52 protein-coding genes (2 of these 52 cut by a window edge) are annotated in these 54,691 nt (G+C 68.7%); 25 read left to right on the plus strand and 27 right to left on the minus strand.

All coding sequences use genetic code 11. The features are described from left to right. The 4 genes from accC to AC1RL8_RS21240 all read left to right on the plus strand — a co-directional run. Window positions 1–930, plus strand: the 3' portion of a protein-coding gene (gene accC, locus AC1RL8_RS21225) for an acetyl-CoA carboxylase biotin carboxylase subunit (protein ID WP_062480332.1). It extends 420 nt beyond the left edge of the window; 930 of the gene's 1,350 nt are visible here — the last part of the coding sequence; its start codon lies beyond the left edge, outside the window; its stop codon occupies window positions 928–930. A gap of 20 nt (window positions 931–950) precedes the next feature. Continuing rightward, a complete protein-coding gene (prmA, locus tag AC1RL8_RS21230) occupies window positions 951–1,841 on the plus strand; it encodes a 50S ribosomal protein L11 methyltransferase (protein WP_159278547.1) in 891 nt (296 codons plus the stop codon). An 82-nt stretch (window positions 1,842–1,923) separates the two neighbouring features. Beyond that, complete coding sequence (locus AC1RL8_RS21235) at window positions 1,924–3,312, plus strand: zinc-ribbon and DUF3426 domain-containing protein (protein WP_492686286.1); 1,389 nt, start codon at window positions 1,924–1,926, stop codon at window positions 3,310–3,312. Between the two features lie 58 nt (window positions 3,313–3,370). Next, complete coding sequence (locus tag AC1RL8_RS21240) at window positions 3,371–4,273, plus strand: carbohydrate kinase family protein (RefSeq protein ID WP_492686285.1); 903 nt, start codon at window positions 3,371–3,373, stop codon at window positions 4,271–4,273. Between the two features lie 118 nt (window positions 4,274–4,391). Here the strand turns inward: AC1RL8_RS21240 and AC1RL8_RS21245 are convergent, their stop codons facing one another. From AC1RL8_RS21245 to AC1RL8_RS21280, 8 genes are all read right to left on the minus strand, one after another. Further along, complete coding sequence (locus tag AC1RL8_RS21245; RefSeq protein WP_056575601.1) at window positions 4,392–4,952, minus strand: histone H1-like DNA-binding protein; 561 nt, start codon at window positions 4,950–4,952, stop codon at window positions 4,392–4,394. Window positions 4,953–5,151: 199 nt separating this feature from the next. Then, a complete protein-coding gene (locus AC1RL8_RS21250) occupies window positions 5,152–6,342 on the minus strand; it encodes a ribonucleotide-diphosphate reductase subunit beta (RefSeq protein WP_062480340.1) in 1,191 nt (396 codons plus the stop codon). Between the two features lie 212 nt (window positions 6,343–6,554). After that, complete coding sequence (locus tag AC1RL8_RS21255) at window positions 6,555–9,467, minus strand: ribonucleoside-diphosphate reductase subunit alpha (protein ID WP_062480342.1); 2,913 nt, start codon at window positions 9,465–9,467, stop codon at window positions 6,555–6,557. Window positions 9,468–9,816: 349 nt separating this feature from the next. Then, window positions 9,817–10,434, minus strand: a complete 618-nt coding sequence (ampD, locus tag AC1RL8_RS21260) for a 1,6-anhydro-N-acetylmuramyl-L-alanine amidase AmpD (RefSeq protein WP_492686284.1) — start codon at window positions 10,432–10,434, stop codon at window positions 9,817–9,819. Beyond that, window positions 10,421–11,971, minus strand: coding sequence for a sigma-54-dependent transcriptional regulator (locus AC1RL8_RS21265; RefSeq protein WP_492686283.1), 1,551 nt, complete (start codon window positions 11,969–11,971; stop codon window positions 10,421–10,423). Before AC1RL8_RS21265 ends, ampD begins: the two co-directional genes overlap by 14 nt. 5 nt (window positions 11,972–11,976) lie before the next feature. Further along, on the minus strand, window positions 11,977–13,674 hold the full coding sequence (locus AC1RL8_RS21270; RefSeq protein WP_492686282.1) for a two-component system sensor histidine kinase NtrB: 1,698 nt from the start codon (window positions 13,672–13,674) through the stop codon (window positions 11,977–11,979). After that, window positions 13,671–13,928 carry a PP0621 family protein gene (locus AC1RL8_RS21275; protein WP_492686281.1) on the minus strand — a complete coding sequence of 86 codons (258 nt, stop codon included), beginning with the start codon at window positions 13,926–13,928 and terminating at the stop codon, window positions 13,671–13,673. Before AC1RL8_RS21275 ends, AC1RL8_RS21270 begins: the two co-directional genes overlap by 4 nt. After that, the gene (locus AC1RL8_RS21280; protein WP_056575582.1) at window positions 13,925–14,737 is read right to left on the minus strand and encodes a cytochrome C assembly family protein; all 813 of its coding nucleotides are present in this window, start codon (window positions 14,735–14,737) and stop codon (window positions 13,925–13,927) included. Before AC1RL8_RS21280 ends, AC1RL8_RS21275 begins: the two co-directional genes overlap by 4 nt. 161 nt (window positions 14,738–14,898) lie before the next feature. Between AC1RL8_RS21280 and ffh the strand changes: the two genes are divergently transcribed. Continuing rightward, on the plus strand, window positions 14,899–16,293 hold the full coding sequence (gene ffh / locus AC1RL8_RS21285) for a signal recognition particle protein (protein WP_492686280.1): 1,395 nt from the start codon (window positions 14,899–14,901) through the stop codon (window positions 16,291–16,293). 50 nt (window positions 16,294–16,343) lie between these two features. Continuing rightward, entirely contained in the window at window positions 16,344–16,679 is a 336-nt protein-coding gene (locus tag AC1RL8_RS21290) for an ankyrin repeat domain-containing protein (RefSeq protein ID WP_159278540.1), read from the plus strand. A gap of 90 nt (window positions 16,680–16,769) precedes the next feature. Here AC1RL8_RS21290 and mdoH read toward each other — a convergent pair whose 3' ends face one another. From mdoH to AC1RL8_RS21325, 7 genes are all read right to left on the minus strand, one after another. Then, entirely contained in the window at window positions 16,770–18,788 is a 2,019-nt protein-coding gene (mdoH, locus tag AC1RL8_RS21295) for a glucans biosynthesis glucosyltransferase MdoH (protein WP_159273892.1), read from the minus strand. A gap of 8 nt (window positions 18,789–18,796) precedes the next feature. Then, window positions 18,797–18,997, minus strand: a complete 201-nt coding sequence (locus AC1RL8_RS21300) for a hypothetical protein (protein ID WP_082818265.1) — start codon at window positions 18,995–18,997, stop codon at window positions 18,797–18,799. A 193-nt stretch (window positions 18,998–19,190) separates the two neighbouring features. Next, on the minus strand, window positions 19,191–20,579 hold the full coding sequence (locus AC1RL8_RS21305; protein WP_159278538.1) for a sigma 54-interacting transcriptional regulator: 1,389 nt from the start codon (window positions 20,577–20,579) through the stop codon (window positions 19,191–19,193). Continuing rightward, window positions 20,576–21,184, minus strand: coding sequence for a hypothetical protein (locus tag AC1RL8_RS21310; protein WP_492686279.1), 609 nt, complete (start codon window positions 21,182–21,184; stop codon window positions 20,576–20,578). The genes AC1RL8_RS21305 and AC1RL8_RS21310 overlap by 4 nt, the downstream gene beginning before the upstream one ends. An 84-nt stretch (window positions 21,185–21,268) precedes the next feature. Further along, entirely contained in the window at window positions 21,269–22,696 is a 1,428-nt protein-coding gene (locus AC1RL8_RS21315) for a sensor histidine kinase (protein ID WP_062477875.1), read from the minus strand. After that, window positions 22,696–24,057 carry a tRNA (N6-isopentenyl adenosine(37)-C2)-methylthiotransferase MiaB gene (miaB, locus tag AC1RL8_RS21320; protein ID WP_492686278.1) on the minus strand — a complete coding sequence of 454 codons (1,362 nt, stop codon included), beginning with the start codon at window positions 24,055–24,057 and terminating at the stop codon, window positions 22,696–22,698. The genes AC1RL8_RS21315 and miaB overlap by 1 nt, the downstream gene beginning before the upstream one ends. Window positions 24,058–24,147: 90 nt before the next feature. Continuing rightward, the gene (locus tag AC1RL8_RS21325) at window positions 24,148–24,606 is read right to left on the minus strand and encodes a hypothetical protein (RefSeq protein WP_062477880.1); all 459 of its coding nucleotides are present in this window, start codon (window positions 24,604–24,606) and stop codon (window positions 24,148–24,150) included. 253 nt (window positions 24,607–24,859) lie between these two features. Between AC1RL8_RS21325 and AC1RL8_RS21330 the strand changes: the two genes are divergently transcribed. Next, window positions 24,860–26,005: an efflux RND transporter periplasmic adaptor subunit gene (locus AC1RL8_RS21330; RefSeq protein WP_492686403.1), complete on the plus strand. Its 1,146-nt coding sequence runs from the start codon at window positions 24,860–24,862 to the stop codon at window positions 26,003–26,005. Then, on the plus strand, window positions 26,002–29,163 hold the full coding sequence (locus tag AC1RL8_RS21335; protein ID WP_159273896.1) for an efflux RND transporter permease subunit: 3,162 nt from the start codon (window positions 26,002–26,004) through the stop codon (window positions 29,161–29,163). Before AC1RL8_RS21330 ends, AC1RL8_RS21335 begins: the two co-directional genes overlap by 4 nt. A gap of 240 nt (window positions 29,164–29,403) precedes the next feature. On the opposite strand, the gene AC1RL8_RS21340 is transcribed toward AC1RL8_RS21335, so the two are convergent. From AC1RL8_RS21340 to AC1RL8_RS21365, 6 genes are all read right to left on the minus strand, one after another. Further along, a complete protein-coding gene (locus AC1RL8_RS21340; protein WP_159273897.1) occupies window positions 29,404–30,096 on the minus strand; it encodes a Crp/Fnr family transcriptional regulator in 693 nt (230 codons plus the stop codon). A gap of 45 nt (window positions 30,097–30,141) precedes the next feature. Further along, complete coding sequence (locus tag AC1RL8_RS21345; protein WP_159273898.1) at window positions 30,142–30,792, minus strand: histidine phosphatase family protein; 651 nt, start codon at window positions 30,790–30,792, stop codon at window positions 30,142–30,144. Between the two features lie 22 nt (window positions 30,793–30,814). Further along, on the minus strand, window positions 30,815–31,411 hold the full coding sequence (locus AC1RL8_RS21350; protein ID WP_390346616.1) for a DUF4136 domain-containing protein: 597 nt from the start codon (window positions 31,409–31,411) through the stop codon (window positions 30,815–30,817). A 73-nt stretch (window positions 31,412–31,484) separates the two neighbouring features. Further along, window positions 31,485–32,414 (minus strand): tRNA 2-thiocytidine(32) synthetase TtcA, encoded by a 930-nt coding sequence (gene ttcA, locus AC1RL8_RS21355; protein WP_062477895.1) that lies wholly within the window; start codon window positions 32,412–32,414, stop codon window positions 31,485–31,487. Between the two features lie 52 nt (window positions 32,415–32,466). After that, entirely contained in the window at window positions 32,467–32,844 is a 378-nt protein-coding gene (locus AC1RL8_RS21360) for a dihydroneopterin aldolase (RefSeq protein WP_056576172.1), read from the minus strand. A 14-nt stretch (window positions 32,845–32,858) separates the two neighbouring features. After that, window positions 32,859–33,644, minus strand: a complete 786-nt coding sequence (locus tag AC1RL8_RS21365) for an SDR family oxidoreductase (RefSeq protein WP_492686277.1) — start codon at window positions 33,642–33,644, stop codon at window positions 32,859–32,861. A 42-nt stretch (window positions 33,645–33,686) separates the two neighbouring features. On the opposite strand from AC1RL8_RS21365, the gene AC1RL8_RS21370 reads away from it, so the two are divergent. From AC1RL8_RS21370 to AC1RL8_RS21405, 8 genes are all read left to right on the plus strand, one after another. Beyond that, window positions 33,687–34,799: a class I SAM-dependent methyltransferase gene (locus tag AC1RL8_RS21370; protein WP_492686276.1), complete on the plus strand. Its 1,113-nt coding sequence runs from the start codon at window positions 33,687–33,689 to the stop codon at window positions 34,797–34,799. Between the two features lie 411 nt (window positions 34,800–35,210). Further along, on the plus strand, window positions 35,211–36,110 hold the full coding sequence (locus AC1RL8_RS21375; RefSeq protein WP_492686275.1) for a TauD/TfdA dioxygenase family protein: 900 nt from the start codon (window positions 35,211–35,213) through the stop codon (window positions 36,108–36,110). A 31-nt stretch (window positions 36,111–36,141) separates the two neighbouring features. Continuing rightward, window positions 36,142–37,152 carry an ABC transporter substrate-binding protein gene (locus AC1RL8_RS21380; protein WP_492686274.1) on the plus strand — a complete coding sequence of 337 codons (1,011 nt, stop codon included), beginning with the start codon at window positions 36,142–36,144 and terminating at the stop codon, window positions 37,150–37,152. 4 nt (window positions 37,153–37,156) lie between these two features. Further along, window positions 37,157–38,056 (plus strand): ABC transporter ATP-binding protein, encoded by a 900-nt coding sequence (locus AC1RL8_RS21385; RefSeq protein WP_492686273.1) that lies wholly within the window; start codon window positions 37,157–37,159, stop codon window positions 38,054–38,056. Next, entirely contained in the window at window positions 38,053–38,922 is an 870-nt protein-coding gene (locus AC1RL8_RS21390; RefSeq protein WP_492686272.1) for an ABC transporter permease, read from the plus strand. Before AC1RL8_RS21385 ends, AC1RL8_RS21390 begins: the two co-directional genes overlap by 4 nt. A gap of 100 nt (window positions 38,923–39,022) precedes the next feature. Beyond that, window positions 39,023–39,799, plus strand: a complete 777-nt coding sequence (hisN, locus tag AC1RL8_RS21395; protein ID WP_492686271.1) for a histidinol-phosphatase — start codon at window positions 39,023–39,025, stop codon at window positions 39,797–39,799. Window positions 39,800–39,809: 10 nt separating this feature from the next. Beyond that, window positions 39,810–40,004, plus strand: a complete 195-nt coding sequence (locus AC1RL8_RS21400; RefSeq protein WP_056575522.1) for a DUF2905 domain-containing protein — start codon at window positions 39,810–39,812, stop codon at window positions 40,002–40,004. A gap of 51 nt (window positions 40,005–40,055) precedes the next feature. After that, the gene (locus tag AC1RL8_RS21405) at window positions 40,056–40,982 is read left to right on the plus strand and encodes an ROK family protein (protein WP_070060077.1); all 927 of its coding nucleotides are present in this window, start codon (window positions 40,056–40,058) and stop codon (window positions 40,980–40,982) included. Here AC1RL8_RS21405 and AC1RL8_RS21410 read toward each other — a convergent pair. Beyond that, window positions 40,955–42,469 (minus strand): aminotransferase-like domain-containing protein, encoded by a 1,515-nt coding sequence (locus AC1RL8_RS21410; RefSeq protein ID WP_159273906.1) that lies wholly within the window; start codon window positions 42,467–42,469, stop codon window positions 40,955–40,957. The genes AC1RL8_RS21405 and AC1RL8_RS21410 overlap by 28 nt on opposite strands. Window positions 42,470–42,641: 172 nt before the next feature. Here AC1RL8_RS21410 and AC1RL8_RS21415 point away from each other — a divergent pair, with 172 nt between their 5' ends. After that, entirely contained in the window at window positions 42,642–42,977 is a 336-nt protein-coding gene (locus tag AC1RL8_RS21415; protein WP_492686270.1) for a hypothetical protein, read from the plus strand. Between the two features lie 46 nt (window positions 42,978–43,023). Here the strand turns inward: AC1RL8_RS21415 and glmU are convergent, their stop codons facing one another. After that, window positions 43,024–44,454, minus strand: coding sequence for a bifunctional UDP-N-acetylglucosamine diphosphorylase/glucosamine-1-phosphate N-acetyltransferase GlmU (glmU, locus tag AC1RL8_RS21420; RefSeq protein ID WP_492686269.1), 1,431 nt, complete (start codon window positions 44,452–44,454; stop codon window positions 43,024–43,026). Here glmU and AC1RL8_RS21425 point away from each other — a divergent pair. After that, window positions 44,453–45,352, plus strand: coding sequence for a DUF6279 family lipoprotein (locus tag AC1RL8_RS21425; RefSeq protein ID WP_493196602.1), 900 nt, complete (start codon window positions 44,453–44,455; stop codon window positions 45,350–45,352). The genes glmU and AC1RL8_RS21425 overlap by 2 nt on opposite strands. Before the next feature lie 10 nt (window positions 45,353–45,362). Here AC1RL8_RS21425 and AC1RL8_RS21430 read toward each other — a convergent pair whose 3' ends face one another. Continuing rightward, a complete protein-coding gene (locus AC1RL8_RS21430) occupies window positions 45,363–46,133 on the minus strand; it encodes a Crp/Fnr family transcriptional regulator (protein WP_174254419.1) in 771 nt (256 codons plus the stop codon). 93 nt (window positions 46,134–46,226) lie between these two features. Here AC1RL8_RS21430 and AC1RL8_RS21435 point away from each other — a divergent pair, with 93 nt between their 5' ends. Next, window positions 46,227–46,643 carry a BLUF domain-containing protein gene (locus tag AC1RL8_RS21435; protein ID WP_095743647.1) on the plus strand — a complete coding sequence of 139 codons (417 nt, stop codon included), beginning with the start codon at window positions 46,227–46,229 and terminating at the stop codon, window positions 46,641–46,643. Between the two features lie 93 nt (window positions 46,644–46,736). On the opposite strand, the gene AC1RL8_RS21440 is transcribed toward AC1RL8_RS21435, so the two are convergent. Then, the gene (locus tag AC1RL8_RS21440) at window positions 46,737–47,054 is read right to left on the minus strand and encodes a DUF2917 domain-containing protein (protein WP_062477930.1); all 318 of its coding nucleotides are present in this window, start codon (window positions 47,052–47,054) and stop codon (window positions 46,737–46,739) included. A gap of 175 nt (window positions 47,055–47,229) precedes the next feature. Here AC1RL8_RS21440 and AC1RL8_RS21445 point away from each other — a divergent pair, with 175 nt between their 5' ends. After that, a complete protein-coding gene (locus AC1RL8_RS21445; RefSeq protein ID WP_062477933.1) occupies window positions 47,230–48,213 on the plus strand; it encodes a LysR substrate-binding domain-containing protein in 984 nt (327 codons plus the stop codon). Window positions 48,214–48,219: 6 nt separating this feature from the next. On the opposite strand, the gene AC1RL8_RS21450 is transcribed toward AC1RL8_RS21445, so the two are convergent. Next, a complete protein-coding gene (locus tag AC1RL8_RS21450; RefSeq protein ID WP_095743648.1) occupies window positions 48,220–48,837 on the minus strand; it encodes a 5-formyltetrahydrofolate cyclo-ligase in 618 nt (205 codons plus the stop codon). A 9-nt stretch (window positions 48,838–48,846) separates the two neighbouring features. Here AC1RL8_RS21450 and AC1RL8_RS21455 point away from each other — a divergent pair, with 9 nt between their 5' ends. The 3 genes from AC1RL8_RS21455 to AC1RL8_RS21465 all read left to right on the plus strand — a co-directional run bounded on the left by AC1RL8_RS21455 (window position 48,847) and on the right by AC1RL8_RS21465 (window position 52,232). After that, a complete protein-coding gene (locus AC1RL8_RS21455) occupies window positions 48,847–50,877 on the plus strand; it encodes a lytic transglycosylase domain-containing protein (RefSeq protein WP_070060072.1) in 2,031 nt (676 codons plus the stop codon). A 1-nt stretch (window position 50,878) separates the two neighbouring features. Then, window positions 50,879–51,436, plus strand: a complete 558-nt coding sequence (locus AC1RL8_RS21460; protein WP_492686267.1) for an MgtC/SapB family protein — start codon at window positions 50,879–50,881, stop codon at window positions 51,434–51,436. A gap of 109 nt (window positions 51,437–51,545) precedes the next feature. Further along, the gene (locus tag AC1RL8_RS21465; RefSeq protein ID WP_095743651.1) at window positions 51,546–52,232 is read left to right on the plus strand and encodes a glutathione S-transferase family protein; all 687 of its coding nucleotides are present in this window, start codon (window positions 51,546–51,548) and stop codon (window positions 52,230–52,232) included. A 16-nt stretch (window positions 52,233–52,248) separates the two neighbouring features. Here the strand turns inward: AC1RL8_RS21465 and AC1RL8_RS21470 are convergent, their stop codons facing one another. After that, the gene (locus tag AC1RL8_RS21470; protein WP_492686266.1) at window positions 52,249–52,986 is read right to left on the minus strand and encodes an OmpW/AlkL family protein; all 738 of its coding nucleotides are present in this window, start codon (window positions 52,984–52,986) and stop codon (window positions 52,249–52,251) included. Between the two features lie 165 nt (window positions 52,987–53,151). Here AC1RL8_RS21470 and AC1RL8_RS21475 point away from each other — a divergent pair, with 165 nt between their 5' ends. Both AC1RL8_RS21475 and otsB read left to right on the plus strand, forming a co-directional pair. Beyond that, window positions 53,152–54,423 (plus strand): multifunctional CCA addition/repair protein, encoded by a 1,272-nt coding sequence (locus tag AC1RL8_RS21475; protein ID WP_492686265.1) that lies wholly within the window; start codon window positions 53,152–53,154, stop codon window positions 54,421–54,423. A 73-nt stretch (window positions 54,424–54,496) separates the two neighbouring features. Beyond that, window positions 54,497–54,691: the 5' portion of a trehalose-phosphatase gene (gene otsB / locus AC1RL8_RS21480; protein WP_447741195.1), read on the plus strand. 597 nt of this gene lie beyond the right edge of the window; 195 of the gene's 792 nt are visible here — the first part of the coding sequence; its start codon is at window positions 54,497–54,499; the stop codon falls past the right edge of the window.

Consider the following 54,691-nt stretch of genomic DNA (forward strand, 5'->3'; position numbering starts at 1 on the left):
GACGCCGCCACCAACAAGCGCATCGCCCGTGCGATCGGCTACCCGGTGATCATCAAGGCGGCAGGCGGTGGCGGTGGCCGCGGCATGCGCGTGGTGCACACCGAGGCGGCGCTGGTCAACGCGATCCAGATGACCAAGGCGGAAGCCGCCGCGGCCTTCAACAATCCGGCCGTGTACATGGAGAAGTTTCTCCAGAACCCGCGCCACATCGAAATCCAGATCCTCGCGGACAAGCACAAGAACGCCGTCTACCTAGGCGAGCGCGACTGCTCCATGCAGCGCCGCCACCAGAAGGTGATCGAGGAATCGCCGGCCCCCGGCATTCCGCGCAAGCTGATCGAGAAGATCGGCGAGCGCTGCGCCACCGCCTGCAAGAAGATCGGCTACCGCGGCGCCGGCACCTTCGAGTTCCTGTACGAGAACGGCGAGTTCTACTTCATCGAGATGAACACGCGCGTGCAGGTGGAGCATCCGGTCACGGAGTTCACCACCGGCATCGACATCGTGAAGACGCAGATCATGGTCGCCGCCGGCGAGAAGCTGCCGTTCACGCAGCGCCAGATCGAGATGCGCGGCCACGCCATCGAGGTGCGCATCAACGCCGAAGATCCGTGGAAGTTCACGCCGTCGCCGGGTCGCATCACCATGTGGCACCCGCCGGGCGGCCCGGGCGTGCGCGTCGACTCGCACGTGTACACCAACTACTTCGTGCCCCCGAACTACGACTCGATGATCGGCAAGATCATCGTGTACGGCGACACCCGTGAACAGGCCATGGCGCGCATGCGCACGGCGCTGAACGAGACGGTGATCGAAGGCATCCAGACCAACATGCCGCTGCACCGCGAGCTGATGGTCGACGCCAAGTTCATGAGCGGCGGCACGAACATCCACTACCTGGAAGAGTGGCTCGCAGCGCACAAGCGCTGAGTCCACGCGCAACGCCCTGTATGTTTGAACTCCGCCTCATGGCGCCGGAAGACCGGGTCGAAATGCTCGGCGATGCGCTCGACGCACTCGATGCGCTGAGCGTGTCGGTCGAAGACGCCGATGCGCAGACCGATGCCGAGCAGGCCCTGTTCGGCGAGCCCGGCATGCCGCCGCCCAAGGAGGGCTGGCAGCGTTCGCGCGTGATCGCGCTGTTCCCCGATGAAGATGCCGCCAACGAGGCGGCCTCGGTGCTCGCGCTGCAGGACTTTTTCGACGGCTGCGCGGTGCTCGGCGTGGCGCCGGTGCCTGATCAGGACTGGGTGCGGCTCACGCAATCGCAGTTCGCACCGGTCGAGATCACGCCCGAGTTCTGGATCGTGCCGACCTGGCACGAACCGCCCGCGCAAGCCAAGCAGGTGATCCGGCTCGACCCGGGCCTGGCCTTCGGCACGGGCACGCACCCGACCACGCGCATGTGCCTGCGTTGGATCGCGACGCAAGGCGAGGGCGCCTTTGCCGACCAGCGCGTGCTCGACTACGGCTGCGGCTCCGGCATCCTGGCCATCGGCGCGGCCAAGTTCGGTGCGCGCAACATCGACGCCGTCGACATCGACGAAGCCGCGGTCTCCTCGACCCGGCTCAACGCCGAGGCCAACGGCGTGCAACTCAACGCAGGCCTGCCCGAAGCGGCGAAGGGCGAGTACCAGACGGTGCTCGCCAACATCCTCGCGACGCCGCTCAAGGTGTTGGCGCCGCTGCTGCGCAGCCACGTGGCCGCCGGCGGTTCGCTGGTGCTGGCCGGCATCCTCGAGCGCCAGGCCGATGAGCTCAAGGCGGCCTATGCGCCGTACGCCGCGCTCGAAGTCAGCGACACCGAGGACGGCTGGATCCTCATGACCGCGCGCTGCTGAAGCGCGCGGCCGGGCGCTCGCACCGCGGGTGCCCCGGGCACCTGCCTGCGTGGCGAGGGCCCAACCCTACAATCGCCCGGTCATGAGCCTCGTCACGCGTTGCCCCGCCTGCACCACCACCTTCAAGGTGGTGCGCGACCAGCTTCGCATCTCGGACGGCTGGGTGCGCTGCGGTCGATGCAGCCATGTGTTCGATGCCACGCTCGACCTGCAGGAGGCGCCCGACGGTGCGGTGTCCGCGCCTGCCGCGCCGGCACCCGCACCCACGCCGGCAGCTTCGCCGATGTCGTCGATGGCCGCACTGGTGGCGTCTTTCGACGACGCGCGCCTCGACCTGGCGGCCGCACGGCCGGCGGTCGAGGAGGCCGACTTTCTCGACGACGAGTCCGAGCCGCAGGCGCCATCGCCTGCCCCGCAAGACGAAGCCGGGCTGTCGACCGCCGCCACCAACGTCGCGCCGGCTGCGTCCCCGCTGCCTTTCGAGCTGACGCTGCCCGCGCACGGCCTCGCCGCGGACGAGCCCTGGTCCGACCTCGATGCCACCGAACCCGCATGGCGTCCGCCCGCGAGTTCGCTGCCGCCGTTTCCGAACATCGACCTGAACCTCGGCGCACCGCCTCCCGCATCGCCGCCGCCTGCGCCGCCCTTGCCCGACCTGCCGCGCAGCTCAGCGCTGCGCGGGCTGGTTGCAGCGACCGGTGAGAACGACGACGGCGCGGCCGCGGAGCGCGAGCAGGAAGAGAAAGACCACGACCAGCTCCTGATCCAGAAGGCGCTGCGCCGTGCGCGCGCCAAGTCGGCCAAGATCGCGAACGCCAAGGCCCGCGACGCGCAACACGAAGAGGTGTCCGCGCCGCTGCCGGGCCCCGGCATCCGTGCTGAAGGCGAGCCGGATTTCTCGCTCTCCGCGACCTTCGAAGCGCCTGAAGACCATCCCTTCGCCGAAGAAGACGAGCCGGCCGAAAAAGCCACCGGCTTCTGGCAGCGCAAGGGCGTGCGCCGCCTGCTCGTGCTGCTGGCCGTGCTCGCAGCGTTGGTTCTCATCGTGCAGATCGTTCGCCACGAGCGCGACGGCATCGTGGCGCGCCAGCCGAACCTGCGGCCCGCCCTGTCGGCGCTGTGCCAGTACACCGGTTGCGAGCTTGCGGCGCTGCGCCAGATCGGCGACATCGTGATCGAGGGCGCGGCCTTCGCGCGCGAGAAGAGCGGCGGCAACGACTACCGTCTGAGCTTCACCTTGCGCAATGCGGCGACCGTGCCACTCGCGATGCCGGCCATCGAGCTGTCGCTGCTCGACACGCAGGAACAAGCTGTCGTGCGGCGCGTGCTGACGCCGGCCGACTACGGCGCGCCGGGCGTGCTGGCGGCGCGTGCCGACCGCGCGGCCTCGCTGCCACTGACCCTGTCGGCCAGCGAAGCGGCGGCACTGCCGCCGATCGCGGGCTACCGCGTCGAAGCTTTCTATCCCTGAGCGGAGCGCCGACACGCGCGCCGTTCGTTTCCTTTCTCATCCAACCTACGGTCCACCCATGGCAGCAGTGATTTGCGGTTCCCTCGCGTTCGACACCATCATGACTTTCGAAGGCCGGTTCGCCGACCAGATCCTGCCGGACCAGCTGCACATCCTGAATGTGTCGTTCCTGGTGCCGGGCCTGCGCCGCGACTTCGGTGGCTGCGCCGGCAACATCGCCTACAGCCTCAACGCACTGGGCGGCACGGCGCTGCCGATGGCCACGCTGGGCAGCGACGGTGCCGACTACGCCGAGCGCATGCGCACGCTGGGCATCAGCACGGAGTTCGTGCGTCAGCTCGACGACACCTTCACCGCGCAGGCGATGATCATGAACGACACGGACAACAACCAGATCACGGCGTTCCATCCCGGCGCGATGCAGCAGGCGCACATCACGAAGGTGGTGGCGCGCGAGGACATCAAGCTCGGCATCATCGCGCCCGACGGCCGGGAGGCGATGCTGCAGCACGCCGAGCAGTTCGCCGCCGCCGGCATTCCCTTCGTGTTCGATCCGGGCCAGGGCCTGCCGATGTTCGACGGCGACGCGCTGCGCCACTTCATCGAGCTCGCGAGCTGGGTCGTGGTCAACGACTACGAAGGCAAGATGCTGTCGCAGCGCACCGGCTGGAGCCTGGCCGAGATCTCGCAACGCGTGCGCGGCCTCGTGGTCACGCTGGCGGCCGAGGGCTGCGAGGTGTGGGCCGGTGGCGAGCGCGAGCACGTGCCCGGCGTGACGCCCACGGCCGTGGTCGAGCCCACGGGCTGCGGCGACGCATGGCGCGGCGGCCTGCTGTACGGCCTGGAAAAGGAATGGCCGCTGGCGCGCTGCGCAGCGCTCGGCAACCGCATCGGCGCGCTCAAGATCGCGCAGCGTGGACCGCAGAACTACCAGATCGACCGCGCGACGCTCGACCTGTGATTCGCTGACGACCTGCCCGCATCGCTTCGGCGATTCGGCGATGACAGGCCGCCCATGAAAAAAGCCCGGCACCTTGCGGTGCCGGGCTTCGTGCCTTTCAAGGCCGCTGAGAATTCACTCAGGGCTTGCTGGCCGTCGGAAACGGCCAGGCTGCCTGGGGATTCAGCGTCGTTTGCGCCGCAGGGGCAGGCGCTACGGCAGCCTTCGCAGGCGCGGCGGCCTTTTTGGCAGCAGGCTTCTTGGCAGCAGCGGCAGGCTTGGCAGCGGGCTTTTTCGCGGCTTTCTTGGCCGCGGCCTTCTTGGCAGGGGCCTTCTTGGCGGCAGCCTTCTTCGCAGGGGCCTTCTTGGCAGCAGCCTTCTTGGCAGGCGCCTTCTTCGCTACGGCCTTCTTGGCAGGGGCCTTCTTGGCGGCGGCCTTCTTTGCCGGAGCCTTCTTGGCAGCGGCCTTCTTCGCCGGTGCAGCCTTCTTCGCTACGACCTTCTTGGCTGCAACCTTCTTGGCAGCGACCTTCTTTGCCGGAGCCTTCTTCGCTACGACCTTCTTGGCGACAGCCTTCTTAGCCGGAGCCTTCTTGGCAGCGACCTTCTTTGCCGGAGCCTTCTTCGCGGCGACAGCCTTCTTAGCCGGAGCCTTCTTTGCAGCGGCCTTCTTGGCCGGCGCTTTCTTTGCAGTTGCCATTTCTATTTCTCCTTGATCAAGTTGAAAAAATCAACCTATTGAAGCACTCCACGCGCGTTGGGAGCGTGAAGCGATTCATGGCGTTGGAATCTGAGCCCCAGCACCATGAACACCTGAGCCCTCGTCCATGCCGCGCTCTTTGGCGCAGTCGGTGGCAAGGGCAATTCTTGAATTCATGAATTGTTGTGTATCGAAAAATTCAATCCCAGGAGAGCGCACCACCCGACTGGTACTCGATCACGCGGGTTTCGAAAAAGTTGCGCTCTTTCTTCAGGTCAATCATTTCGCTCATCCAGGGGAACGGGTTTTCCTCGTTCGGGAAGAGCGTTTCGAGGCCGATCTGCTGCGCGCGCCGGTTGGCGATGTAGCGCAGGTAGCCCTTGAACATGGAGGCGTTCATGCCGAGCACGCCGCGCGGCATGGTGTCTTCGGCATATTTGTATTCGAGCTCGACGGCCTTCATGAAGAGGTCCTTGATCTCGGCCTTGAACTCTGCGGTCCACAGGCCAGGATTCTCGAGCTTGAGCTGGTTGATCAGGTCGATGCCGAAATTGCAGTGCATCGACTCGTCGCGCAGGATGTACTGGTACTGCTCGGCGGCGCCGGTCATCTTGTTCTGGCGGCCCAGCGCAAGGATCTGCGTGAAGCCGACGTAGAAGAAGAGACCTTCCATCAGGCAGGCGAACACGATGAGCGACTTGAGCAGCGTCTGGTCGGTCTCGTGCGTGCCGGTCTTGAAGTTCGGGTCGCTGATGGCGTCGATGAACGGGATCAGGAACTGGTCCTTCTCGCGGATCGACGGCACTTCGTTGTAGGCGTTGAAGATCTCGCTCTCGTCCAGGCCGAGCGACTCGACGATGTACTGGTACGCGTGCGTGTGGATCGCTTCCTCGAAGGCCTGGCGCAGCAGGAACTGGCGGCACTCGGGGGCCGTGATGTGGCGGTAGGTGCCCAGCACGATGTTGTTGGCGGCCAGCGAGTCGGCGGTCACGAAGAAGCCGAGGTTGCGCTTGACGATGCGGCGCTCGTCTTCGGTCAGGCCGTTCGGGTCTTTCCACAACGCGATGTCGCGCGTCATGTTCACTTCCTGCGGCATCCAGTGGTTGGCGCAGGTGGCGAGGTACTTTTCCCAGGCCCACTTGTACTTGAACGGCACCAGCTGGTTGACGTCGGTCTGGCCGTTGATGATCCGCTTGTCGGAAGCCTTGACGCGCTGGCCTGCAGCGGCGGCCACCGGTGCGGTGGCAGTGGCGGGTTGTGCAAGCGACGAAGTCGGAGCGGCTACCGCGCGGCCAGCGGAAAGACCGCCGGTCGATGCGTGGTGCTGCTGCAATCCTTGTTGCATATCCTTTGGTAAGGAGGGCTTGACTTCTTCGTCCCAGGTCAACATAGAAAAATCCAATGCGCAATTATCGGAGCAACGATGTGAGTTGCAAAGTGCTCGTTCACATCGTGCGCCATTTATGGGGTTGTTATGTTGCTCGCATGCATCGCGCGACGTCAGTCAATGCCTTGATTGATTGAACGTCGCGCGCTTTTCACTTGTGCGAGCACCTCGCTGATCGATCGAAGCGTCTTGTGTGTTGACGCTTCACTTGCACATCACTGGCAGGCTTCGCAGGTCGGATCGTCGACACCGCAGAACGCGATGTCGGTGGCGGGCATCGCGCTCATCTGTGCCTTCGCTGCAGCAGCGGCGGCTTCGAGTGCGCTCATGCCCGAGGGTGCGTCGTTGCCCGACGACACCGCGTTGAGACGGCCCGATTGCACCGTCGACTTTTCAGCGTGCGTCGCGCTCTGCGTGCGCAGGTAGTACGTGGTCTTCAGGCCGCGCAGCCAGGCGAGCTTGTAGGTGTCGTCGAGCTTCTTGCCCGAGGCGCCGGCCATGTAGATGTTCAGCGACTGCGCCTGGTCGATCCACTTCTGGCGACGCGCGGCGGCTTCCACCAGCCACGTGGTTTCGACTTCGAACGCGGTGGCGTACAGCGCCTTCACGTCCTGCGGCACGCGGTCGATGGGACGCAGCGAACCGTCGAAGTGCTTCAGGTCCATGACCATCACGTCGTCCCACAGGCCCAGGCGCTTCAGGTCGCGCACCAGGTAGTGGTTGATGACGGTGAATTCGCCCGACAGGTTCGACTTGACCGACAGGTTGCCGAAGCAGGGTTCGATCGAGGCGTCCACGCCGATGATGTTCGAGATGGTCGCCGTGGGGGCGATGGCCACGCAGTTCGAATTGCGCATGCCGTCGGCCTTGATCTTGGCGCGCAGCGAATCCCAGTCGAGGGTGGCCGAGCGGTCCACTTCGACGTAGCCGCCGCGGGCCTTCTCGAGCAGGTCGAGCGAATCGATCGGCAGGATGCCCTTGTCCCACAGCGAGCCCTTGTAGCTGGAGTACTTGCCGCGTTCCTTGGCCAGCTCGGTCGAGGCCCAGTAGGCGTGGTAGCAGATGGCTTCCATCGACTCGTCGGCGAACTGAACGGCTTCCTGCGAGGCGTAGGGAATGCGCAGTTCGTACAGCGCGTCCTGGAAGCCCATCAGGCCCAGGCCGACCGGACGGTGGCGCAGGTTGGAGTCGCGCGCCTTCTTCACGGCGTAGTAGTTGATGTCGATCACGTTGTCGAGCATGCGCATCGCGGTCGAGATGGTGCGCTTGAGCTTTTCCTGGTCGACCTTGCCGTCCTTCAGGTGCTGCAGCAGGTTCACGGAACCCAGGTTGCACACGGCGGTTTCGGTGTCGCTGGTGTTCAGCGTGATCTCGGTGCACAGGTTCGACGAGTGCACCACGCCGGCGTGCTGCTGCGGCGAGCGCACGTTGCAGGCGTCCTTGAACGTGATCCAGGGGTGGCCGGTCTCGAACAGCATCGTGAGCATCTTGCGCCACAGGTCCGAGGCCTGGAGGGTGCGCGCGGGCTTGATCTCGCCGCGGGCGGCCTTTTCTTCGTAGGCGACGTAGGCCTTCTCGAAGTCGGCACCGAACAGGTCGTGCAGGTCAGGCACGTTGGAGGGCGAGAACAGCGTCCAGGTGCCCTTTTCCATCACGCGGCGCATGAACAGGTCGGGGATCCAGTTGGCGGTGTTCATGTCGTGCGTGCGGCGGCGGTCGTCGCCGGTGTTCTTGCGCAGCTCCAGGAACTCCTCGATGTCGAGGTGCCAGGTTTCCAGGTACGTGCAGACGGCGCCCTTGCGCTTGCCGCCCTGGTTCACGGCCACGGCCGTGTCGTTCACCACCTTCAGGAACGGCACCACGCCTTGCGATTCGCCGTTGGTGCCCTTGATGTGGCTGCCCAGTGCGCGCACGCGGGTCCAGTCGTTGCCCAGGCCGCCGGCGAACTTCGAGAGCAGCGCGTTTTCCTTGATCGACTCGTAGATGCCGTCCAGGTCGTCGGGCACGGTGGTCAGGTAGCAGCTGGACAGCTGCGAGCGCAGCGTGCCGGCGTTGAACAGGGTGGGCGTGCTCGACATGAAGTCGAACGACGACAGCACTTCGTAGAACTCGATGGCGCGGGCTTCGCGGTCGATTTCGTTCAGCGACAGGCCCATGGCCACGCGCATGAAGAACGCTTGCGGCAGTTCGATGCGGGTCTTGCGCACGTGCAGGAAGTAGCGGTCGTACAGCGTCTGCAGGCCCAGGTAGTCGAACTGGTTGTCGCGCTCGGCCTTCAGGGCGGCGCCCAGGCGGGGCAGGTCGTACTGCAGCAGCTTCTCGTCGAGCAGCTCGTTCTCGACGCCCTTCTTGATGAACTGCGGGAAGTAGTCGGCGTAGGCGGTGGCGCGCTCGACCGGCATCACTTCGCGGCCGATGATTTCCTTGAAGATCGTGTGCAGCAGCAGGCGCGCGGTGGCGAAGGTGTAGTCGGGGTCCTTCTCGATCAGCGTGCGGGCGGCCAGGATGGAGGCCTTGTAGACCTCGTCCAGCGGCACGCCGTCGTACAGGTTGCGCATCGTCTCGGCGACGATGGGGGCGGCGGTGATGCTGTCGCCCAGGCCCTGGCAGGCCGATTCGATCAGGCCCTTGAGCTCGTTCAGGTCCAGCGCCACGCGCTCGCCGTTGTCGAGCACGTGCAGCGCCGGTGCGGCGGGCACGTCCTGCTCGCCTTGCTTCGAACGTTCCTGGGTGCGGCGTTCGCGGTACAGCACGTAGGCGCGCGCGATTTCATGGTGGCCGCCGCGCATCAGGCCGAGCTCGACCTGGTCCTGCACGTCTTCGATGTGGAAGGTGCCGCCGCCCGGACGCGAGCGCACCATGGCGCGGATCACGCCTTGCGTCAGCGTGTCGACGGTCTCGCGCACGCTGGCGGAAGCCGCGCCCTGGGTGCCGTGCACCGCCAGGAAGGCCTTCATCATGGCGATGGCGATCTTGTTCGGCTCGAAGGGAACGACGGCGCCGTTGCGGCGGATGATCTGGTAGTGCGCGAGGTTCTGACCGGTGGGCGAGCCCGCAGTGTCTTGTTGCTGCTGCGGCGTCGCGGGGACGGCGCGGGGGGTCGACGGGGTGTTCAGTGCAGTTTGCATTCGCTTCCTCTCGGTTGTGCAATTCTTGTTGGTTGGCAAGGCCTCGCGGGCCTTGCGTCGGCGTTGTTGCCGAACGGGAAGACACTATATCTAGGGTGTCTGTGCCCTACAAGCCACTACAGGTAGTGTTTTCCTATGGACGCAACCCTGACAGGAATTGCGCCGCACTCAGCGCATCGCCAGCGATGCCGCGTGAATACTGGCCCATGGTGGCGCAACCCGCATGGGGCGCGGCTTGCAAGGCGATTTGGGCCTGCAGCCCGCATGGTTGCTACGTCGCGTGCCTGCGCTTGCGAGATTGCTGCGCTGCGAGAGCGGCGCATCGCGGGCCACGGAGCGATTGAAAAAATTAGCGCGCGACCACCTGCTCGGGAAACATCTGTGGATTCCAGCCGAGCTGTTCGCGCAGCAGGCGCCAGTCGAAACCGGCGCCGGGGTCCTGCTTGCGGCCGGGCGCGATGTGCTCGTGGCCGGCGATGTGGGCGATGGCGTAGTGCTGCGCGAGCGCGGCGCACAGGCTGGCCAGCGTCTCGTACTGCGTCTCTTCGAAGCGCTCGCCCTCGAGGCCTTCGAGTTCGATGCCGACGGAGTCGTCGTTGCAGTTGGTGCGTCCGCGCCACGACGACACGCCGGCATGCCAGGCGCGGTCCTCGCAGCTCACGAACTGCCAGAGCTCGCCGTTGCGTCGCACATAGAAATGCGACGACACCTCGAGCCCGCGGATCGACTGGAAGTACGGGTGCGCGTCCCAGTCGAGCTGGTTGGTGAAGAGCTGCTGCACGGCGTCACCGCCGTATTCGCCCGGTGGCAGGCTGATGGAATGCAGCACGATCAGGTCGGTCTGCGCGCCGAGGGGGCGCGGGCCGAAGTTGGGCGAGGGCAGCGCCTTGGCGAAGCGGTACCAGCCGGCGCGCCAGAGTCCGTCGTCGGCGGCCGGTGGGGTGGCGAGGTCGTCAGTCGTCGGCATGCGCGGTGGTGCCGTCGTCGCCGTTGGGCGTGGAGATGCCCAGGCGCGCGATGCGGTAGCGGATCTGGCGCAGGCTCATGCCCAGCCGCGCGGCGGCGGCCGTGCGGTTGAAGCCGCTCTCGTGCAGCGCGCGCACGAGGATCTCGCGCTCCTGCTGGTCGAGCCAGGCTTGCAGATCGGAAGGCAGCGGCGGCGGCGCGGGCTTGGGTTCGGCCGCCGGCGTGGGGGCCGCAGCCACCGCAACGGCGGCTGGCGCTTCAGCGGATTCGCCGCGCGGCGCGGCCGGCATCGGCGTCATCGCGCCCATCAGGTCGATGTGCAGTTCGTCGCCGTCGTTCAGCGCCACGGCGCGGTGCAGCAGGTTCTCGAGCTCGCGCACGTTGCCGTCGAGTGGGTGCTGGGCCAGGCGCTGCAGCAGCGCGTCGGACAGGCGCGGCACGGGCAGGCCGCCGTCCTGCGCGATGCGCGCGAGCAGCGCGGTGCACAGCGCGGGCAGGTCTTCGCGGCGCTCGCGCAGCGCGGGCACGGCGATCTCGATCACGTTGAGGCGGTAGAACAGGTCCTGCCGGAAGCGGCCGGCCAGCACCTCGGCGTGCAGGTCTTTATGGGTGGCGCTCACGATGCGCACGTCGACCGCGTCTTCCTGCGTCGAGCCGATGGCGCGCACGCTGCGCTCCTGGATGGCGCGCAGCAGCTTCGATTGCATGGCCAGCGGCAGGTCGCCGATTTCGTCGAGGAACAGCGTGCCGTCGCGCGCCGCCTGGAAGTAGCCGTCGCGGTCTTGCGAGGAGCCGGTGTACGAGCCCTTCTTGGCGCCGAAGAACTCGGCCTCGAGCAGGTTCTCGGGGATCGCGCCGCAGTTCACCGCGACGAAGGGGCCTTCGCTGCGTTGGCTGCAGCCGTGCACGGCGCGTGCGACGAGTTCCTTGCCGGTGCCCGATTCGCCGCGCACCAGCACCGGCGCCATGCCGCGCGCTACCTTGGCGATGCGCGACTTCACGAGGCGCATCGGGTCGGAGTCGCCGACCAGCCGGTCGAGCGCGGTGGCGCCGCTGCGCGTCACGGCCAGCACATCGGGACGCTCGCCGCCCTGGCCGGCGGCTTGCGGCGGCGCTTTCTGCGGCACGACCACCGCCGCGCGGTTGGCCTGCACGGCCGACGCCACCACGGCGCGGAACTGCTTCAGGTCGACCGGCTTCGTGAGGTAGTCGAAGGCGCCGGCCTTCAGTGCCTCGACCGCGTTCTCGGCCGAGCCGTAGGCGGTCATGACCACGCAGCGCTCGCTGCGCTGGCCTTTCTGGATGCGGTGGATGATCTCCATGCCTTCGCCGTCGGGCAGCCGCATGTCGGTGATCACGGCGTCGAAGCGGCCGGCTTCCAGGTGCTGCCAGGCTTCGGACACGCTGCCCGCGGCTTCCACCCGGTAGCCTTCGCGCAGCAGCGTGAGTTCGTAGAGCGTGCGCAGGTCGGGTTCGTCGTCGATGACGAGGATCTGCGCGGGGCGCGGGGCGGCGGCGGAAGACGGGAGGGAGCTCACGGCCGCTATTGTGTCAGCCGGTTTTCGCTCGGTGCGAAGCTGACGAAGAATTCGTTGCCCTCGGGGCCGCCCGGCACCAGCGCGCGCCGTTCGTAGCCGATGGTGGCGCCGTGGCGCCGGCACAGCTCGCGGCACAGGAACAGGCCCAGGCCGCTGGAGCGGCTCTCGGACGAGAAGAAGGGTTCGAACAGGTGGCGCTGCACCGCCGGCTCCAGCGGTGCGCCGTCGCTCCACACCAGCAGCGCCGGGCGCTGCACGCCGGCGCGCTGCAAGGTGGTGATGACCTGGATCGCGCCCTCGCGCTGGCTGGCGTAGCGCGCCGCGTTGTCCAGCAGGTTCACCAGCAGCCGGCGCAGGTGCTCGGCCTCGAAGCGCACCTCGCTGCCCGGCGCCTCGAGCGCCACGCGCACGCCCTTGCGCTGGGTCTGGCGTATCCATTCCTCGGCCAGGATCTGCGCGGCCGGGTCGAGCACCAGCTGCTCGCCCAGCGACAGCACGCGCTGCTGGCGCGCGCGCGAGACGTCGAGCACGTCGTCCACGATGCGCGCCAGGCGCTGCGCGTTGTGCTGCACCATGTCGGTCAGCTTGCGGTGCGCCGGGTCGGTCAGGTCTTCGCTGAGTAGGGCGCTGGCCTGCGCGATGGCGGCCAGCGGGTTGCGGATTTCATGTGCCACCGCGGCCGACATGCGACCCATCGCGGCGAGCTTTTCGGTGCGGATGCGGGCCTCGAGCTCGCGCAGGTCCTGCAGGAACATCACGCACAGGCTGTCGGCGCGGCGGTCGTCGGTGGGCGTGAGCCGGGTGCGCACGCGCACCTCGCGCGCCGCGCCGCGCGCCTGCGCCACCGGGATCTCCTCGGTCTGCGGCGCGCGCCGCGCGAAGGTCTGGCGCGCGAGCGCGGCCAGCGCATGCCAGGCCGGCTGGGTGTGCAGCGGGAACGGCAACGCCAGCTGCGCCAGGCCCTGGCCGAGGATTGCGTCGGCCGCCGGGTTGGCCGCGTGCACCAGGCCGTCGGTGTCGATCACCAGCACGCCTTCGCTCAGGGTTTCGATCACCAGGTCGTTGACCTGCGCCTGCATCTGCGCGTGGCTGCGGCTGCGTTGCGCCACCGCCTCTTCGCGCGCCAGCCGGCGCGCCAGCTCGTGCGCGAGCAGCGCCACCACGAACAGGCCGGTGCCGGTGAGGGCGGCCTGCACGAAGCGCGCCGACGGATCGCCGGGTTGCTGCAGCCAGTGCCAGCCGGCGTCGGCCAGCAGCAGCAGCGTCACGGTGGCCGTGGTGCCCAGGCCCACGAGCAGCGTGCCGAGCACCGCGCTCATCAGCACGGGCAGCGCGAACAGCGGCGTGTAGTTGACGCTGCCGCCCTGCAGCACCTGCAGGGCGCTGAAGATGCCCAGGTCGACCCCGATGGTCAGCAGCCAGAGGGTGGAGAAGCCGCGGATCGGCGGTTCGAAGTGCGCGTAGCGCATCTCCAGCCAGGCCAGCACGAGGTAGCCGCCCGACAGCACGATCGGCAGCGGTTGCACGGCCTGCCCGATGGCGAAGGCCACGCCCTGCAGCAGCACCAGCACAAGCGCCACGAAACAGCGCGCCGCCATGAAGCCGCGCCACAGCCGCAGCAGGGCCGTGCTGTCGCCGGCGCCCAGGTCGAGCACGTCCCAGTCGGTGGCCGGCTCGCCGCGCGACCGGCGCAATGAACTCATGCGGAGGTGCCGGCCTGGCGGTGCGCGGCGCTGCAGAACATCGCGCCGTCCGGCCCGGCGAGTGCGTCGGCCGCGGGCAGGTGCAGCCCGCAATGGGCGCAGCGCACCATCGCCTGCGGCGGGCCGACGGCCGGCGTGCGTTGCTGCGCTTTCTTGGCGCGTTCCTGCTGCGCGTCGCGCATCTCTTCGCGCCGGTTCTTGCGCCAGAGCCAGATCGCGACCCACACCACCGCGAGGACGAGCAGGTACTTCATGCGGGCAGGCGCGTCAGCACGACTTCGAGCACGAAGCGCGAGCCCACATAGGCCAGCAGCAGCAGCGCCGCGCCCGCATACAGCACGCGCCGCGCCGTGCGTCCGCGCCAGCCGAAGCGCGCGCGCCCGGTCAGCAGGACCGCGAAGCTGAGCCAGGCGAGCACCGAGAAGATGGTCTTGTGGTCCCACTTCCAGGCGCGGCCAGCGGCGCCGTAGAGCTGTTCGCTGAACAGCAGGCCGGCCAGCAGCGTGGCCGACAGCAGCACGAAGCCCGCCGTGACGAAGCGGAAGGTGAGCCGTTCCAATGTGAGCAGCGGCACACCGGCCTGCGCATCGGCGCTGGCGAGGCGGATCTGCTTTTCGGCCCGCGTGATCAGCCAGGCGTGCACCACGGCGGCGCCGAACAGGCCGTACGAGGCGATGCCCAGCGCCAGGTGCAGCGGCAGCCAGGGCGAGGCGCTGACATGCAGCGGCGTGCCCGGGAACAGCAGCGCCAGCAGCACGGCGGCCGCGCCCAGCCAGGCCAGCGCACGGCGTGCCTTCAGTTGCGGGTACAGGCGGCTTTCGACCGCGTAGACCGTGAGCACCAGCCACGCCGTGACCGACAGCGCCGGCGCAAAACCGAAGCGAGGGTCGCCGCCGATCAGCCCGTGGCCGAGCACCGCAGCGTGCAGCAGCCATGCGATGCCGAGCGCCCATTGGGTGGTCTGGCGGCTGAGCCGCGCACCGGCGGCAGCGGCAAAACCGTAGGCTGCCGCGGTGGCGATGCCCAGCGCCACGCCGAGTGGGGAGGGGATCGCTAAAATCATCGGTGGAGTGTATAGGCTCGCCCCCCGGCTTCGCGCACGTCGCGTCGCTTCGCCCACCCCCGCCGGGGGCACCCCCCGCGAGAGAGCGGGCCCACATACCGCTTCCAGGTTTTCACGACTTTCCATCGGTCCGCTGCCGCGGACAACAAGGTATTTCCTTCATGGCCACCGCCCTCACCGAAAAGTTCTCCCGCCTCGTCAAGACGATGAGCGGCCAGGCGCGCATCACCGAAAGCAACGTGCAGGACATGCTGCGCGAGGTGCGCATGGCGCTGCTGGAGGCCGACGTGGCGTTGCCCGTGGTGCGCGACTTCGTCGCCCGCGTGAAGGAGAAGGCGCTCGGCCAGGAAGTGCTGGGCTCGCTCAAGCCGGGCCAGGCGCTGGTCGGCATCGTCAACCGCGAACTCGCCGCCACCATGGGCGAGGGCGTGTCGGACATCAACCTCGCGGCTCAGCCGCCGGCGGTGATCCTCATGGCCGGCCTGCAGGGCGCCGGCAAGACCACCACCACCGCCAAGCTGGCCAAGCACCTGATCGAGAAGCGCAAGAAGAAGGTGCTCACGGTGTCGGGCGACGTGTACCGCCCGGCCGCCATCGAACAGCTCAAGACCGTCACGAAGCAGGCCGGCGCCGAGTGGTTCCCGAGCACGCCCGACCAGAAGCCGCTGGACATCGCGCGCGCCGCGCTCGATCACGCCAGGCGCCATTACTTCGACGTGCTGCTGGTCGACACGGCCGGCCGCCTGGCGATCGACGAAGTGCTGATGACCGAGATCAAGCAGCTGCACGCCGAGCTCGATCCGGTCGAAACCCTGTTCGTGGTCGATGCCATGCAGGGCCAGGACGCGATCAACACCGCCAAGGCCTTCAAGGAGGCGCTGCCCCTCACCGGCATCATCCTGACCAAGACCGACGGCGATTCGCGCGGCGGTGCAGCGCTGTCGGTGCGCCAGGTGACGGGCGTGCCGATCAAGTTCGCCGGCACGAGCGAGAAGATCGACGGCCTCGAAGTGTTCGACGCCGAACGCCACGCGGGCCGGATCCTGGGCATGGGCGACATCGTCGCGCTGGTCGAGCAGGTCACGGCCGGCGTCGACGTCGAAGCGGCACAGAAGCTCGCGGCCAAGGTCAAGAGCGGCGCGGGCTTCGACCTGAACGACTTCCTCGGCCAGCTGCAGCAGATGAAGCAGATGGGCGGCCTCTCCAGCCTGATGGACAAGCTGCCCCAGCAGATGGCCGCCAAGGCCACCGAGGCCGACATGACCCGCGCCGAGCGCGACATCCGCCGCAAGGAAGGCATCATCCAGAGCATGACGCCGCTGGAGCGCCGCAAGCCCGAGCTGCTCAAGGCCACGCGCAAGCGCCGCATCGCGGCCGGCGCGGGTGTGCAGGTTCAGGAAGTGAACCGCCTGCTCAACGAGTTCGAGCAGATGCAGGGCATGATGAAGAAGATGAAGGGCGGCGGCCTCATGAAGATGATGAAGAAGATGGGCGGCATGAAGGGCATGGGCGGGATGCCCGGCATGGGCGGAGGCGGCGGCAAGCTGCCGTTCTGAGCCCGGCCGCTCGACGCATACATATATATAGAGAGGCGCGCAGCCCCGCCATGTCCGCAGGCGACTGGAAAGAGCTCTACCAGGGCGCGCTGACCGGCGACCTCGACCTGGTGCGCTATCACATCGGTGCGGGCGTGAATCCGAACTACCAGCACCCCGAGATCCTGTGCACACCGCTGGTGGCCAGCCTGGTCCAGGGGCACGGCGAGATCGCCAGCTACCTGCTGGACCACGGCGCCGATCCGAACCTGCTGTCTGAATTCGACGGGCTTACGCCGCTGCAGGCCGCCCGCAAGCACGGCCGCGAGGCGCTCGTCGCGGCGCTGGTGGCGCGCGGCGCCCGCGCACCCCGTCCGCCGTTCTGGCGCCGCTGGCTGCCCTTCTGACATATCGATGCGCATCGCGCACCGCCCAGCAAAAAGCCCGCCGAAGCGGGCTTTTTCTTTGGAGCGATCAGCCGCAGGGCGGTGATCGCATCAGGCCGTGGCCAGTGCCGCCGGGCGCGCCAGGCGCAGCGCATGCATCCACGCACGGCGCAGCACGGCGGGCGAGCGCGATTCCTCGGGAATCAGCAGGAAGCCGCGGTCGCGCAGCGTGGTGCCCAGCGCGATCTGGCTGGTCAGCACGGTCAGCGGGATCGCCAGCAGCAGCGGCAGGCCGACGGGCATGAGCCAGATCAGGGCGCTCGGGTCGATCATCGCGACGCCGACGGCCAGCATGGCGATCACCAGCGTCATGGGGGCCAGCTGCGAGGCAGCGACCTTCCACGGCACGGCGTTGGCTTCACGCGGGGGCGACTTCCAGTCGAGCTTGATGCCGGTGAGGGCGACCAGCACGAACAGCGAGTGGGCCAGCATGCGCACCGGGGCCTGCACGATGGCCAGGCCGGCTTCGAGCACCGAGCTCTTCACCAGGCCCCACACACCGCCGTACTGGCGTTGCTCACCGCGCATCAGCACGGCGGCGATGCCCAGCACGCGCGGCAGGAACAGCAGGCACAGGGTCCAGACCCACAGGCCGGCCAGTTCGGCGGGCAGCACGTTCCAGCTCGACACCAGGCTCGAGCCGCTCAGCCACAGGGCGGTGCCCAGCGTCAGGAAGGCGAGCCACAGCGGGGCCGAGACATACGCCATGGTGCCGGTCACGAACATCGCGCGGTGCACCGGGTGGATGCCGGGCTCGGCCATCAGGCGGGCGTTCTGCAGGTTGCCCTGGCACCAGCGGCGGTCGCGCTGGAGTTCGGCCAGCAGGTCCGGCGGTTGCTGCTCGTAGCTGCCGACCAGGTCGGACACCAGCCACACGTGGTAGCCGGCGCGGCGCATCAGCGCGGCTTCGACGAAGTCGTGCGACATGATGCCGCCCGACATGCCGCCCGTGCCCTTGATGGGGGCCAGCGCGCAGTGCTTCATGAAGGCTTCGACGCGGATGATCGCGTTGTGGCCCCAGTAGTGCGACTCGCCGAGCTGCCAGAACTGCATGCCCAGCGTGAACAGGCGACCCGTCACGCGCGAAGCGAACTGCTGGGCGCGGGCGTGCAGCGTGACGTGGCCGATGGCCTGCGTCGCGGTCTGGATGATGCCGGCGGTGGGGTTGGCTTCCATCAGCTTGACCATCGAGGCCAGGCAGTCGCCGCTCATCACGGAGTCGGCGTCGAGCACGACCATGTAGCGGTAGTCCTTGCCCCAGCGGCGGCAGAAGTCGGCGACGTTGCCGGCCTTGCGGTGCGTGCGGCGGGTGCGCAGGCGGTAGTACACCTCGACCTGCGGCTGGTTGGGGCTTTCGGCCAGCGCGGCGCGCAGGTCTTCCCAGGCGGCGCGCTCGGCGGCGGCGGTCTCGGGGTTGTAGCTGTCGGACAGCACGAACACGTCGAACTGCTTGGCGTGGCCCGTGGAGGCGACCGATTCGCAGGTGGCGCGCAGGCCGGCGAACACGGTGGCCACGTCCTCGTTGCAGATCGGCATGATGATCGCGGTGCGTGCCTCGGGGTTCATCGGGTGGTGGGCCACCTGTTTCGCCGAGAGGGCGTGCTTGTCACCGCGCACGGACACATAGAAGCCCATGAGGGCGGTCACGAAACCGGTCACGACCCAGCCCGAGAGCAGGCCGTACAGGCCGATCTGGCCGTATTCGAGCCAGACGTTGTCGTAGTCGGGTTGCACGCTGGCGAACAGCGACGACGCGATCACGGTGCTCAGCAGCGTGAGCAGCATGAAGGCGAGGCGGCGCTGGCCGGCGGCGCGTTCCCAGGCCTGCGGGGCTGGGGCGGCTTGCTTGGCGGCGGGGGCGCTGTCGGCGTTGCGGCCGGCGCCCAGGCGCACGAGCAGCGCGGTGCCGAGGCTGTTCCAGAAACCACGCCAGGGGCGCGGTGCCATGGAACCGCGGTTCAGCGGCGGTGCGGTGACGGCGTTGGGGTGGCGTTCCTCGCGCAGCGCGCTGCGGCGTGCGAAATCGGATTCGGCGAGGACGTTGAGGTGGGAGAAGTCGTTCGGCTTCATCGGTTCATTCACCAACGTTGCTTGTCGAGGGGGGTGTCGCCAATGGCCGGAAGGCGCTTGAAGACGCAATCCGTGGCGGCGCCGCCGACGCCGGAGAGCGCGGTCAGCGAATGGCCCGCGGCACGGGGCCGCGAGGAGGAAAACTGCTTTTGACGCAGGCCGTCGCGCTGCGGACGCAGTGCGAAAGATGGGCTGGTAAGTGCTGTCATGCCAGTACAGGGGCAAACCCTGTGCCAGCCTGGAAAAACGCTTTCAAATCAACGACTTGGCGCGTTCCGAAACCGTTTTCCGTGGGGGAGGGGCCTGCCGGGCCCCCGAAACCCCCGTTTTTGTCGCCGAATCCCGACAAGCCGGGGAGGCCCTCGGGAAACAGCCTTTCAAATCAACGACTTAGGCCTGTCGCTACTCGGCGACAGGGTCGCCACCGGGAGCGACAACGTCGGCCTTGAAGTTGCCCGGGGTGAGTTCGTGCTTCTGCAGCAGGCGGTAGAACTCGGTGCGGTTGCGGTCGGCCAGGCGGGCCGCGTCGGCCACGTTGCCGTCGGTCAGCTTGAGCAGGCCGACGAGGTAGTCGCGCTCGAAACGCTGCTTGGCCTCGGCGTAGGTGAGCACCTCCACGCTCGGCACGCGCAGCGCGCGCTGCACCAGCGCCAGCGGGATCAGCGGCGAGCCCGACAGCGCGCAGACCTGCTCCACCACGTTGTAGAGCTGGCGCACGTTGCCCGGCCACGCGGCGGTAGTGAGCGCCTTCAGCGCCTCGGGCGCGAAGCCCGACAGCCGCTTGCCGTACTTGGTCGACAGCTTCTGCAGGAAGTGGTTGGCCAACAGCGGAATGTCCTCGCGCCGCGCCGACAGCGGCGGCAGCGTGAGCGTCACCACGTTCAGGCGGTAATAGAGGTCTTCGCGGAACTGGCCGGCTTCCATCGCGGCGTCGAGGTCGCGGTGGGTGGCCGAGACGATGCGCACGTCGACCTCGATCGACTGGCTCGCGCCCAGCGGGCGCACCGCGCGCTCCTGTAGCACGCGCAGCAGCTTGACCTGCAGCGCGGGCGGCATGTCCCCGATTTCGTCGAGCAGCAGCGTGCCGCCGTCGGCCTGCTGGAACAGGCCCTTGTGGTTCGCGTGGGCGTCGGTGAAGGCGCCCTTCATGTGGCCGAACAGCTCGGATTCGAGCAACGCTTCGGGAATGGCGCCGCAATTGACCGCCACGAAGGGCTTGTCGGCGCGCGCGCTGGCCTTGTGGATGGCGCGCGCCAGCAGTTCCTTGCCGGCGCCGGAGTCGCCGCGCAGCAGCACGGAGGCGTCCGACTTGGCGACCATGCGCGCCTCGGCCAGCAGCTCGGCCATGCGGTTGCTGCGGCTCACGATTTCCGAGCGCCAGCTGTCGTCGCCGGTCTTGCTGGGCGTGGTGGTGGGCGCACCGAGCGCCAGCGCCTGCGAGATCTTCTCGAGCAGTTCGCGCGCGTCGTAGGGCTTGGTGAGGTAGGTGAACACGCCGCGCGCCGTGGCCTCGACCGCGTCGGGAATGGTGCCGTGCGCCGTCAGCAGGATCACCGGCAGCGTCGGGTGGCGCTTGCGGATCTCGTCGAACAGCTGCAGGCCGTCGCGCCCGGGCAGGCGCACGTCGCTGAGCACCAGCTGCGGGTGCTCGATCTCGAGCTGCGTGAGCGCGGTCTCGGCCGAAGTGACGGCCGTGACCTGGTAGCCCGCCGACACCAGCCGCATCGAGAGCAGCCGCAGCATGTCCGGGTCGTCATCGACCACGAGGAGGCGGGCACCAGCTGTACTCATGGGTTGGATCTGCTTCCGTTGGAGGGCGTGGGTGCCGGCGTGTTGGGCCGGGCGAAGCTGCGCTCGATGGCGCGCAGCGCCTCGATGCGCTCGTTGAGCTGGTCGATGCGGCGCTGGCTGTCGCGCAGCTGCTGCACCTGCTTGTCGCGGTCGTCCTCGACGCGGCGCTGCTCCACATAGCGCGCGGCCAGCGCCCGCGCGAGCGGGTGCAGCGGCTGCGCCTCGGGCGCCGGGTTGGCGATCACGCGCTGCAGCAGGCCCAGCGCGCGCGCCAGGTCGGCCGGCACGCGGGTCTGCGCGAGCAGGAGCGCCAGCTGCATCTGCGCTGCGGGCGTCTCGCCCTGTTCGCCGACGCGCGCAATTTCGGCGCTCAGGTCGGCGCCGCCCAGCGGGCGCACCTTGTCGGCATAGGCCAGCATGGTTGCGACGGGGCCTTGGGTGAGCTGCGTGAAGAGCGAGGCCGGCTGCGTGGCCGGCGCGCGGGGCTCGGCCTCGACCGGCACGACGCGCGGCGCGGCCACGGGCGGCGGCAGCGCGTCGGCTTCGGCCGGCGGCTTGGGCTGGGAGGCGCAGGCCGCCAGCAGCAGGGCGCATGGCACGGCCATGGCCCCGGCGAAGGTGGATCTGCGGACGAACGAAAGGAACATGGGTCGAAAAGGCGCGGGGCGGTGTGGGTGGGGTGTCCGGGGTCAGGTCGTGCGCGGCAGTTCGATGCGAAAGCGTGCACCGGGGCCGTCCGGCAGCAGGGCGATGCGGCCCCCATGGGCTGCAATGTACTCCTGCACGATGGAAAGTCCGATGCCGGTGCCTTTCACCGTGTGCTCGGGCTGGCGCTCGCCACGGAAGAAGGGTTCGAAGATGCGGTCGCGGTCGCCCACGGCAATGCCGGGGCCGGCGTCGCACACGTCGATGTGCACCGCCTCGGGCGTGCCCGACACGGCCAGCGTGATCACGCCGCCGGCGGCCGAGAAGCGGATCGCGTTCGACAGCAGGTTGGCGATGGCGGTGCCGAGCTTGGTGCGGTCGACCGTGAGGGCGATGGGCTCGCCCTCGGCGCGCACGCGCAGGCCATGCGCCTGCCACTGCAGGCGCTGGGCCTCGATCTGCTCCTCGATCAGCGGCAGCAGCTCGGTGCGCTCGCGGCGCAGCTCGCGCGCCTCGAAGGCGGCGGCGTTGAAGCGCAGCAGCGCCTCGATCTGGTTCTGCAGCGACACGGTGTTCTGCTGCAGGATCTGCGCGACCTCGAGCTGCGCCGGGTTCAGCGGGCCGGTCACGCCGTCCTCGAGCAGCGACACGCCTTCGCGCAGCGCCGCCAGCGGCGTCTTCAGCTCGTGCGACACGTGGCGCAGAAAGCGCGCCTTGTCGGCGTCGAGTTCGGTCAGGCGCAGGCGCAGCCATTCGAGCTGCTGCGACACGCGCCGCACGTCGGCCGGGCCGCGGATGTCGATCGGTTCGTCGAGCCGGTTCTGGCCCAGGCCGACGATGGCGTTCTCGAGCCGCTTGAAGGGGCGCGCCAGCCAGATGCCGAAGGCCAGCGCCAGCGACACGGCCAGCACGCTGGCGGCCACCACCTCGCGCATCAGCCGGCGGCGCGCGTTCTCGATGCGCTTGGCCAGCGCGTCGTTCTGCGTTTCGATCAGGAACTGCGCCTGCTGGGCGATGTTGGTGTTCAGGGCGTCGAGTTCGCGGAACTGCATCGCCATCGTGCTTTCGCGCGCCAGGGCGCTGTCGGGGCTGCCGCCGAGCAGCCCTTCGATCACGCCGAGCTGGCTGCGCCACATGTCGATGCCGGCGGCCGGCAGGCCGTTGCGTTCCAGGCGCTCCAGCACCTGGTGGGCTTCGCGCGCCGCCTCGTCGAAGCGGCGGCGCAGCACGGCGTCGTTGAGCACCAGCGACTGGCGTCCCGCGCGTTCCATGGCCGCGCTGCGCTCGGCCAGCGACTGCGAGGCGCCCGACAGGCGCAGCGCGCGCGCGGCGGCGTCGCGGCTTTGCGTGACGAGCGCGTCGTACTGCAGCACCGAGCGCAGCGCCACGCCCACCAGCAGCGCGGTGATGAGCAAAAAGGCAAACAGCAGGAGCTGCTGGAACGAGCCCCGGACGGACGGTCGCTTCGCCATCAGTGGGCGAGCGCCGTGGCAGCAGCAGCCAGGGCCGATTCGCGCGTGACCACTTCGCCGCGCAGCGTGTAGGCCAGCGAGCGGGTGATGCGCAGGTCGGCCATCTGGCCCACGAGGCGGGCGTCGCCCTCGAAGTTGACGACGCGGTTGCAGGCGGTGCGGCCCATGAGTTCGTTGGCGTCCTTGCGCGAGGCGCCCTCGACCAGCACGCGCTGCGTGCTGCCCACCAGCGCATCGCCGAAGCGGCGCACGTTGCCGTCGATCACGCGCTGCAGCGTCTGCAGGCGCGCCAGCTTCACCTCGTGCGGCGTGTCGTCCTGCAGCGCGGCGGCGGGCGTGCCGGGGCGCGGGCTGAAGATGAAGCTGAAGCTGTTGTCGAACTGGCAGTCGTCGATGAGCTTCATCATCTTGTCGAAGTCGGCATCGGTCTCGCCGGGGAAGCCGACGATGAAGTCGCTGGAAAGCGCGAGTTCGGGGCGGATGGCGCGCAGCTTGCGCACCGTGCTCTTGTATTCCATGGCCGTGTAGCCGCGCTTCATGGCCATGAGGATGCGGTCGCTGCCGTGCTGCACCGGCAGGTGCAAATGCGAGACGAGCTGCGGCACCTTGGCGTAGGCCTCGATGAGCCGGGGCGTGAACTCGTTCGGGTGGCTGGTGGTGTAGCGGATGCGCTCGATGCCGGGGATCTCGGCGACGTACTCGATGAGCAGCGCGAAGTCGGCGATTTCGGCCGTGTCGCCCATCTTGCCGCGGTAGGCGTTCACGTTCTGGCCCAGCAGCGTGATCTCGCGCACGCCCTGGTCGGCCAGGCCGGCGATCTCGACCAGCACGTCGTCCAGCGGGCGGTTCACTTCCTCGCCGCGGGTGTAGGGCACCACGCAGTAGCTGCAGTACTTGGAGCAGCCTTCCATGATCGACACGAAGGCCGTGGCGCCTTCGACGCGCGCGGGCGGCAGGTGGTCGAACTTCTCGATCTCGGGGAAGCTGATGTCCACCTGCGGGCGGTCCAGGCGCTCGCGGTCGTTCAGCATCTCGGGCAGGCGGTGCAGCGTCTGCGGGCCGAACACGATGTCGACGTAGGGCGCGCGCGCGATGATGGCCTGGCCTTCCTGGCTCGCCACGCAGCCGCCCACGCCGATCTTCACGCCCTTGGCCTTCAGGTGCTTCACGCGGCCGAGGTCGGAGAACACCTTCTCCTGCGCCTTCTCGCGCACCGAGCAGGTGTTGAACAGGATGAGGTCGGCCTCGTCCACGTTCTGCGTGGGTTCGTAGCCCTGCGCGGCGTGGAGCACGTCGGCCATCTTGTCCGAGTCGTACTCGTTCATCTGGCAGCCGAAGGTCTTGATGAATACTTTTTTCATGGGGGAGCTCTCTGTGCCCTTCGCAAAGAGGAAGGGCTGCGAGGCGCGCGTGGCGCCCGCGGATTTTTGCTTGCTTGCGGCCCGGCCGCGTTACTGCGTGTTCAGCGTGTCGTTCGAGGTGAACGGCCAGATGTTCAGGAACGGCTTGTTCAGCGATTCGCGGCTGGCCATGGCCTCGTCGGGCGTCAGGATCCAGACCTCGCGCAGCAGCCCGGCGGCGTCGCGCGTGTAGTTCACGAGGTACTTCTGGCCGATGATCGCGCCGGGCATCACCAGCATGTTCTGCGGGCTGCGGATGCGCGCGCCGGCGCCCAGGCGGTCGGCCCGGCCGTCGAGCTCGACGTCGGGGGCGCTGGTCACCATGAACTTGCCGCGCAGCGTGCCGATGGGGAAGTTGCGCCCGCCATTGAGCGACTCGTTCTGGGTCTGCGGACGGGGCACCTCGTCCTGGGCGCTGGCCTGGAGCGAGAAAAGACCGGCGGCGCCGGCAAGGGCGGCGCAGATGGCGAGGGAAGTGAGCGTTTTCGTGGGTGTCTTGCAGCGGTTCATGGGGTATATCCAGAGGCTGTGGACCGGCGATTTTAGCGAGGGGGTGTTTTCCCTCATACCGGGTGCAGCGGGTGGTGCGGGGGCTTTGCGTCGGCCTGCTTTACATTTCTTTACGGCGCCCGTGAACACCGTGCGTCGGCCACTGCTCCAATAGCTGCTGTCAGCCCAAAGTGCACAAGAACCCATGAAGAAATCTGCCGCCTTCGCCCTCGCGGGCGTGTTGATCGTAGCCGTCGCAGGCGGCTGGTGGCGCATGTCGGGCGATCGGTCGGCCGCGAAAGACGCCAAGTCCGCGAACGCCGGGCCTCCCGCCGCGCTGGTCACGCTGGCCATGGCCGAAAAGCAGGACGTGCCGGTCACGGTGCAGGTCAACGGCAGTGTGGTTTCGCTCAACAGCGTCGACCTGCGCCCGCAGGTCACCAACACCGTGAGCGCGGTGCACGTCAAGGAAGGCCAGTTCGTGAAAGCAGGGCAGCTGCTCTTCACGCTGGACGACCGCAACGACCAGGCCAACCTGGCCCGCGCCCGGGCCCAGCAGCAGAAGGACGAGGCCACCATGGCCGACCTGGAGCGCCAGTACAAGCGCAGCCAGGACCTGGTGGCGCAGAACTTCATTGCCAAGAGCGCGGCCGACGCCACGCTGTCGCAGCTCCAGGCGCAGCGCGCCGCCGTCGCGGCCGACCGCGCCGCCGTGCAGTCGGCGCAGGTGGCGCTGGGCTATGCCACGCTGCGCGCGCCCATCGCGGGGCGCATCGGCGCCGTCAACATCTACCCGGGCACGCTGGTGCAGCCCACGCTGTCGCTGGTCACCATCACCCAGCTCGACCCGATCGCCGTGAGCTTCCCCGTGCCCGAAGGCAACCTGCAGGACCTGCTGGCCGCGGCGCGCACGCGCGCCAAGGTCGAGGCGCTGGTCACGGGCCGCCGCGAGCCGCTGTTCGGCACGCTCGACTTCGTCGACAACACGGTCGACCCGCAGATCGGCACCGTGCGCGCCAAGGCCGTGTTCGCCAACGCCGACCAGAGCCTGTGGCCCGGCCAGTTCGTCAACACGCGCATCACGGTGCGCATGCTCGACGGCGTCACCGTGGTGCCGGCCGCGGCGCTCATGATGCTGTCCGATGGCGCCACGCTGTACGTGGTCGATGCCGAGCGCAACGCGGCGCGCCGCCAGGTCAAGGTGCTGCACACCTTCGGCACCAAGGTGGCCGTGAGCGGCGTGACGCCCGGCGAGCAGGTCGTGATCGAAGGCAGCCAGAACGTGCGCCCGGGTGGCAAGGTGCGCATCGACGTGAAGGCGCCGGCCGGCCCGGGCGGGGCGCCTGCCAATGGCACCACGGGCGTCACGCCTGGTAGCGCCGCGTCGTCGGATGTTCAGCCGGCACGAGAACGCGCATGAACATTTCAGAGCTCTGCATCCGCCGTCCGGCGATGACGGTGCTGCTGTCGGCGGCCGTCGTGGTCATCGGCATCTTTGCGTACTTCAGCATCCCGGTGGCGGCGCTGCCCAGCTACAACACGCCGGTCATCAACGTCAACGCGCAGCTGCCCGGCGCCAGCCCCGACACCATGGCGAGTTCGGTCGCGCTGCCGCTCGAAAAGCAGTTCTCGACCATCCCCGGCCTGCAGACCATCAGCTCGGTGAACACGCAGGGCGTGACCTCGCTCACGCTCGAATTCGTCAGCAGCCGCGACATCGACGCCGCCGCGGTCGACGTGCAGGCCGCGCTGCTGCGCGCCCAGCGCCAGCTGCCGCAGGAACTCACGCAGCTGCCTTCGTACCGCAAGGTGAACCCGGCCGACGCGCCGGTGCTGTTCATCGCGCTGATCTCGCCGTCGATGAACCCGTCGGAGCTCAACGACTACGCCGAGAACCTCATTTCGCCCACGCTCTCGACCATCGACGGTGTGGCGCAGGTGGGCGTGTACGGGCGCAAGGCCTTCGCGGTGCGCATCAAGGCCAACGCCGACCTGCTCAACGCGCGCAACATCACGCTCGACGAACTGGCCAAGGCCGTGAACTCGGCCAACGCCAACACGCCGGTCGGCACGCTCGACGGCCCGCGCCAGACGCTCACCATCCAGGCCAACCGCCAGCTCATGAAGGCGGCCGACTTCGCCAAGCTGATCATCGCGCAGCGCAACGGCGCGCCGGTGCGGCTGGACGAAGTGGCCACGCTCGAAGACAGCTTCGAGTCGGTCAAGACCGCCAGCAGCTTCAACGGGCAAGACTCGATCTCGCTGGCCGTGCAGCGCCAGCCCAACGCCAACACCGTGCAGGTGGTGGACGCGGTGCGCGCGCTCATCCCGCGCTTCAAGGCCGAGCTGCCGCAGTCGGTCGAGATCCACATGGTCAACGACCGCTCGCTCTCGATCCGCGAGGCGGTGCACGACGTTCAGCTCACGCTGCTGGGCACCATCGCGCTGGTGGTGCTGGTGATCTTCCTGTTCCTGCACCGGCTGGTGGCCACGCTGATCCCGGCGGCCACCATCCCGATCTCGCTGATCGGCGCCGTGGCGCTGCTGTACGCCTTCGGCTACAGCCTGGACAACGTGTCGTTGCTGGGCATCACGCTGGCCGTGGGCCTGGTGGTGGACGACGCCATCGTGGTGCTCGAGAACATCATGCGCTACGTCGAGAAGGGCATGGAGCCGATGGCCGCCGCGCTGCGCGGTGCGCGCGAGGTGGGCTTCACCATCGTGTCGATCTCGATCTCGCTGGTGGCCGTGTTCATCCCGATCTTCTTCATGCCCGGCGTGATCGGCCTCTTGTTCCACGAGTTCGCCGTGGTGGTGGCACTGGCGGTGCTGGTGTCGGCCGTGGTGTCGCTCACGCTCGTGCCCATGCTCGCGAGCCGGCTGCTCAAGCACGTGCCGCGCAAGGCCGGCGCGCTCGACCACGAGGAAGAGCACCCCGAGCCCGGCACGGCGATCGGCCGTGCCTTCGAGCGCGGCTACCGCGCCGTGCACGGCGGCTACATGCGCACGCTCGACTGGACGCTCGGGCACCGCGCGCTGATGCTGGTCATGGCGGGCCTGACCTTCGTGGTCACGGCCTGGCTCTTCATCAGCATTCCCAAGGGTTTCTTCCCCGAGGAAGACATCGGCCAGATCCAGATCACCACCGAGGCGGCCGAAGACATTTCGTTCACCGCCATGAAGGCGCTGCAGGACCGCGTGGCCGCCGCGCTCAAGGCCGATCCGAGCGTGGACTACGTGAGCTCCTTCGTCGGCGTGGGCGGTCCGACCGCCACGCAGAACTCGGGCCGGCTGTTCGCGGTGCTCAAGCCGCGCAGCGAGCGCCCCAAGATGGCCAAGGTGCTCGAATCGCTGCGCCAGCGCTTCCGCGAGATTCCGGGCATTGCCGTGTACATGCAGCCGGTGCAGAACCTGCGCCTGGGCGGGCGCCAGAGCAAGGCGCGCTTCCAGTACACGCTGCAGAGCGTGAATGCCGGCGAGATGGTGCCGTGGTCGACCAAACTCATGGAGCGCATGCGCGCCGACCCCGACTTCCGCGATGTGACCAGCGACTCGCAGAACCGCGGCCTGCAGGCCACGCTGGAGATCGACCGCGACAAGGCCGGCGTGCTCGGCGTGGCCGTGGGCGACCTGCGCACCGCGCTGTACAACGCGTACGGCGACCGCCAGATCGGCAGCATCTACGGCGCCAGCAACACCTACCAGGTGATCCTGTCGGCGGCCGACAGCGACCGCCAGTTCGAGGAAGACGTGGCGCGCCTGTCGGTGCGCAGCACCACCGGCAAGCTGGTGCCGTTGTCGGCCTTCTCGACCGTCAAGCGCACCGTGGGGCCGACCTCGGTCAACCACCAGGGCCAGCTGCAGGCGGTGACGGTGTCGTTCAACCTCGGCCCCGACGTGCCGCTGGGCAACGCCACCGCGAAGATCGACCGCTTCAAGGACGAGCTGAAGATGCCGCAGTCGATCATCACGACCTACGGCGGCGACGCGGCGGTGTTCCAGAGTTCGCAGGGCAGCCAGGCCGTGCTGCTGGTGCTCGCGGTGCTGGTCATCTACGTGCTGCTGGGCGTGCTGTACGAGAGCTACATCCACCCCCTCACCATCCTGGCGGGCCTGCCTTCGGCGGCGGTGGGGGCGCTCATCTCGCTGAAGCTCTTCGGCTTCGACCTCACGCTGATCGCGACCATCGGCATCCTGCTGTTGATCGGCATCGTGAAGAAGAACGCGATCATGATGATCGACTTCGCGCTCGACGCGCAGCGCACCGAGGGCATGAAGCCGGTCGACGCAATCCGCGAAGCCTGCCGGCTGCGCTTCCGCCCGATCCTGATGACCACGCTGGCCGCGCTGATGGGCGCGCTGCCGCTCGCGCTGGGCCTGGGTGCCGGCGCCGAACTGCGCCAGCCGCTGGGCGTGGCGGTGGTGGGCGGGCTGATCTTCTCGCAGGTGATCACGCTGTACATCACGCCCGCGATCTACCTCGCGCTCGACCGCTACAGCGGCAGCGGGCCGATGGTGGAGCTGCCGGGCGAGGCGAAGGCCGAGGCTGCGGCGGGGCACGCGGCCTCGCACGCCTGACGGCGATTCAAAAGATGCCGGATGGCCATGAGCGTGAGCCACCCGGCCAGGAAGGACTTGTGCAGTCCCGCGTGACGCCACACCCGGACCATCGCCCATTGAAGGCGCTCCGGCCTCTCTCCTCAACGGCTCTCTCCATTCCCTCCGCCGCTGCTCTTCCCATGTGTGTGACGGGATGAATGATCGCGAGGGGGTGAGGGTGTCGACGGTATCCAGCGATACAGGAAGCGGGCTTTTTCCTTACGGTGTCGCGTCACGGAAACGATGCAGGGCCGGCGCATTCGGGATGCTGACCTGCCGGGCCCGCGTTTCAATGAGCCCTTCTCTCGCCAGCGCATTCAACGTGCGCGTGACCGTGACGCGGCTCAGGGCCGTCATGGCGCCGATCTGCTCGTGCGTCAGATCCACGGTGAGTTGTTTCGGTGCCTGCGCCGATGGCGGGCGTGCCACCCGCAGCAGCAAGTCGATGACCCGCTCCTTGGGTGCCGCCGAGGCCACCCCGGCCAGCTTGGCGACGATCATGTGGTTCTTGAAGCCGAGCAGCTGGATCAACGAGGTCGCGAGTTCGGGCAGCGCCGAGAACTGCTGCGCGACATCCGCCGGGCGGTAGCGGCTGAGAAGGGCCGGCGCGACCGCCCGGGTCGTCGTCGGTCGGGGGCTGTCGGCAAACGCCGGGCCTTCGCCGAAGATCGCGCCCGGCCCGAAAATCTCGAGCAGGAACTCCGAGCCGTTGCTTCGGTGGATCGTGGAATGCACGAAGCCCGATCGCAAGAGATAGAAGTAGTCGTGCCGTTCGCCTTCGCGCGCAATGGTGTCGCCGGCCTCCAGGGTGACGAAGCTTCCCAGGTGCGTGGCGTCGATCCACGGCGCGGACAGCGACTGGGAGGCGTCCCAGCTGGCGTACGCCGAGGGCGTGGGGTTCGTTCTTTTCATGGGAGCGTCTTGCCCGGGGCGAAGAAAGGCAAGCGGCTCACCCCTCTAGGTCGTGGTCTCGTCCAGCGGCGCGTCCGTCGCCAGGTGCGCGATGTCGCTCCAACCGACGAGGCTGAAGCCCTCGGGCGTCCACAGCATGCGGTTGATGGCCGCGTTGCCGAGTTGCCAGGTGCGCGGCGCCTGCAGCTCCTGGCGCGTGGCGGCGCGGTAGAGCACGTCCATCACGCCGCCGTGGGCCACCAGCACCACCAGCTGGCCCGGGTGGCGCGCGGCGATGGCCGAGGCGGTGCCGGTCACGCGGTCGCGAAAGGTCAGCAGGCTTTCGCCGCCGCCTTCGGGCTCGAACTCGGGGTCGCGCTCGCGCCAGCGGCGTGCGTCCTCGGGCAGCGTGGCCTCGATCTCGGCGAAGCTCATGCCCTCGAAGCGACCGAAGGCGCGCTCGCGCAGGCCCAGGTCGGGTTGCACCTCGAGGCCGTGGGGCTCGGCGATGGCCTGGGCGGTCTGCCAGGCGCGCGAGAGGTCGCTGGCATAGACCGCCGCGACCGGCTCGTCGGCCAGCGCCTGCCCGGCGCGCTGCGCCTGCCAGAGGCCGGTGGCATTGAGGCCGATGTCGAGGTGGCCCTGGATGCGGGTGTCGACGTTCCAGGCGGTTTCGCCGTGGCGCACGGCGATCAGGCGGGTGAGATTGGCTTCCATCCGTCCGAATTCTAGAAGTGCGTCATTTCTTGGCAGCCGGCGTGAGCTCGATGTTCACGCGGCGCTCGCCCGGCGGCGGGTTCGGAAAGCCCTGCAGCGCGGCCTCGAACATCACCGGCAGGATCGCCGCGCTCGAACTGTAGGGGCCGTCGTTGCGCGCGCGGGTCTCGTACACCACGCGGTGGCTGCCGCCCGCCTCGCGCAGCACGAGGCTCACCTCGCGCTGGTACCAGGGGTTGGCCGGCGGCGTGAACATCGGGCCGCCGTACCAGCCGCTGCCATACCAGCGGTGGCCGTAGTAGCCGCCGTAGCCGTAGCCCCACGGACCGGGCCCGTACAGCCACGGATCGGCCCAGGGCGACAGCGCCGCCGTGACGCGCGCGCCGATCTGCGCCGTGTACTGCGGCCTTGTGTCGTCGCGGCGCAGGCCGACCTTGTCGAGCGCGGCCGCGGCCATGGCCTCCAGGCCTTCCTGGCGCGCCGTGTCGGCCTGCTGCGAGGGCAGGCGCTCGAAGCGGTAGGTGGCGCCGGGCGGCACGGTCGTGCCCGGCGTGGCAAAGCTCTTGACGTTGCTGTCGACCACCCAGGAGGTGGCGCAGCCGCTCAGGGTTGCTACCAAAAATAGAGCTGAAAACGCACGATACATAAGGGTCTCCGGGCCAAGTGCCCTAAATTCCCCTGGGTTGCCCGAGTCAGCCTTGAACGATGCGCAGGGCCGAGGGTGCCTGGGAGAGCAGGTCGAAAGCGGGCGTGTCGAAGGCCTTGTCGCCGTTCTCGTCGGCCACGCCCGTCGCCTTCAGACCCTGGAAGTCGTGCAGCGTTCCGTCCAGCAGGTGCGAAGGCACGACGTTCTGCAGCGCGGTGAACATGTTTTCCACGCGGCCGGGGTACTTCTTGTCCCACTCGCGCAGCATCTCGCCGACCTGCTTGCGCTGCAGGTTCTCCTGGCTGCCGCACAGCGTGCAGGGAATGATCGGGAACTCGCGGTGCTGCGCCCAGCGCACCGTGTCCTTTTCGGCCACGTAGGCCAGCGGACGGATCACGATGTGCTTGCCGTCGTCGCTCACCAGCTTGGGCGGCATGCTCTTGAGCTTGCCGCCGAAGAACATGTTGAGGAAGAAGGTCTGCAGCATGTCGTCGCGGTGGTGGCCCAGCGCGACCTTGGTGGCGCCCAGTTCGTCGGCCACGCGGTACAGGATGCCGCGGCGCAGCCGGCTGCACAGGCCGCAGGTGGTCTTGCCCTCGGGGATCACGCGCTTGACGATGCTGTAGGTGTCCTGGTTCTCGATGTGGAAGGCCACGCCGAGCTCGCTCAGGTACTTGGGCAGCACCTCTTCGGGAAAGCCGGGCTGCTTCTGGTCGAGGTTGACCGCGACGATGTCGAAGTGGATGGGCGCGCGCGCCTTCATCTTGAGCAGGATGTCGAGCAGCGCGTAGCTGTCTTTTCCACCCGAGACGCACACCATGACCTTGTCGCCCTCTTCGATCATGTTGTAGTCGACGATGGCCTGGCCGACCTGGCGGCACAGGCGCTTCTCGAGCTTGTGCGTCTCGCGTTCGATCTTCAGCGAGTTGGAGGGCGCACCGGCTTCGGGCGTATCGTCGATCCAGACGGCGTTCATTGGGGGGCTACTTCGGGCAAATCGGGGGAAAGAGCCCCGATTTTGCCTTGGATCACCATTCCCCGGCTTCGATGCGGATGGCGACTTCGCAGTCGTCGAAGATTTCGAGCTTGGCGATCTTTACGCGCACGCCCCGCACGCCGGGCAGTTGCAGCAGGCGCTGCGCGAGCTTGCCGATCAGGCTTTCGAGCAGGTTGACGTGCTCGGCGGTGCACTCGTCGATGATGATGCGGCGCACCTTGCGGTAGTCCAGCACGTGGAAGATGTCGTCGTCCTGCGGCAGCAGCGGCTGCGGGCCGAGGTTGAGCTCGGCGTCCACCAAGATCGGCTGCGGCGCGGTCTTTTCCTGCTCGAGGATGCCCAGGTTGGCGTCGAAGCGCAGGCCCTGGAGGGTGAGTGTCTGGTGGCCGTGCGGTGTGTTCGTGGACATGGTGGTGGTGCTCGTCACATGAGCGAGAAGTCGCGCTCGAATTTCATGAGGTGCTGGCCGCCGTCGACGAGCAGCGTGGTGCCGGTGATCGAGCTGTTTTCCAGCGCGAACTTCACGGTGGCGGCCACGTCTTCCGATGTGGACGAGCGGCCCAGCGGCGACAGCTTGTGCAGCTGCGCGAACTTGTCGTCATCGAGCATGTGGCTCGCCAGCGTGAGGCCGGGCGCCACGCCCACCACGCGCACGCGCGGCGCCAGCGCCAGCGCGAGCATGGGGGTGGCGGCTTCGAGCGCGGCCTTGGAGAGCGTGTAACTCAGGAAGTCGGGGTTCGGGTTCCACAGCTTCTGGTCGAGCAGGTGCACCACGGCGCCGCCCTGCGCATCGCGCCGGGCCAGGTGGTCGTGCAGCGCCTGCGCCAGCAGGATGGCCGCGCCGGTGTTGCTGCGCGCGTGGCGCTCCATGAGCGCGTAGCTGAAGCTGGCGGCGTCGTCGTGTTCGAAGAGGGCGGCGCTGTGCACCACGGCGTCGACGGCACGAAAGCGCGCCGCCACGCGCGGCAGCAGGGCGCGCGTGGCCTGTTCGTCGGCCAGGTCGGCCTCGAACAGCGCCGAGTCGCCCGAGCGCGCGGCGCAGTCGGCCACGGTCTGCTCGGCCTCGGCGCGCGAACTGCGGTAGTGCACCGCCACCTGCCAGCCGCCCGCGGCGAGCGCCAGCGCGATCTCGCGGCCCAGCCGGCGGCCCGCGCCCGTGACGAGGACGGTGCGGCGGCGATCGGGGGTGGAGGGTGGGATGGCGCTCATTCGGAGGAAGAAGACAGAAGACAGGAAGAGGACAATGGCGCCGTGACGACGCCAACGACAAACAGTTTACCCATCGCCCTCGACCATCTGATTGCCCGCTCCGTCGAGCGCGCGGGCGGATGGATCGGCTTCGACCGCTTCATGGCCCTGGCCCTGTATGCGCCGGGGCTCGGCTACTACGCCAACACCTCGGCCAAGTTCGGCCACATGCCCTCGTCCGGCAGCGACTTCGTGACCGCGCCCGAGTTGACGCCGATGTTCGGGCACACGCTCGCGGTGCAGGTGCTCGAGGCGCTGGAGAAGACCGGCACCGACACGGTGTGGGAGTTCGGTGCGGGCTCGGGGGCGCTGGCGGTGCAGCTACTGCATGCGCTGGGCGAGATGGGGCGTAGCGACGTGCGCTATCGCATCGTCGATCTGTCGGGCACCTTGCGCGAGCGGCAGCAGCAGGCGCTGGCGGGGTATGCGGGGCGGGTCGAGTGGCTCGGGGAGTTGCCTGAGTCCATGGCGGGCGTGGTGGTCGGTAATGAGGTGCTCGACGCGATGCCGGTGCAGTTGCTGGCGCGGGTGAAGGGGGCCTGGTTCGAGCGGGGGGTGGTGCGGAATCCGGCGGGGGATGGGTGGACGTGGGCGGACCGGGCTACCGAGTTGCGGCCGCCGGTCGAGGTGCCTGGGGTGCACGACTACCTCACGGAGGTGCATCCGCAGGCTCAGGCGTTCATTGCGACGCTGGCGGATCGGCTTGGGAAGGGGGCGGCGTTTCTCATCGACTACGGGTTTCCCGAGGGCGAGTACTACCACCCGCAACGGCACATGGGGACGGTGATGTGCCACCGGGGGCACCAGGCGGATGGCGATCCTCTTTCGGAGGTGGGGTACAAGGACATCACGGCGCATGTGGACTTCACGGGGATTGCTGTGGCGGGGCAGGAGGCGGGGCTTGCTGTTCTTGGCTATACGAGTCAGGCGCGGTTTCTTTTGAACTGCGGGATCTTGGGGCGGATGGAGCGGGGGACTGTGGCGCAGCGGGGGATGGCGGCTCGGTTGATTCATGAGCATGAGATGGGGGAGCTGTTCAAGGTGGTGGGGTTTGCTGTGGGCGAACCTTGGGACGCCGTCGGGTTCTCTGAAGGGGATCGGAGTCATACGCTCTGAGATCTTTGGTCTTGGCTGAGTGATTGCTTCCCGGGGCCGGGACTCGCCCCGGCGGGCGACTTACTTTCTTTTGCTTCGCCAAAAGAAAGTAAGCAAAGAAAAGGCGACCCCACTGTCTGCGTCCCTCCGCTTCGCTGCGGGCAACCTGCGGTGCTCGCGTTTCGCGGGGTCTCGCCCAAACTCGCTTCGCTCAAACAAGGGCGAGCCCTGATCCGCGAAACGCTGCGCTCCTCGGCGCAGCCAGAGGGGCTTGGATACCGGGCGGGCCATCGCTGCGCTCGGCCACCACGGCGCCAAAGGCGCTGCGCGCTTTGGGCGCCTTGTGCTTGTGCTTTCAACGGAAAGAGTTGGTCATAAGCAAGCAACAAAGACTTCGTTGGGGAATGGAGGGCGCGCTTCTACATTCGCGGCATGACTGCCGTTCTTTCCCGTGCAACCTCCACTGCCGAGGTCCCGGCGCAGCACTTCGAGGTGCGGCCTTTCGATGCGCCTGTCGGTGCGGAGATCGTCGGGCTCGACATCGCTGAGCCGATCAACGCCGCCGACTTCCAACGCATCCACCGCGCGCACCTGGACCACCACGTGCTGGTCTTTCGCGACCAGCGCATCACGCCCGCACAGCACATCGATTTCAGCCGCCGCTTCGGGCCGCTCGAGATCCACGTGCTGCACCAGTTCCAGCTGAAGAACCACCCCGAGATCCTGATCGTCTCGAACATCAAGGAGAACGGCGAGCCGATCGGTCTCGGCGACGCGGGCGTGTACTGGCACTCCGACATTTCGTACAAGCCCAACCCCAGTCTGGGCTCGCTGCTGCACGCGCAAGAGCTGCCGAGTGAAGGCGGCGACACGCTGTTTGCCGACCAGCACCTGGCGTGGGAGGCGCTGCCTGCCGAGCTGCAGCAGCGCATCTTGCCGCTGAAGGCGGAGCACAGCTACCTCGCGAAGTACGAGGAACTGCGTGCGAAGAATCCGTGGCGGCCGAAGCTTTCACAAGCGCAGATCGATCAGGTCGCTCCCGCCGTGCAACCCGTGGTGCGCACGCACCCGGAGACGGGGCGCAAGGCGCTGTTCGTCAGCGAGCACTTCACGACGCGCATCGTCGGCCTGCCGCAAGACGAGAGCGATGCGCTGCTGGCCGAGCTGTTCGCGCACAGCGTGAAGCCCGAGTTCGTGTACCGCCACACATGGGCACCGTACGACCTGGTGTTCTGGGACAACCGCTCGCTGATGCACCTCGCGGCAGGCACGCCCGACCACCTGCGCCGCCGGCTCAACCGCACCACCATCGTGGGCGACACGCCGTTCTGATTTCTTTTCTTTCTCTTTTCCGGACTTTCCAATGAACCGCTTCACCCGCCGCGCCGCCGCGCTCGTCACCGGCCTCGGCCTTCTCGCCGGCAGCCTGGCCGCGCACGCCGAAGGGCAGATCCGCATCGCCGAGCAGTTCGGCATCGTCTACCTGCTGCTCAACGTGGCGCAGGAGCAGAAGCTGATCGAGAAGCACGCGAAGGCCGCGGGGGTCGATGCGAAGGTGGAGTGGGTCAAGCTCTCGGGTGGCTCGGCGGTGAACGACGCGCTGCTGTCGGGCAACATCGAGATCGCGGGCGCCGGCGTGGGGCCGCTGCTCACGCTGTGGGACCGCACCAAGGGCAAGCAGAACGTGAAGGGCGTGGCCTCGCTGGGCAACTTCCCGTACTACCTGGTGAGCAACAACCCGAACGTGAAGACGATCGCCGACTTCACGGACAAGGACCGCATCGCGCTGCCCGCCGTGGGCGTGTCGGTGCAGTCGCGGGTGCTGCAGATCGCGTCGGCCAAGCTGTGGGGCGACAAGGAATTCAACCGGCTCGACAAGATCAGCGTGGCGCTCCCGCACCCCGATGCGGCGGCGGCGATCATCAAGGGCGGCACGGAGATCACGGGGCACTTCGGCAACCCGCCGTTCCAGGAGCAGGAGCTCGCGGGCAATCCGAACGCGCGCATCGTGCTGAACTCGTACCAGGTGCTGGGCGGGCCGTCGTCGGCCACGGTGCTGTACGCGACCGAGAAGTTCCGCAACGAGAACCCCAAGACCTACAAGGCCTTCGTCGATGCGCTCGACGAGGCGGCGAAGTTCGTCACGGCCAACCCCGAGAAGGCGGCCGACATCTACCTGAAGGTGAGCAACGCCAAGCTCGACCGCGAGTTGTTGCTGAAGATCATCAAGAACCCCGAGGTGCAGTTCAAGACCGCGCCGCAGAACACCTACGTGTTCGCGGAGTTCATGCACCGCGTAGGCGCGATCAAGAACAAGCCGGCGTCGGTGAAGGACTATTTCTTCGACGACGCGCACACGGCCTCCGGGAACTGACGCGATGCTGTCCCGGCTCGAGCGCCTGGCAGGGCCGCCCGCCGCGGCCTTCCTTGGCGGCACGGCGGCACCGCAGCGGCCGGCCCGACGGCGCGGCGTGGTGGCCACGGGCGACGCGGCACCGCCGTACGTGCACGAGGCGCTGCTGCAGGTCGAGGGCGTCAGCCTCGAGTACCGCACGCCCGAGCGCGTGGTGCGCGCCACGCACCGCGTGAGCTTCGACGTGCATGCCGCCGACCGCTTCGTGCTGCTCGGGCCCTCGGGTTGCGGCAAGTCCACGCTGCTCAAGGCCGTGGCCGGGTTCATCCCGCCGGTCGAGGGCGAGATCCGGCTCGAGGGCCGGCGCGTGTCGCAGCCGGGCCCCGACCGCATCGTCGTGTTCCAGGAGTTCGACCAGCTGCCGCCGTGGAAGACGGTCAAGCAGAACGTGATGTTCCCGCTGCTCGCCTCGCGCACGCTGGGGCGCAAGGAAGCGGCCGAGCGCGCGCTGCACTACCTGGACAAGGTGGGCCTTTCGAAATTCGCCGACGTGCACCCGCACCAGCTCTCGGGCGGCATGAAGCAGCGCGTGGCGATCGCGCGGGCGCTGGCGATGCAGCCGCGCGTGCTGCTGATGGACGAGCCCTTTGCCGCGCTCGACGCGCTCACGCGCCGCCGCATGCAGCAGGAGCTGCTCGAACTGTGGGACGAGGTGCGCTTCACGCTGCTGTTCGTCACGCACTCGATCGAGGAGGCGTTGGTGGTCGGTAACCGCGTGGCGCTGCTGTCGCCGCATCCGGGGCGCATGCGCGCCGAGTTGAACAGCCACGGCTACTCGCTGGACAGCCTGGGCGGTGCGGACTTCCAGGCGACGGCGCGGCGCATCCACGACATGCTGTTCGAGGAAGAACAGGGCACCCCATGAGCACCCTGACGCCACCCATCCGCCCCGAATACGAACGCACGCTCGAGCCCTTCACCGAACTGCCGGTGGAGCGCGCGCTGCCGCTGGCCACGCGCCTGGCCTCGCACACCTGGCTGCGCAAGGGCCTGATCCTTGCCGTCATCGCCGTGCTGTGGGAACTGGCGGCGCGCTGGCAGGACAACGACCTGCTGCTGCCCACCTTCACCGCCACGGCCCGTGCATTGATCGAAGGGCTGGCGAGCGGCGAGCTGGTCGAGAAGGTGCGCATCTCGCTGGCCGTGCTGCTGCAGGGCTACCTCGCGGGCGTGCTGCTGGCCTTCGGGCTCACCACGCTGGCCGTGTCCACGCGCATCGGGCGCGACCTGCTGGACACGCTGACCTCGATGTTCAACCCGCTGCCCGCGATCGCGCTGCTGCCGCTGGCGCTGCTGTGGTTCGGGCTCGGGCGCGGCAGCCTGGTGTTCGTGCTGATCCATTCGGTGCTGTGGCCGCTGGCGCTCAACACCTATGCGGGCTTTCAGGGCGTGCCCGAAACGCTGCGCATGGCGGGGCGCAACTACGGACTGACGGGGCTGCGCTACGTGCTGCAGATCCTGGTGCCGGCCGCGCTGCCGTCGATTCTTTCGGGGCTGAAGATCGGCTGGGCCTTTGCGTGGCGCACGCTGATCGCGGCCGAGTTGGTGTTCGGCGCCTCGTCGGGCAAGGGCGGGCTGGGCTGGTACATCTTCCAGAATCGCAACGAGCTGTACACCGACCGCGTGTTCGCGGGCCTCGCGATGGTGGTGCTGATCGGCCTGCTGGTGGAAAGCCTGGGCTTTCGCACGCTGGAGCGGCTCACGGTGCGGCGCTGGGGCCAGCAGCGCTAGCAACCAGTTGGAAGGAGCGGGGCGGACGAATGCCCCGGCGATGGCGAAACGGGCGCGGGCTCGGGTCTAATCGCAGCTTTTGGCACGCGTTCTCCTTCCCATGAGCTCTTCCGCCCCCGACCTTTCCGCGATCGCCGGTGCGCTGGCCGATGCCGCCGCCGCCCAGTCGATGCGCTACTTCCGCACGCCGCTGGACATCATCACCAAGGCCGACGAAAGCCCGGTCACGCTGGCCGACCGCGCCGCCGAAACGGCCATGCGCGAGATCCTCGGCGCACGCGTGCCCGCCGACGGCATCTTCGGCGAAGAGCACGGCCCCGAGCGGCTCGACGCCGACCGCATCTGGGTGCTCGACCCGATCGACGGCACGCGCAGCTTCATCACCGGCTCGCCGCTGTGGGGCACGCTCATCGGCGTGCTGCAGGGCGGTCGCGTGGTGTTCGGCATGGTCGACATGCCGGTGCTGAAAGAACGCTGGATTGGCGAGGCCGGCAAGGGCGCCACGCGCGACGGCCAGCCCGTGCGCGTGAGCGGCTGCACCGAGATCGCCAAGGCCCGCATCGTGACCACCTCGCCCGACATCTTCTCGCCGGCCGACTGGAGCGCCTTCGACCGCCTGAGCCGCCAGTGCGCGATGCGCCGTTTCGGCGGCGACTGCTACGGCTACGCCCAGCTGGCGGGCGGCACCATCGACCTTGTGGTCGAGACCGGCCTGCAGCCCTACGACTTCCTGGGCCCGGCGGGTCTGATCGAGGCCGCGGGCGGCGTCGTCACCGACTGGGAGGGCCGGCCGCTGGGGCTGAATCCCGATCAGCGCGTGATCGCTGCAGCCACACCCGAACTTCACCGACAAGCCCTGGCCGTGCTCGCGGCCTAGACTGTTCTCCATGTTCCGCTGGCTGATCGTCGTCGTCCTTGCGCTGGTGCTCATGAGCGGCCTGACCGCCTGGCTGCGCCGCTTCGGCTTCGGACGGCTGCCCGGCGATTTCGAGTTTCGCGCCTTCGGCCGCGACTGGCAGCTGCCGATCGCGAGCACGGTGGTGCTCAGCATGATCGCGGCGCTGGTGGCGCGGCTGCTCTGAGCACGGTGCGGTGACGCCTGAGAAGCACTTGAGAAAGAAGAGAACCCCGCAATGAGAGCCTGCGTAGACATCGGCGGCACCAAGGTGGCCGTGAGCCTTTCCGCTTCGAGCGACGCGCCATTGATCGGCCGCCGCAGCGAGCCCACCGCCAAGACCGGCAGCAATGACGCCGTGGCAGTGCAGATCCTGCGGCTCATCGACGAGGTCTGCGCCGAGCAGGGCGTCGATCCCGCGAGCATCGACCGTGTGGGTGTGTCGTCGACCGGGCCCTTCGAGCTGCACGACGGCATGGTCGAGCTGGCCACGCCCAACATCTGCGGCGGCATCGCCGGCCCTTCGCGCGGGCTGCCCAACGACTGGATGACAGCCATCGTCGAGGCACCGCTGGCGCGCCGCTTCGCCCGCGTGCGCGTCGAGAACGACGCCGTGGCCGCGCTCGAGGCCGAGCGCCATTGGGGCGCGCTGAAGGGGCTCGACAACTGCGCCTACGCCACCTGGAGCACCGGCGTGGGCGTGGGCCTGTGCGTCGACGGCAAGGCGCTGCGCGGCAAGAACGGCAACGCCGGCCATGCGGGCCACAGCTTCGTGGTCGACGACGACAGCGGCGCGCTGTGCGGCTGCGGCAACCTGGGCGACGTGGAAGCGCTGGCGGGTGGCAATTCGATCGCGCACCGCTTCGGCCAACCCGCGGCCGATCTGTTCACGGCCGCCGCGGCCGGTGACGCCGCGGCCCTCGAGAAGGCCGACGCGCTGTGCCGCGTGATCGGCCGCATGCTCTACAACCTGGTCATCACGCTCGACCTGCAGCGCATCAGCCTGGGCGGCAGCGTGTTCTGGCACCACCGCGACTTCGTGCTGCCGCGGCTGCAGGCGCAGGTCGACGGCAAGCTGCCGCCGCTCACGCGCGGCGTGCTGCTGGTGCCCGCCGGGCTCGGCGACAAGGTGGGCGACTACGCGGCCCTGGCGCTGCTGGACTGAGTTGCAGCGCGCGGCGATCGCACCAGCGTCGCCGGCGGGTGCTTCTGCGCCGCGCAGCCTTCTTCGACGATCCGCCCGAGCCGGCGCAGCCCCGCGTCGACCGCTTCGCTGAAGGGCCAGCCGCAGTTGATGCGCAGGTAGTGGTCGAAGCGCGAGGCGTTCGAGAACTGCGCGCCCGGCGCCACCAGCATGTGCTCGCGCAGGGCCGCCTCGAACACCGCCACCGACGACAGCCGCTCGGGCAGTTCCACCCACAGCTGGAAGCCGCCGCGCGGCAGGTTCAGCCGCGTGCCGGCCGGGAAGTAGCGGGCGATGGCGTCGGCCGTCTGGTCGCGCTGCGTGTGCAGGCGTTCGCGCAGCCGGCGCAGGTGGCGGTCGTAGCCGCCGCTGGCAATGATCTCGCCCGCGGCGATCTGCGCCAGCGCCTCGTTGTTGCGCGTCTGCGCGTACTTGAGCATCTCGACCTGCGCGTGCCAGCGCCCGGCCGTGATCCAGCCCAGCCGCAGGCCCGGCGCCAGCACCTTGTGCAGCGAGGCGCAATACACGACGTTGCCCGTGCGGTCCCAGGACTTGATGGCGCGCGGCGGCACCTCGGTCTCCACCAGGTCGCTGTAGGTGTCGTCCTCGACCAGCGCGATGCCGTGGCTTTCGCACAGCTGCACCAGCCGCTGCTTGTGGGCGTCGGGCATCACGCTGCCGATGGGGTTCTGCAGGTGCGGCACCACCACCACGGCCTTGATGTCGTCGTAGGTGTGGATGGCCAGGTCGAGCGCTTCGAGCGAGATGCCGGTCTGCGGGCTGGTCGGAATCTCCAGTCCGCGCAGGCCCAGGCTTTCGAGCACCTGCAGCAGGCCGTAGAAGGTGGGCGATTCGACCGCGACGGTGTCGCCCGGCTTGGCGATGGCGCGCAGCGCGAGGTTCAGCGCCTCGATGCAGCCGTTGGTGACCAGCACGTCGTCGGGCGCCACCGTCATGCCCACGCGCAGGTTGCGCTGGGCCACCACCTGGCGGAACTGCTCATGGCCCTTTTGCGAAGAGGCCGTGGTCAGCAGCTCGGGGCGCTGGCGCAGCGCGCGCGTCATGGCGTTGCGCAGCGCCTCGGCGGGGTAGAGCTCGGGGGCGGCGCGCGAGATCGCGAAGTTGAGCTTCACGTCGTTGAGGCGCCCGCGCGCCATGAAGTTGGCCATGCGCGTGCGCATGTTGACGAACTGCGCCGGGTCGGGCGGCAGGCCGGACACGGGTTCTTCCATCGCCGCGATGGCCAGGCGCTGCGGTCGGCGCACGAAGTAGCCCGAGCGGTCGCGTGCCTCGACCCAGCCTTCGCTTTCCATGGCGCGGCACACCTGCAGCGCGGTCGAGAGGCTGATGTCGTGCAGCCGCATCAGGCTGCGCAGCGAGGGGAGCTTGTCGCCGGCCTTGAGCGAACCGGCGTGGATCGCGTCCACGTAGTGCGCCGCGAGCTGGCGGTAGAGCGGTAGCGAGTCCATGGGTCGATGTTCCCCGCATCGGGCATCCGAAAACAGATGCAGTTGACTGGGAAAAAGACCATAACAGATGGCGTGGCGGCCCGGCTGTTCCGGTCGCAATAGCCGTCGGGTGTGCCTGTTTTTCGGGCGGCGGAATTCCTACGATGAAGCCCACATCCACCCGAGGTCCGCCATGATCACCACCCTGTCCGAAGCCCCCGATTCCATCGTCCTCGAACCCGGCCAGTCGCTGCGCACCGCCGTCGATGCGGGCGCCTGGCTGCAGCTGACCGAGGGCCGCGCCCGCGTGGTGTCGCCGCCGGGCTGGCTGGGCGAGACGGTGTTCATGACCGAGACGCTGCTCGGCGAGGGCGACGTGCACTGCGTGCCGCAGGGCGGGTGGATCGAGGTGTCGGCGGTGACGGCGGTGCACCTGCGGGTGCATGCGCCCCAGCGCGCGGCCCGGGCCACGGCGCCGGTGGCGGCGCGGCCGGTGATGCGTTTCGTGCGTTTGCTGACGGGCTGGTGAGGTCCGGGGCAGGGCGCCTGCCCCGAATCAGAGCCCGAAGCCGCCGTCAGTTCTTCGGCAACTTCTGCGGCCGCTTCCAGTTCGCGAAGCTGACCTGCTTGCCGCGTGCCACGGTCAGCGCGCCGGGCTCGGTCGACTTGTTCACCGTCGAGCCGCCGCCGATGGTGCCGCCCGCGCCGATGGTCACGGGCGCCACGAGCACGCAGTTGCTGCCCACGTGCACGTCGGCCTCGATCACGGTGCGGTGCTTGTTGGCGCCGTCGTAGTTGGCCGTGATGCTGCCCGCGCCGTAGTTCACGCGCTCGCCCACCGTGGCGTCGCCCAGGTAAGCCAGGTGGTTGGCCTTGGCGCCCGCCGCCAGCGTGGAGTTCTTGACCTCGACGAAGTTGCCGATGTGCACCTCGGCGCCCAGCTGGGCACCGGGCCGCAGCCGCGCAAACGGCCCGACCAGCGCGCCCGCGCCCACGGTCACGCCGGCCTTCTCGCCGTCGATATGGGTGAAGGGGTGGATCACCGCGCCCGCCTCGATGCGCACGTTGGCAACGACGCAGTTGGCGCCGATGCGCACGCCTTCGCCCAGCGACACCGTGCCTTCGAACACGCAGTTGACGTCGATGTCCACGTCGGCGCCGCAGCTCAGCGTGCCGCGCAGGTCGAAGCGCGCCGGATCGGCCAGGCGCACGCCCTGTTCCATCAGCGCGTTGGCCTGGCGCAGCTGCCAGGCGCGTTCCAGCGCCGCGAGCTGGGCCGGGCTGTTGATGCCGGCCACCTGCAGCGCGTCGGTCGTGACATGCGCCACCACCGGCACGCGGTCGTCGGCCGCGAACTTCACGATGTCGGTCAGGTAGTACTCGCCCTGGGCGTTCTTGTTGTCCAGGCGCGCCAGCCAGCCCTTGAGCAGCCGCGCGGGCGCGGCCATCACGCCGCTGTTGATCTCGCGCACGGCGCGCTGCGCCTCGGTGGCGTCCTTGTGCTCGACGATGGCCGTCACCTCGCCCCCGGCATGGGTGCGGATGATGCGGCCATAGCCCGTGGGGTCGTCGAGTTCGATGGTCAGCAGCGCGAGCCGTTCGCCGCCGCTGGCGGCGATGAGGGTGCGCAGCGTGTCCTCGGCGATGAGCGGCACGTCGCCCGACAGGATCACCACGGTGCCATCGTCCGGCAGCTGCGGCGTGGCCTGCTGCACGGCATGGCCGGTGCCCAGCTGGGGCTCCTGGCGCGCGAAACCGAGGGCGGCGGCGTTCACGGCCGTGGCCTTGATCGCGGCTTCGACCTGCTCGGCGCCGTGGCCCGTCACGACCACGACATGGCGCGCGCCGATGCGCGCGGCGGTGTCGGTCACGTGGGCCAGCAAGGCGCGGCCGGCCAAACGATGCAACACTTTGGGCAGCTTGCTCTTCATGCGCGTGCCCTTGCCGGCCGCCATGATGACGACGTCGACCGGTCCCTGGTTGCTCTGCTGCGGAGTCTGATTCATGCGCTTTTCTTCCCGGATTCGTTGTGCTGGACTGGGCCGAATTATCGGTGTGCTGCTGCTGGCCGCTGCCCTGGGGGCTTGCAGCGCGGTCAAGCTCGCCTACAACAACCTGCCCGAGCTGAGCTACTGGTGGCTCGACGGCTACTTCGACTTCGACGGCGCCCAGACCCCCAAGGTGCGCGACGAACTCGCCCAGCTGCTGGCCTGGCACCGCCAGAACGAGCTGCCGCGCATCATCGGCCTGCTGCAGGAGGCCCAGGGCCTGGCGAGCGCCGAGGTGACGCCGGCCCAGGCCTGCCAGCTGGCCGACCGCGTCCGCGAGCGCCTGCTCGCCGTCACCGAGCGCGCCGAGGCCGCCAGCGCCGAACTCGCGCTGAGCCTGAGCGACGCGCAGCTGCAGCAGCTCGAACGCAAGTACGCGAAGAACAACACCGACTACCGCAAGGACTGGCTCGACCGCAGCCCCGCGCAGGTGCAGGAAAAACGCTACGACCAGTTCCTCGAGCGCCAGGAAGACTTCTACGGCCGCCTCACGACCGAGCAGCGCGCGCTGCTGCGCCAGCAGGTGGCGCAGTCGGTGTTCAGCCCGAAGCTGGCGTACGAGGAGCGGCGCCAGCGCCAGCAGGAGGCGCTGGTGCTGCTGCGCGGCTTCCTGGGCGGCAACGGCGGCCCGCGCGCCTCGCCGGCCGAGGCCCGCGCCGCGCTGCATGCCTACATCCAGCGCATCGCCGATCCGCCGCCCGGCCCGTGGCGCGACCAGCAGCAGGCGCTGCTGCAGGAAGGCTGCCGCAACCTGGCGGCGCTGCACAACACCACCAGCGCCACGCAGCGCGAGCAGGCGGTGCGGCGGCTGCAGGCCTACCAGGGCGACCTGCGGCAGCTGGTGGCGGCGCGCTGAGGCGGCGGCTTCAGATCATCGGCACCGGCCGCAAGGGGCGCTCGAAGTAGTCGCCCAGCGTTTCGAGCGCATGCGGCTCCAGGATGCGCAGCCAGCCGCCGTCGAGCTTGTACAGGCCCAGGCGCTGCAGCCGCCGCATCGTCTTGTTGGTGTGCACCAGCGACAGCCCCAGCGCGTCGGCAATGTGCTGCTGGTTGAACGGAAACTCCACCCAGCCGTCGCGCACCATGCCCACGCGCTGGGCGCGGCGGTACAGGTGCATGAGCAGCATGGCCACGCGCTCGCCCGCGTTGCGGCGCCCGGCGGTGACGAGGTGGTCGTCCACCAGCTTTTCCTCGCGCGCCGCCAGCCAGGTGATGTCGTAGCCGAGCCGGGGCTGGGTCTGGAACAGCGCCCACAGCCGCTCGCGGGCGAAGGCGCACAGCGTGGCGTCGGTCACGGCCTCGACGCCGTGGGTCTGGCCGTCGGCAAACTCGTCCTGCAGGCCGATGAAGTCGCCGGGCAGCAGGAAACCCAGGATCTGCCGCCGGCCGTCGCTCAGGGTCTTGTAGCGGAAGGCCCAGCCCGCGTAGAGCGTGAACAGCTGCGGGCTGGCGCGGTGCTCGTCGACGATGGTGCCGCCCGCCTCGACGCGCCGGGTGCCGGTGCGAAAGGACTGGATCGCCTCCAGCTGCTGCGCCGTCACCGGCAGGAAGGCCTCCAGGCGCCGCAGCGCGCAGTGTTCGCAGGGGTTCGCACCCTGCGGCGGGGAGGCGGCAACGGGGTAGTCCTCGAACTTCACGCCGCACTATAGGCTGGCGGGGCTATGTCTTTTGACATTTCGAGGTGCAGGATGGCCCCCTAGACTCGAAACGATGTCCCCTTTTTGCACCGCATGACACAAGAACAAGCCTCTGCAGAATCCCTGTACGAATTCCTCTATTGCAGCCTGCTCGCCCCCGACCTGCCGCCCGCCACCGTGGGCGCGATCGTCACCCAGGCCCGCGCGCGCAATGCCGAGGACGGCATCTCCGGCCTGCTGGTGTTCGACGGCCAGTGTTTCTGCCAGCATTTCGAGGGGCCGCGCGAGGCGGTGCAGGCGCTGATGGCGCGGCTGCAGCGCGATCCGCGCCACGTGGCGCTCGTGGTGGTCCACGACGGCCCGCTGGCCGCCCGGCGCTACAGCGGGTTTGCGATGGGCCTGGCCGAATGCGAAGGCCCGGACCCGGTCTCGGGCCTGCGGGCCCTGCGCGGCGAGGCGGCGCTGGCGCACTTCCTGGCGCTGCGCGCCAGCTTCGACATCAGCACCTGACCGGCTGACTGACGGAAAACTGAAAACGACGGGCAAAGAAAAAGGCGGCCGAAGCCGCCTTTGTTCAGAAGAGCCGGGAGTGCAGGCGGTCGGTCAGACCGGGTCCCACACGTAGGTGGCACCGTAGCCATCCCAGGCTTCCATGACGATGCGCTGGCCGGCGGCCACGGTGAGCGACTCGCCCGGGGCCAGCACGATGTCTTCGCTGGGGCCATGGGCGGTGGCGTCGGGCGTGACCCACACGCGACCCTGCTTGACGCGCAGCACGCTCGCCGACCGCGCCTTCAGGCTCATCGCCTCGCCGGGCGCAATCTGCCAGGCGCCACGGCGCACGGCCGGCGGAATGGCTGCGGTGCGGGTGGAACGGGACAGGGAAGCGAGCGATTCGTTGGTGCAGACGGCGGTGGACATGATGAGGACTCCTTGGCTGATCCGAAGCGCCTTTGACAGACAGAGAGGTTGGCGCAGTTCGGGAATGAATGATCGTTTTTGCGGCCTTGGAGGTCCAATGAAAACGAGGTAGCCTACTGATGCGATTCCCGCATCAATCAACTGGGCGCCGGGAACGCACACCAAAGTCATACCCATGCAACATTCGCAAACCCACCTGCGCTCCCGCCCGATCTCCGCGGGGCACCTGCGGGCCTTCGAGGCGGTCGCGCGGCACCTCAATTTCCGCGCCGCGGCCGAGGAAATGGCGCTCACCCAGTCGGCCGTGAGCCGGCAGATCCAGTCGCTCGAAGAGGAAGTGGGCGTGTCGCTGTTCCTGCGCCACACGCGGGCGGTCGAGCTGACCAGCGCCGGGGCGCAGCTGCTGCTGTCGGTGCAGCAGGCGCTGCCGCGCATCGACATGGCGGTGCGGCAGATCCGCCAGAGCGCGGGGCGCAAGAGCGTGGCGCTCACCACGTTTGCCTCGTTCGCGTCGATGTGGCTGATCCCGCGGCTGGAGGCCTTCCAGCGCGACAACCCCGAGATCGACATCCGCATCGACGCCAGCGACATCGCGGTCGACCTCGACGTGGCCGACGTGGACATCGCGCTGCGCTACGGCCCGCCCGAAGGCATGCCGCCCGGCGCCGTGCGGCTGTTCGGCGAAACACTGACGCCGGTGGCGAGCCCGTGGCTCATCAAGAGCAACCCGCCGATCAAGACGCCGGCCGACATCGCCCGCTTCACGCTGATCGAGGCGGGCGACGCGCACCGCACGCACCTCGAGTGGCTCACGTGGCGGCGCTGGTTCGAGGTCAATGGGCTGGAGCGCGCGCAGCCCAAGCGCTGGCTCTATTTCAACTATGCCTACCAGATGGTGCAGGCCGCGCTCACGGGCCAGGGCCTGGTGCTGGCGCGCAGTTCGCTCATTGCCGAAAGCCTGGCCAACGGCGACCTGATCGAGGTGCTGCCGCAGCACCGGCTGGATTCACCGATGGCCTACTGGCTCATCTCGGGGCCGCGCAACGCGCTGCGGCCCGAGATCAAGGCGTTTTCCGACTGGCTGGAGGCGCAGGCCGTGACCACGCGCCAGACCATCGGCGAGGTGCCCGACCCCGACACCGTCGACAACCTCGACTGAGCCGGCTCAGGAGGTCGGCCAGACCACGCCGTTGTCGTTCAGGATGGCATCGAGCGGCAGGTCGTGCGCTTCGGGCTCGAAGTCTTCCAGGAAGCCGTTCGTGAAGCCCAGCCCCACGGTGAACGGCCGGGGCTCGAGCGCCGCCAGTGTGCGGTCGTAGAAGCCGCCGCCGTAGCCCAGCCGGTAGCCGCCCGCGCTGTAGCCCACGCAGGGCACGAACAGCAGGGTCGGCACGATCAGCTCGGTGTCCTTGGGCTTGGGAATGCCATAGGCGTCTTCTTCCATCTGGCAGCCCGGGTACCAGGCATGGAAGGTGAGCGTCTTGTGAACTTTGTCGATCACCGGCAGTCCGATGCGGCGGCGCTGCGTTTCCTCCATGAGTTCGCCGTCTTCCTTCCAGCGATGCAGTGCGGGCAGCGGGTCGAACTCGCCCTTGATCGGCCAGTAGGCGCCGATCACGGTGTCGGGCCGGCCGACCAGCCAGATCCGCATCACCCGCTGCAACAGGTCGGCCCGCGCGAGGCGGTCGGGCAGCGCCAGCCGCTGCTCGATGAGTGCCTTTCGCAGTTGACCCTTCAGAAAACTCGCCGTGGCCGAGGTGTCGGCATCCTTTGACTTGTCCATAATCCCCCGATGCAGTTCCCAAGCATTTTGGCATCCGCGCGCGCTCGTCAGCGTCGCGGCGCGCCCGCCCTGGTTTTTTCCGCCGTTCTCGCACTCGCCGCGCTGCTGTCGCAACAGCCCGCCGCCGCGCAGAACAACACCAACGACGACGTGCTGGTCCAGATGAAGCAGGCCTTCCAGCGCGGCGACAAGGCCCGTCTCACGGCCCTGCTGCCGCAGGCCCGCGGCCACGCGCTCGAACCCTGGGCCGCCTACTGGGAGCTCAAGGCCCGCCTGCAGGAGGCCGCGCCCAACGAGGTGCAGGACTTCTACGCGCGCTACCCCAACACCTACCAGGAAGACCGCCTGCGCAACGACTGGCTGCTGCTGCTCGGGCAGCGCCGCGACTGGGACGGCTTCGCCGCCAACATCGCCGGCTTCCGCATGGGCGACGACGCCCAGGTGCGCTGCTACGCGGTGCTGGTCGACACACTGCGCACCGGCACGGCCACGCAGGCGCAGGCCGACGAGGTGCGCCGCAACTGGTTCGCGCAGAAGGACAGCGACGACGGTTGCCTCACCGCCGCCGACCGCATGGTCGCGGCCCGCCTGATGACGACCAACGACGCCTGGAAGAAGGCGCGCCTGGCCATCGAGGCCAACCGGCCTGCGGCCGCGCGCGGCGCGGTCACCATCGCCGCACCCGACGCGCTGCCGCTGTTCGAAGAGGTCAACGCCAGCGCCGCCAAGTTCCTCACCGGCCGCGCCTTCGTGGCCGCCAAGTCGCGCAAGGAACTGGTGGTGCTCGCGCTCATCAAGATCGCGGTCGCCGACCCCGACCAGGGCGCCGCGCAGCTCGACGGCAAGTGGGGCCCGATGCTCTCCGCCGAAGAGCGCAACTGGGTCTGGGGCACCATCGGCCGCGCGGCCGCGAACAAGCTCTCGCCGATGGCCGTGAGCTATTTCGGCAACGTCACGAAGAACAGCGACCTGTCCGACGACATGCTCGGCTGGCGCGTGCGCGCCGCCCTGCGCGCCAGCCAGTGGAAAGACGTCGCGCCCGCCATCAACGCCATGAGCGACGCCGCCCAGCAAGACCCGACCTGGGTCTACTGGAAGGCCCGCGCGCTCAGCAGCGCCGGCGGCGACGAGCGCCGCGCCCAGGCCCGCGAGCTGTACACCAGCATCGCCGGCACGCGCGGCTTCTATGAAATGCTGGCGCTCGAAGAACTGGGCCAGCGCGTCGTGGCCGCCACGCGGCCCGCGCCGCTCACGCCCGAGGAAAAGAACGCTGCGCGCACCAACCCGGGCCTGCAGCGCGGCTTGCAGGCCATCGGCATGGGCCTGCGCTCCGAAGGCACGCGCGAGTGGAACTACGCCACCAACCTGCACGACAAGGGCGGCATGGACGACCGCGCCCTGCTGGCCGCCGCCGACCTGGCCTGCCAGCGCGAGGTGTGGGACCGCTGCATCAACACCAGCGAGCGCACCAAGGGCGTGATCGACGTCGAGCAGCGCTTCCCCATGCCCTTCCACGACACGGTGCTGCGCAAGAGCCAGGACATCGGGCTGGACCCGGCCTACGTCTACGGCCTGATCCGCCAGGAAAGCCGCTTCATCATGGACGCGCGTTCGGGCGTCGGCGCCTCGGGCCTGATGCAGGTCATGCCCGCCACGGCGCGCTGGACCGCCCGCAAGATCGGCCTGACCGACTTCACGCCCGGCCAGATCAACGACCGCGAGACCAACATCACCATCGGCACCAACTACCTGAAGCTCGCACTCGACGACTTCGACGGTTCGATGGCGCTGGCCGCCGCGGCCTACAACGCCGGCCCGGGCCGGCCGCGCAACTGGCGCAACGGGCCGGTGATCGACGCGGCCATCTGGGCCGAGAACGTGCCCTTCAACGAGACGCGCGACTACGTGAAGAAGGTGCTGGCCAACACCACCAACTACGCCGCCATCATCAGCGGCAAGCCGCAGTCGCTGAAGGAGCGCCTGGGCCGCGTGGGCCCGCGCAACGCCAACGAGCCCGAGCCCAACAAGGACCTGCCCTGACATGAGCTGGCGCGACGAGGTGCTCGACACCGTCGCGTCCGAATTCTCGGACGTGGGGGATGTCGCGCAGCTCACGCGCATCTCGGTGCGGCTGCTGCTGGCAGCCGTGCTGGGTTTCCTGCTCGGCTTCGAGCGCGAGCAGCAGGGCAAGGCGGCCGGCGTGCGCACGCACATGCTGGTGGCCATCGGCTCGGCGCTCTTCGTGCTGATCCCGCAGCAGACCGGCATCGTGCCGGCCGACATGAGCCGCGTGATCCAGGGGCTGGTGGCCGGCGTGGGCTTCCTGTGCGCCGGCACCATCCTCAAGCAGGGCCGCGACGAATCCCACGTGCAGGGCCTCACCACCGCCGCGGGGCTGTGGATGACCGCCGCCATCGGCATGGCCTGCGGGCTCGGCCGCGAGGTCACGGCCGTGTTCAGCGCGCTGCTGGCGCTCGCGGTGCTGTCGCTGGTGCCGCGCCTCGTGAGCCTGATCGAGCGCGTCGTGAAGCCATCCGCAGACGCCTCCGGCCCGCGCGTGATCGTCCCGCCCGAATCCCGCCAGGGCGACGAGCGCTGAAGCGGCCCGCATCAATTCGCGCCGCCTTCGTCATCAATCGCAGCCCGCCGCCCGGCTAGCATCGACGGCTTTGCCCCGCATTCCCGCACTGACCCGGAGACCCAGATAGATGTCCAAGCTCTACATCGGCAACAAGAATTACTCGTCGTGGTCCATGCGCCCCTGGGTGCTCATGACCCAAGCCGGCATTCCCTTCGAAGAGGTGATGGTGCGCTTCGACTCGTTCGACGCCACCTCGCAGTTCAAGCACGTGATCGGCGCCATCAACCCGGTGGCCAAGGTGCCGGTGCTGGTCGACGGCGACCTGGCCGTGTGGGACACGCTGGCCATTGCCGAGTACCTGGCCGAGCGCTTTCCCGAGAAGCAGCTGTGGCCCCAGGGCGTGGCCGAGCGGGCCCGCGCGCGCAGCATCTGCGCCGAGATGCACTCGGGCTTCACCAACCTGCGCGGCAACTGCCCGATGAACATCGAGGCCTCGCTGCCCGAGGTGGGCGCGCGGCTTCTGGCCGAGCAGCCCGGCGTGCAGGAAGACCTCGACCGCATCGTGCAGATGTGGACCGAGCTGCTCGACCGCCACGGCGGCCCGATGCTGTTCGGCGCCTTCACCATCGCCGACGCCTTCTTCGCGCCGGTGGGCATGCGCATCCGCGGCTACGGCCTGCCGGTGCCGCCGGCCATCGACGCGTACATCGCGCGCGTGGCGGCCCTGCCGGGCGTCGCCGCGTGGATCGCGGGCGCCCTGGCCGAGAAGACCTTCGTGGCTTTCGACGAGCCCTATCGCACTTCACGCGACTGAGGCCCGTCGGACTTCGTCAGAACCGGTACGTCGCCGCCAGGTAGGTGACGATCGGGTTCAGCTTCAGGCTCGCTTCGCTGCGCGCCACCGGCAGGCCGGTGATGCTGGTCGTGGTGAGCTTGGCCTTGGTCTTCAGCGGGATGTAGGACACCGAGAACGACACGCCCCAGTGCTTGTCGAACTGGTAGGCCACGCCGGCGTTGAGCACGGGCGCGAACGAGCTGTCGAGCTTGGCGGTGGTGTTCACCGAAGACGGACGCACGTGGAACTGGCTGGCCAGCGCGCCTTGCAGGTTCGAGGTGAGCTTCACGTCGCTGTACCAGACGTAGGTGGCACCCAGGCCCACGAACGGACGGAAGGCGTCGTTGCCTTCGTTGAAGTAGTACTTGGCCAGCACGGTCGGGCTCCACTGGCGGGCCTGGCCGAGTTCGCCCACGCGCGCCAGCGTGCCGCTGCCGTTGAGCTTGAACTTGGGCGGCACGCCGAGCACGCCCTCGACGGCCCAGTGGGGGTCGATGAAGTACGCGACGTTCAGGCCCAGCGTGTCCGAGTTGGTGACGCTCGCGCCCGAGCCGGCCAGCACGCTGTGCACGGGCGAGGTCACGGTCAGCGGCTTGCTCGAATCCTGCGGCGACAGGTGGAACCAGCCGGTGCCGACGACCCAGTCGCCCGCGTTCTGCGCCATGGCGCTGCCCGATGCCAGGACCCCGAGTGCCGCCAATGCCAACGATGCTGTTGTTGTGAGTTTCTTCATAGCTGTGAATGCTCCTTGGGTGTTGAAAACAGCCCCGCGCACGGGGGCACCGGCCAGCGACCGGTGCTTCGCGCGACGCGAATTTACGAACGGTCGTTCGCATCGCTCGTCGATTATCGAACGACCGTTCTTTTTGTGCAGGGAGAGTATCCCTACACTGCACTCATGAACATTTTTCTCGTCGGCGGTGCACTGCGCGACCGGTTGCTGGGCCGCCCCGTGTCCGACCATGACTGGCTGGTGGTGGGCGCCACGCCCGAGGCCATGGTGGCGCGCGGCTACCTGCCCGTGGGACGCGATTTCCCCGTGTTTCTGCACCCGCGCACGCGCGAGGAGTACGCGCTGGCCCGCACCGAGCGCAAGAGCGCGCCGGGCTACCGCGGTTTCGTCGTGCATGCGGCGCCCGACGTCACGCTGGAGCAGGACCTCGCCCGGCGCGACCTGACCGTCAACGCCATCGCGCTGTCCGCCGAGCACGTGGCCGCCGACGGCAGCTTCGACCCTCGCCCCGAAACCCTGGCCGATCCCTTCCACGGCCAGCGCGACCTGCGCGACAAGGTGCTGCGCCACGTGACCGACGCCTTCCGCGAAGACCCGGTGCGCATCCTGCGCGTGGCGCGCTTTGCCGCGCGCTTCGACGACTTCACCGTCGCGCCCGAAACCATGGCGCTCATGCGCGAGATGGTCGCGGCCGGCGAGGTCGATGCGCTGGTGCCCGAGCGCGTGTGGCAGGAGCTCGCGCGCGGCCTGATGGAAACGCGCCCGTCGCGCATGTTCGAGGTGCTGCGCGACTGCGGCGCGCTTGCCGTGCTGCTGCCCGAGGTCGACCGGCTCTGGGGCGTGCCGCAACCGGCGCAGCACCACCCCGAGATCGACACCGGCGTGCACCTGATGATGGTGCTCGACACCAGCGCGCGGCTGGGCGCCACGCTGCCCGTGCGCTTCGCCTGCCTGATGCACGACCTCGGCAAGGGCACCACGCCCGCCGACATGCTGCCGCGCCACATCAACCACGAGCTGCGCAGCGTCGACCTGCTGCAGGCCGTGTGCGAACGCTGGCGCGTGCCGGTGGAGCTGCGCGAGCTGGCCGAGGTGGTGGCGCGCGAGCACGGCAACATCCACCGCAGCGGCGCGCTCGACGCAACGCCGCTGGTGCGCCTGCTGGAGCGCTGCGACGCCTTCCGCAAGCCGGCGCGCTTCGCCGAGGCGCTGCTGGCCTGCGAATGCGACGCGCGCGGCCGGCTCGGCTTCGAGGACACCGCCTACCCGCAGCGCCCGCGCCTGCTCGCGGTGCTCGCGGCGGCCCAGGCCGTGGCCACCGATGTGGTGGCGCGCGAGGCGCAGCAGGCCGGCGCCACCGGGCCGCGCATCGGCGAGGCGATCCACCGCGCGCGCATCGCGGCCGTGAAGGCCTCCTTGCCGGCCACGGCCGACTGAATCCCCGCCATCGGCGCACGCCGGGACTTTGGCCGACACGCGCCGCGTGCGAGCCGTGCTATGGTTTTTCCCAATGCCAAAGTCCTCCAGCAGCAACGCCCAGTTGCCACCTCCGCCGGGCCGGGACGCCGCCCTTTTTCTCGACTTCGACGGCACGCTGGTCGGCCTCGCCGCCACGCCTGAAGCCATCGAGGTGCCGCCCGCCCTCGTGCCCCTGCTGAGCGACCTGCGCGACCTGCTCGGTGGCGCGCTCGCCGTGGTGTCGGGG

It is taken from the genome of Variovorax sp. GW822-FHT04E09 (assembly GCF_058800845.1).

Excerpts from the sequence above, each read along its gene's own strand:
- AC1RL8_RS21275 (WP_492686281.1), bottom strand. The coding sequence starts at position 13,928 with ATGAAGTACCTGCTCGTCCTCGCGGTGGTGTGGGTCGCGATCTGGCTC.
- AC1RL8_RS21410 (WP_159273906.1), bottom strand. The coding sequence starts at position 42,469 with ATGGACTCGCTACCGCTCTACCGCCAGCTCGCGGCGCACTACGTGGAC.
- AC1RL8_RS21330 (WP_492686403.1), top strand. The coding sequence starts at position 24,860 with ATGTCGGGCGATCGGTCGGCCGCGAAAGACGCCAAGTCCGCGAACGCC.
- AC1RL8_RS21235 (WP_492686286.1), top strand. The coding sequence starts at position 1,924 with ATGAGCCTCGTCACGCGTTGCCCCGCCTGCACCACCACCTTCAAGGTG.
- AC1RL8_RS21390 (WP_492686272.1), top strand. The coding sequence starts at position 38,053 with ATGAGCACCCTGACGCCACCCATCCGCCCCGAATACGAACGCACGCTC.
- AC1RL8_RS21335 (WP_159273896.1), top strand. The coding sequence starts at position 26,002 with ATGAACATTTCAGAGCTCTGCATCCGCCGTCCGGCGATGACGGTGCTG.
- AC1RL8_RS21255 (WP_062480342.1), bottom strand. The coding sequence starts at position 9,467 with ATGCAAACTGCACTGAACACCCCGTCGACCCCCCGCGCCGTCCCCGCG.
- AC1RL8_RS21345 (WP_159273898.1), bottom strand. The coding sequence starts at position 30,792 with ATGGAAGCCAATCTCACCCGCCTGATCGCCGTGCGCCACGGCGAAACC.
- AC1RL8_RS21445 (WP_062477933.1), top strand. The coding sequence starts at position 47,230 with ATGCAACATTCGCAAACCCACCTGCGCTCCCGCCCGATCTCCGCGGGG.
- hisN (WP_492686271.1), top strand. The coding sequence starts at position 39,023 with ATGAGCTCTTCCGCCCCCGACCTTTCCGCGATCGCCGGTGCGCTGGCC.
- prmA (WP_159278547.1), top strand. The coding sequence starts at position 951 with ATGTTTGAACTCCGCCTCATGGCGCCGGAAGACCGGGTCGAAATGCTC.
- AC1RL8_RS21465 (WP_095743651.1), top strand. The coding sequence starts at position 51,546 with ATGTCCAAGCTCTACATCGGCAACAAGAATTACTCGTCGTGGTCCATG.
- AC1RL8_RS21460 (WP_492686267.1), top strand. The coding sequence starts at position 50,879 with ATGAGCTGGCGCGACGAGGTGCTCGACACCGTCGCGTCCGAATTCTCG.
- AC1RL8_RS21475 (WP_492686265.1), top strand. The coding sequence starts at position 53,152 with ATGAACATTTTTCTCGTCGGCGGTGCACTGCGCGACCGGTTGCTGGGC.
- AC1RL8_RS21375 (WP_492686275.1), top strand. The coding sequence starts at position 35,211 with ATGACTGCCGTTCTTTCCCGTGCAACCTCCACTGCCGAGGTCCCGGCG.
- AC1RL8_RS21470 (WP_492686266.1), bottom strand. The coding sequence starts at position 52,986 with ATGAAGAAACTCACAACAACAGCATCGTTGGCATTGGCGGCACTCGGG.
- AC1RL8_RS21455 (WP_070060072.1), top strand. The coding sequence starts at position 48,847 with ATGCAGTTCCCAAGCATTTTGGCATCCGCGCGCGCTCGTCAGCGTCGC.
- AC1RL8_RS21360 (WP_056576172.1), bottom strand. The coding sequence starts at position 32,844 with ATGTCCACGAACACACCGCACGGCCACCAGACACTCACCCTCCAGGGC.
- ttcA (WP_062477895.1), bottom strand. The coding sequence starts at position 32,414 with ATGAACGCCGTCTGGATCGACGATACGCCCGAAGCCGGTGCGCCCTCC.
- AC1RL8_RS21270 (WP_492686282.1), bottom strand. The coding sequence starts at position 13,674 with ATGAGTTCATTGCGCCGGTCGCGCGGCGAGCCGGCCACCGACTGGGAC.
- AC1RL8_RS21250 (WP_062480340.1), bottom strand. The coding sequence starts at position 6,342 with ATGTTGACCTGGGACGAAGAAGTCAAGCCCTCCTTACCAAAGGATATG.
- AC1RL8_RS21365 (WP_492686277.1), bottom strand. The coding sequence starts at position 33,644 with ATGAGCGCCATCCCACCCTCCACCCCCGATCGCCGCCGCACCGTCCTC.
- AC1RL8_RS21385 (WP_492686273.1), top strand. The coding sequence starts at position 37,157 with ATGCTGTCCCGGCTCGAGCGCCTGGCAGGGCCGCCCGCCGCGGCCTTC.
- AC1RL8_RS21325 (WP_062477880.1), bottom strand. The coding sequence starts at position 24,606 with ATGAACCGCTGCAAGACACCCACGAAAACGCTCACTTCCCTCGCCATC.
- AC1RL8_RS21290 (WP_159278540.1), top strand. The coding sequence starts at position 16,344 with ATGTCCGCAGGCGACTGGAAAGAGCTCTACCAGGGCGCGCTGACCGGC.
- AC1RL8_RS21340 (WP_159273897.1), bottom strand. The coding sequence starts at position 30,096 with ATGAAAAGAACGAACCCCACGCCCTCGGCGTACGCCAGCTGGGACGCC.
- AC1RL8_RS21240 (WP_492686285.1), top strand. The coding sequence starts at position 3,371 with ATGGCAGCAGTGATTTGCGGTTCCCTCGCGTTCGACACCATCATGACT.
- mdoH (WP_159273892.1), bottom strand. The coding sequence starts at position 18,788 with ATGAAGCCGAACGACTTCTCCCACCTCAACGTCCTCGCCGAATCCGAT.
- ffh (WP_492686280.1), top strand. The coding sequence starts at position 14,899 with ATGGCCACCGCCCTCACCGAAAAGTTCTCCCGCCTCGTCAAGACGATG.
- AC1RL8_RS21415 (WP_492686270.1), top strand. The coding sequence starts at position 42,642 with ATGATCACCACCCTGTCCGAAGCCCCCGATTCCATCGTCCTCGAACCC.
- ampD (WP_492686284.1), bottom strand. The coding sequence starts at position 10,434 with ATGCCGACGACTGACGACCTCGCCACCCCACCGGCCGCCGACGACGGA.
- AC1RL8_RS21405 (WP_070060077.1), top strand. The coding sequence starts at position 40,056 with ATGAGAGCCTGCGTAGACATCGGCGGCACCAAGGTGGCCGTGAGCCTT.
- AC1RL8_RS21400 (WP_056575522.1), top strand. The coding sequence starts at position 39,810 with ATGTTCCGCTGGCTGATCGTCGTCGTCCTTGCGCTGGTGCTCATGAGC.
- AC1RL8_RS21450 (WP_095743648.1), bottom strand. The coding sequence starts at position 48,837 with ATGGACAAGTCAAAGGATGCCGACACCTCGGCCACGGCGAGTTTTCTG.
- glmU (WP_492686269.1), bottom strand. The coding sequence starts at position 44,454 with ATGAATCAGACTCCGCAGCAGAGCAACCAGGGACCGGTCGACGTCGTC.
- AC1RL8_RS21280 (WP_056575582.1), bottom strand. The coding sequence starts at position 14,737 with ATGATTTTAGCGATCCCCTCCCCACTCGGCGTGGCGCTGGGCATCGCC.
- AC1RL8_RS21245 (WP_056575601.1), bottom strand. The coding sequence starts at position 4,952 with ATGGCAACTGCAAAGAAAGCGCCGGCCAAGAAGGCCGCTGCAAAGAAG.
- AC1RL8_RS21310 (WP_492686279.1), bottom strand. The coding sequence starts at position 21,184 with ATGGCCGTGCCATGCGCCCTGCTGCTGGCGGCCTGCGCCTCCCAGCCC.
- AC1RL8_RS21440 (WP_062477930.1), bottom strand. The coding sequence starts at position 47,054 with ATGTCCACCGCCGTCTGCACCAACGAATCGCTCGCTTCCCTGTCCCGT.
- AC1RL8_RS21380 (WP_492686274.1), top strand. The coding sequence starts at position 36,142 with ATGAACCGCTTCACCCGCCGCGCCGCCGCGCTCGTCACCGGCCTCGGC.
- AC1RL8_RS21435 (WP_095743647.1), top strand. The coding sequence starts at position 46,227 with ATGACACAAGAACAAGCCTCTGCAGAATCCCTGTACGAATTCCTCTAT.
- AC1RL8_RS21300 (WP_082818265.1), bottom strand. The coding sequence starts at position 18,997 with ATGACAGCACTTACCAGCCCATCTTTCGCACTGCGTCCGCAGCGCGAC.
- AC1RL8_RS21305 (WP_159278538.1), bottom strand. The coding sequence starts at position 20,579 with ATGAGTACAGCTGGTGCCCGCCTCCTCGTGGTCGATGACGACCCGGAC.
- AC1RL8_RS21315 (WP_062477875.1), bottom strand. The coding sequence starts at position 22,696 with ATGGCGAAGCGACCGTCCGTCCGGGGCTCGTTCCAGCAGCTCCTGCTG.
- AC1RL8_RS21425 (WP_493196602.1), top strand. The coding sequence starts at position 44,453 with ATGCGCTTTTCTTCCCGGATTCGTTGTGCTGGACTGGGCCGAATTATC.
- miaB (WP_492686278.1), bottom strand. The coding sequence starts at position 24,057 with ATGAAAAAAGTATTCATCAAGACCTTCGGCTGCCAGATGAACGAGTAC.